The organism is bacterium (assembly GCA_035454885.1).
Classification (GTDB): domain Bacteria; phylum UBA10199; class UBA10199; order JACPAL01.
In genome coordinates, this window is record DATIGE010000065.1 from 1 (window position 1) to 53,271 (window position 53,271).

General features: G+C 61.8%; 54 protein-coding genes and 2 tRNA genes. 22 read left to right on the forward strand and 34 right to left on the reverse strand.

Features of this window, described 5'->3' with window-relative positions; translation table 11 throughout:
* Both VLJ37_11260 and VLJ37_11265 read right to left on the reverse strand, forming a co-directional pair.
* On the reverse strand, positions 1-885 hold an 885-nt coding region (locus VLJ37_11260), incomplete at its 3' end, for an NAD(P)/FAD-dependent oxidoreductase (GenBank protein ID HSA60250.1).
* Positions 885-1,616, reverse strand: a complete 732-nt coding sequence (locus tag VLJ37_11265) for a cyclase family protein (GenBank protein HSA60251.1) — start codon at positions 1,614-1,616, stop codon at positions 885-887. The genes VLJ37_11260 and VLJ37_11265, both read right to left, overlap by 1 nt.
* 131 nt (positions 1,617-1,747) lie before the next feature.
* Here VLJ37_11265 and VLJ37_11270 point away from each other — a divergent pair, with 131 nt between their 5' ends.
* Together VLJ37_11270 and VLJ37_11275 are read left to right on the forward strand one after the other, a co-directional pair.
* Positions 1,748-1,996, forward strand: a complete 249-nt coding sequence (locus VLJ37_11270; protein ID HSA60252.1) for an AbrB/MazE/SpoVT family DNA-binding domain-containing protein — start codon at positions 1,748-1,750, stop codon at positions 1,994-1,996.
* Between the two features lie 4 nt (positions 1,997-2,000).
* Positions 2,001-2,426, forward strand: a complete 426-nt coding sequence (locus VLJ37_11275) for a type II toxin-antitoxin system VapC family toxin (GenBank protein HSA60253.1) — start codon at positions 2,001-2,003, stop codon at positions 2,424-2,426.
* Between the two features lie 28 nt (positions 2,427-2,454).
* On the opposite strand, the gene VLJ37_11280 is transcribed toward VLJ37_11275, so the two are convergent.
* Positions 2,455-3,396 (reverse strand): M48 family metallopeptidase, encoded by a 942-nt coding sequence (locus tag VLJ37_11280; protein ID HSA60254.1) that lies wholly within the window; start codon positions 3,394-3,396, stop codon positions 2,455-2,457.
* 49 nt (positions 3,397-3,445) lie between these two features.
* Here VLJ37_11280 and VLJ37_11285 point away from each other — a divergent pair, with 49 nt between their 5' ends.
* A complete protein-coding gene (locus VLJ37_11285; protein HSA60255.1) occupies positions 3,446-4,252 on the forward strand; it encodes a thrombospondin type 3 repeat-containing protein in 807 nt (268 codons plus the stop codon).
* Positions 4,253-4,266: 14 nt separating this feature from the next.
* On the opposite strand, the gene VLJ37_11290 is transcribed toward VLJ37_11285, so the two are convergent.
* The 3 genes from VLJ37_11290 to hrpB form a co-directional block, all read right to left on the reverse strand.
* Positions 4,267-5,052, reverse strand: a complete 786-nt coding sequence (locus VLJ37_11290) for a DUF2182 domain-containing protein (GenBank protein HSA60256.1) — start codon at positions 5,050-5,052, stop codon at positions 4,267-4,269.
* A 3-nt stretch (positions 5,053-5,055) separates the two neighbouring features.
* A complete protein-coding gene (locus tag VLJ37_11295; protein ID HSA60257.1) occupies positions 5,056-5,688 on the reverse strand; it encodes a DUF1326 domain-containing protein in 633 nt (210 codons plus the stop codon).
* Between the two features lie 65 nt (positions 5,689-5,753).
* Complete coding sequence (gene hrpB / locus VLJ37_11300) at positions 5,754-8,177, reverse strand: ATP-dependent helicase HrpB (GenBank protein HSA60258.1); 2,424 nt, start codon at positions 8,175-8,177, stop codon at positions 5,754-5,756.
* A 27-nt stretch (positions 8,178-8,204) separates the two neighbouring features.
* Between hrpB and VLJ37_11305 the strand changes: the two genes are divergently transcribed.
* Positions 8,205-8,885, forward strand: a complete 681-nt coding sequence (locus VLJ37_11305; protein ID HSA60259.1) for an isoprenylcysteine carboxylmethyltransferase family protein — start codon at positions 8,205-8,207, stop codon at positions 8,883-8,885.
* Here the strand turns inward: VLJ37_11305 and VLJ37_11310 are convergent.
* From VLJ37_11310 to VLJ37_11355, 10 genes are all read right to left on the reverse strand, one after another.
* Complete coding sequence (locus VLJ37_11310; protein HSA60260.1) at positions 8,875-10,317, reverse strand: RtcB family protein; 1,443 nt, start codon at positions 10,315-10,317, stop codon at positions 8,875-8,877. The two genes, VLJ37_11305 and VLJ37_11310, sit on opposite strands and share 11 nt — an antisense overlap.
* Before the next feature lie 234 nt (positions 10,318-10,551).
* Positions 10,552-10,965, reverse strand: a complete 414-nt coding sequence (locus tag VLJ37_11315; GenBank protein ID HSA60261.1) for an archease — start codon at positions 10,963-10,965, stop codon at positions 10,552-10,554.
* Complete coding sequence (locus VLJ37_11320) at positions 10,962-11,390, reverse strand: tetratricopeptide repeat protein (GenBank protein HSA60262.1); 429 nt, start codon at positions 11,388-11,390, stop codon at positions 10,962-10,964. Before VLJ37_11320 ends, VLJ37_11315 begins: the two co-directional genes overlap by 4 nt.
* Complete coding sequence (locus VLJ37_11325) at positions 11,390-13,687, reverse strand: PBP1A family penicillin-binding protein (GenBank protein HSA60263.1); 2,298 nt, start codon at positions 13,685-13,687, stop codon at positions 11,390-11,392. Before VLJ37_11325 ends, VLJ37_11320 begins: the two co-directional genes overlap by 1 nt.
* 9 nt (positions 13,688-13,696) lie before the next feature.
* Positions 13,697-14,140 (reverse strand): hypothetical protein, encoded by a 444-nt coding sequence (locus tag VLJ37_11330; GenBank protein HSA60264.1) that lies wholly within the window; start codon positions 14,138-14,140, stop codon positions 13,697-13,699.
* 25 nt (positions 14,141-14,165) lie between these two features.
* Positions 14,166-14,256: transfer RNA gene (locus VLJ37_11335), tRNA-Ser, on the reverse strand.
* A gap of 219 nt (positions 14,257-14,475) precedes the next feature.
* The gene (locus VLJ37_11340; GenBank protein ID HSA60265.1) at positions 14,476-15,129 is read right to left on the reverse strand and encodes a hypothetical protein; all 654 of its coding nucleotides are present in this window, start codon (positions 15,127-15,129) and stop codon (positions 14,476-14,478) included.
* Positions 15,130-15,262: 133 nt separating this feature from the next.
* On the reverse strand, positions 15,263-16,417 hold the full coding sequence (locus tag VLJ37_11345) for a patatin-like phospholipase family protein (protein HSA60266.1): 1,155 nt from the start codon (positions 16,415-16,417) through the stop codon (positions 15,263-15,265).
* 46 nt (positions 16,418-16,463) lie between these two features.
* Positions 16,464-16,862 carry a thiol-disulfide oxidoreductase DCC family protein gene (locus VLJ37_11350; GenBank protein ID HSA60267.1) on the reverse strand — a complete coding sequence of 133 codons (399 nt, stop codon included), beginning with the start codon at positions 16,860-16,862 and terminating at the stop codon, positions 16,464-16,466.
* A gap of 21 nt (positions 16,863-16,883) precedes the next feature.
* Positions 16,884-17,678 (reverse strand): hypothetical protein, encoded by a 795-nt coding sequence (locus VLJ37_11355; GenBank protein ID HSA60268.1) that lies wholly within the window; start codon positions 17,676-17,678, stop codon positions 16,884-16,886.
* 370 nt (positions 17,679-18,048) lie between these two features.
* Here VLJ37_11355 and aceE point away from each other — a divergent pair, with 370 nt between their 5' ends.
* Together aceE and VLJ37_11365 are read left to right on the forward strand one after the other, a co-directional pair.
* Entirely contained in the window at positions 18,049-20,565 is a 2,517-nt protein-coding gene (gene aceE, locus VLJ37_11360; protein ID HSA60269.1) for a pyruvate dehydrogenase (acetyl-transferring), homodimeric type, read from the forward strand.
* 31 nt (positions 20,566-20,596) lie between these two features.
* A complete protein-coding gene (locus tag VLJ37_11365; GenBank protein HSA60270.1) occupies positions 20,597-21,037 on the forward strand; it encodes a PaaI family thioesterase in 441 nt (146 codons plus the stop codon).
* On the opposite strand, the gene VLJ37_11370 is transcribed toward VLJ37_11365, so the two are convergent.
* The 4 genes from VLJ37_11370 to VLJ37_11385 all read right to left on the reverse strand — a co-directional run bounded on the left by VLJ37_11370 (position 21,034) and on the right by VLJ37_11385 (position 23,318).
* Positions 21,034-22,365: a radical SAM protein gene (locus tag VLJ37_11370; GenBank protein ID HSA60271.1), complete on the reverse strand. Its 1,332-nt coding sequence runs from the start codon at positions 22,363-22,365 to the stop codon at positions 21,034-21,036. The genes VLJ37_11365 and VLJ37_11370 overlap by 4 nt on opposite strands.
* Before the next feature lie 101 nt (positions 22,366-22,466).
* Positions 22,467-22,826 carry a DUF190 domain-containing protein gene (locus VLJ37_11375; protein ID HSA60272.1) on the reverse strand — a complete coding sequence of 120 codons (360 nt, stop codon included), beginning with the start codon at positions 22,824-22,826 and terminating at the stop codon, positions 22,467-22,469.
* 19 nt (positions 22,827-22,845) lie between these two features.
* Positions 22,846-23,229 carry a fluoride efflux transporter CrcB gene (gene crcB, locus VLJ37_11380; GenBank protein ID HSA60273.1) on the reverse strand — a complete coding sequence of 128 codons (384 nt, stop codon included), beginning with the start codon at positions 23,227-23,229 and terminating at the stop codon, positions 22,846-22,848.
* A gap of 2 nt (positions 23,230-23,231) precedes the next feature.
* Positions 23,232-23,318, reverse strand: a tRNA-Ser gene (locus VLJ37_11385).
* Between the two features lie 470 nt (positions 23,319-23,788).
* Between VLJ37_11385 and VLJ37_11390 the strand changes: the two genes are divergently transcribed.
* Both VLJ37_11390 and VLJ37_11395 read left to right on the forward strand, forming a co-directional pair.
* Positions 23,789-25,135, forward strand: coding sequence for a sigma-54 dependent transcriptional regulator (locus VLJ37_11390; GenBank protein HSA60274.1), 1,347 nt, complete (start codon positions 23,789-23,791; stop codon positions 25,133-25,135).
* Positions 25,132-27,405 carry a response regulator gene (locus VLJ37_11395; GenBank protein HSA60275.1) on the forward strand — a complete coding sequence of 758 codons (2,274 nt, stop codon included), beginning with the start codon at positions 25,132-25,134 and terminating at the stop codon, positions 27,403-27,405. The genes VLJ37_11390 and VLJ37_11395 overlap by 4 nt, the downstream gene beginning before the upstream one ends.
* Here VLJ37_11395 and VLJ37_11400 read toward each other — a convergent pair.
* The 12 genes from VLJ37_11400 to VLJ37_11455 all read right to left on the reverse strand — a co-directional run bounded on the left by VLJ37_11400 (position 27,382) and on the right by VLJ37_11455 (position 40,620).
* Positions 27,382-27,834 carry a peroxiredoxin gene (locus VLJ37_11400; GenBank protein ID HSA60276.1) on the reverse strand — a complete coding sequence of 151 codons (453 nt, stop codon included), beginning with the start codon at positions 27,832-27,834 and terminating at the stop codon, positions 27,382-27,384. The two genes, VLJ37_11395 and VLJ37_11400, sit on opposite strands and share 24 nt — an antisense overlap.
* Positions 27,835-27,856: 22 nt before the next feature.
* Positions 27,857-29,149 (reverse strand): serine--tRNA ligase, encoded by a 1,293-nt coding sequence (gene serS, locus VLJ37_11405; GenBank protein HSA60277.1) that lies wholly within the window; start codon positions 29,147-29,149, stop codon positions 27,857-27,859.
* An 11-nt stretch (positions 29,150-29,160) separates the two neighbouring features.
* On the reverse strand, positions 29,161-30,228 hold the full coding sequence (locus VLJ37_11410) for a DsbA family protein (protein HSA60278.1): 1,068 nt from the start codon (positions 30,226-30,228) through the stop codon (positions 29,161-29,163).
* Positions 30,229-30,341: 113 nt separating this feature from the next.
* Entirely contained in the window at positions 30,342-31,763 is a 1,422-nt protein-coding gene (glnA, locus tag VLJ37_11415) for a type I glutamate--ammonia ligase (GenBank protein ID HSA60279.1), read from the reverse strand.
* A 30-nt stretch (positions 31,764-31,793) separates the two neighbouring features.
* Positions 31,794-32,132: a P-II family nitrogen regulator gene (locus VLJ37_11420; protein HSA60280.1), complete on the reverse strand. Its 339-nt coding sequence runs from the start codon at positions 32,130-32,132 to the stop codon at positions 31,794-31,796.
* Between the two features lie 67 nt (positions 32,133-32,199).
* Complete coding sequence (locus VLJ37_11425) at positions 32,200-32,538, reverse strand: P-II family nitrogen regulator (GenBank protein HSA60281.1); 339 nt, start codon at positions 32,536-32,538, stop codon at positions 32,200-32,202.
* A gap of 15 nt (positions 32,539-32,553) precedes the next feature.
* Positions 32,554-34,008 carry an ammonium transporter gene (locus VLJ37_11430; GenBank protein HSA60282.1) on the reverse strand — a complete coding sequence of 485 codons (1,455 nt, stop codon included), beginning with the start codon at positions 34,006-34,008 and terminating at the stop codon, positions 32,554-32,556.
* Positions 34,009-34,229: 221 nt separating this feature from the next.
* Positions 34,230-34,568 carry a P-II family nitrogen regulator gene (locus VLJ37_11435; GenBank protein HSA60283.1) on the reverse strand — a complete coding sequence of 113 codons (339 nt, stop codon included), beginning with the start codon at positions 34,566-34,568 and terminating at the stop codon, positions 34,230-34,232.
* Between the two features lie 33 nt (positions 34,569-34,601).
* Complete coding sequence (gene amt / locus VLJ37_11440; protein HSA60284.1) at positions 34,602-35,933, reverse strand: ammonium transporter; 1,332 nt, start codon at positions 35,931-35,933, stop codon at positions 34,602-34,604.
* Between the two features lie 101 nt (positions 35,934-36,034).
* Positions 36,035-37,171, reverse strand: a complete 1,137-nt coding sequence (locus VLJ37_11445; GenBank protein ID HSA60285.1) for a porin — start codon at positions 37,169-37,171, stop codon at positions 36,035-36,037.
* Between the two features lie 200 nt (positions 37,172-37,371).
* On the reverse strand, positions 37,372-39,456 hold the full coding sequence (locus tag VLJ37_11450; protein HSA60286.1) for an APC family permease: 2,085 nt from the start codon (positions 39,454-39,456) through the stop codon (positions 37,372-37,374).
* A gap of 48 nt (positions 39,457-39,504) precedes the next feature.
* On the reverse strand, positions 39,505-40,620 hold the full coding sequence (locus tag VLJ37_11455) for a deoxyhypusine synthase family protein (protein HSA60287.1): 1,116 nt from the start codon (positions 40,618-40,620) through the stop codon (positions 39,505-39,507).
* Between the two features lie 116 nt (positions 40,621-40,736).
* On the opposite strand from VLJ37_11455, the gene VLJ37_11460 reads away from it, so the two are divergent.
* The 9 genes from VLJ37_11460 to VLJ37_11500 all read left to right on the forward strand — a co-directional run bounded on the left by VLJ37_11460 (position 40,737) and on the right by VLJ37_11500 (position 49,196).
* Entirely contained in the window at positions 40,737-41,405 is a 669-nt protein-coding gene (locus VLJ37_11460; GenBank protein ID HSA60288.1) for a DedA family protein, read from the forward strand.
* The gene (locus tag VLJ37_11465; protein ID HSA60289.1) at positions 41,368-42,795 is read left to right on the forward strand and encodes an aldehyde dehydrogenase family protein; all 1,428 of its coding nucleotides are present in this window, start codon (positions 41,368-41,370) and stop codon (positions 42,793-42,795) included. Before VLJ37_11460 ends, VLJ37_11465 begins: the two co-directional genes overlap by 38 nt.
* Before the next feature lie 42 nt (positions 42,796-42,837).
* The gene (locus tag VLJ37_11470; GenBank protein HSA60290.1) at positions 42,838-43,746 is read left to right on the forward strand and encodes an NmrA family NAD(P)-binding protein; all 909 of its coding nucleotides are present in this window, start codon (positions 42,838-42,840) and stop codon (positions 43,744-43,746) included.
* A complete protein-coding gene (locus VLJ37_11475; GenBank protein ID HSA60291.1) occupies positions 43,743-43,976 on the forward strand; it encodes a LapA family protein in 234 nt (77 codons plus the stop codon). Before VLJ37_11470 ends, VLJ37_11475 begins: the two co-directional genes overlap by 4 nt.
* Before the next feature lie 46 nt (positions 43,977-44,022).
* Positions 44,023-44,736 carry a Crp/Fnr family transcriptional regulator gene (locus tag VLJ37_11480; protein HSA60292.1) on the forward strand — a complete coding sequence of 238 codons (714 nt, stop codon included), beginning with the start codon at positions 44,023-44,025 and terminating at the stop codon, positions 44,734-44,736.
* A 62-nt stretch (positions 44,737-44,798) separates the two neighbouring features.
* The gene (locus VLJ37_11485) at positions 44,799-45,137 is read left to right on the forward strand and encodes a cyclic nucleotide-binding domain-containing protein (protein HSA60293.1); all 339 of its coding nucleotides are present in this window, start codon (positions 44,799-44,801) and stop codon (positions 45,135-45,137) included.
* 57 nt (positions 45,138-45,194) lie between these two features.
* Entirely contained in the window at positions 45,195-46,961 is a 1,767-nt protein-coding gene (locus VLJ37_11490; GenBank protein ID HSA60294.1) for an adenosylcobalamin-dependent ribonucleoside-diphosphate reductase, read from the forward strand.
* Positions 46,961-48,667 (forward strand): cation:proton antiporter, encoded by a 1,707-nt coding sequence (locus VLJ37_11495; GenBank protein HSA60295.1) that lies wholly within the window; start codon positions 46,961-46,963, stop codon positions 48,665-48,667. The genes VLJ37_11490 and VLJ37_11495 overlap by 1 nt, the downstream gene beginning before the upstream one ends.
* A 61-nt stretch (positions 48,668-48,728) precedes the next feature.
* A complete protein-coding gene (locus tag VLJ37_11500) occupies positions 48,729-49,196 on the forward strand; it encodes a CBS domain-containing protein (protein ID HSA60296.1) in 468 nt (155 codons plus the stop codon).
* 21 nt (positions 49,197-49,217) lie between these two features.
* Here the strand turns inward: VLJ37_11500 and VLJ37_11505 are convergent, their stop codons facing one another.
* Positions 49,218-49,697: a hypothetical protein gene (locus tag VLJ37_11505; protein HSA60297.1), complete on the reverse strand. Its 480-nt coding sequence runs from the start codon at positions 49,695-49,697 to the stop codon at positions 49,218-49,220.
* Positions 49,698-50,498: 801 nt separating this feature from the next.
* Here VLJ37_11505 and VLJ37_11510 point away from each other — a divergent pair.
* From VLJ37_11510 to VLJ37_11530, 5 genes are all read left to right on the forward strand, one after another.
* Entirely contained in the window at positions 50,499-50,738 is a 240-nt protein-coding gene (locus VLJ37_11510) for a hypothetical protein (protein ID HSA60298.1), read from the forward strand.
* Between the two features lie 88 nt (positions 50,739-50,826).
* Entirely contained in the window at positions 50,827-51,336 is a 510-nt protein-coding gene (locus tag VLJ37_11515; protein HSA60299.1) for a TerB family tellurite resistance protein, read from the forward strand.
* Positions 51,337-51,581: 245 nt separating this feature from the next.
* A complete protein-coding gene (locus VLJ37_11520) occupies positions 51,582-51,854 on the forward strand; it encodes a BrnT family toxin (GenBank protein ID HSA60300.1) in 273 nt (90 codons plus the stop codon).
* Positions 51,817-52,074, forward strand: a complete 258-nt coding sequence (locus tag VLJ37_11525) for a hypothetical protein (protein HSA60301.1) — start codon at positions 51,817-51,819, stop codon at positions 52,072-52,074. Before VLJ37_11520 ends, VLJ37_11525 begins: the two co-directional genes overlap by 38 nt.
* A 340-nt stretch (positions 52,075-52,414) precedes the next feature.
* The gene (locus VLJ37_11530; GenBank protein HSA60302.1) at positions 52,415-52,879 is read left to right on the forward strand and encodes an SRPBCC family protein; all 465 of its coding nucleotides are present in this window, start codon (positions 52,415-52,417) and stop codon (positions 52,877-52,879) included.
* Positions 52,880-52,991: 112 nt separating this feature from the next.
* Here VLJ37_11530 and VLJ37_11535 read toward each other — a convergent pair.
* A partial coding sequence (locus VLJ37_11535) for a hypothetical protein (protein ID HSA60303.1) occupies positions 52,992-53,271 on the reverse strand: 280 nt, incomplete at its 5' end.

The following is a 53,271-nucleotide window of genomic DNA, read 5'->3' on the forward strand; positions in this document are numbered from 1 at the left end:
GCCCCCGTTGGAGAGCGAGAGGGCGAGAACGGCGGCCGATTTGAGGCCGAAATAAAGGCCGTCCTTCGAGAGCGGATGGATGAACCCGGCCGCCTCGCCGATGGCGACCCACCGGGGGCCCATCAGATGGGTCTTGGACATGTCCCGGCTGACGGGGATCTGGGCGACCGTGCGCGGCAGGTCGGCGGGAAGCGGGGCGTCCAAGAGACGCTGGACGATGTTGTCGAGCCTCTCCAAGAGATTGCGGGCCTGGAGCCGGCGCCCGGTGGACCACAGACGGATGGTCGATCCCTTTCCGTTCGGCATGGCCCAGAAGCATCCCCTCATTTCCGGCAAGAACTTGATCACGCCGACGTTGCCGTTCTCGAAGGTCGCTCCGAGATCGAAACCCACCTCCATCGTCATCTCCGGCGAATGCCCGTTCAATCCCAGATGCTTTCTCGCGAACCCCGCCGCTCCGTCGGCCGCGACCAGAAAATCCGCCTTCTCCTCCCCGTTCTTGAGCTTGATCGTCCATCCCTCCCCGGTCGCCGCGAAACCCTCCACCTTCTGGGGATGGATCGTCACGCCGGCGCCCCTCGCCCTCCGTTCGAGAAATTCCGCCACGTCGTCCCGGAACGCGATCGGCAGGGGCGTCTGGAACGGAACGCGGATCTCGCGGTTCTTGGGGGAAAGAAGTTTGAGCCCCTCGATTTCCACGAACCTGGAAAAATCCTCGAAGAGAGGCATCTCCTCCAAGACGGGCCCGGCGACCGCCCCGCCGCAGGGCTTTTCCCAGGCGATCTTGGGGTCATAGACGGTGACGGAGTAGCCCTTCACGGAGAGGAGGAGGGCCGCGTAGAGGGCCGAAGGCCCCGTCCCTAGAATGGCGATTCGCTGGCCCATCAGGGGATGAGGGCGAAGACGCGCGCCGGGGCCCCCGAACCCCCGGCGATCTTGAGCGGTGACACGACGATGGTCGCCCCTTGCGGCGGAAGTTTCTCGAGGTTGGTCAGTCCCTCAATCGCGTACTTGTTGGTCTTGAGCAGGATCTTGTGCGCGCAGAACGAGACGCTCCGCCCGGGGTCGATGCTGAGCGTATCCGTCCCCAGGGCGCGAACGGCCCGGTTGTGGGCCAGGTAATCCACGACGTCGCAGGAGAAACCCGGCCAATGCATGGTTCCCGACTTATCCTTGTTCAGGAACTCGCGGGGCCGGTACCACTTGGACTCCCAACCCGTGCGCAGAAGGACGATCGAATCCCTCTTGATGGGGCCGAACCGCCTCTCCCAGGCGCGCAGATCGTCCAACGTCAGCTCGTAGTCGGAATTGCGGAGGACGTCCTCGACGACGTTGATGACCACCGCCCGGCCGGTCAGCTCCTCGAGCGTGATCCGGTCGACGGACCGTCCGCTGCGCCAAAAATGCCGGGGCGCATCGATGTGGGTCCCCGCGTGTTCCGCGATGCAAAAGCCGTACGAGAGATAGCCGTCGTCGTAGTCCGAAAGCTTTTGGAGAAGGAACGGATGCCCCTCCGAATACTGGGGCATCGTGTTTTCCAGGGCGTGCGTGAGATCGACCAAGGGCTGCTTCCAAAATCGGCCCTGATCGCCGGCGAAGGCGGTGACGGACGACACAAGAGCGGCTGCACAAAGAATGACGCGGCGCATTGGAGGGGGGAAATCAATACACCCGGGCTTAAAAATCAAGGGATTCTTCCCACTTGTCAGATTAAACTCATTAAATTATAATTAAATTCGATTTAATTATGGTGAAACAGCTCTTAAAAATCGGTAATTCCGTCGCCATCACCATCCCATCCGAGGAAGTCGTGAAACTGAAGCTCAAGCCGGGAGACAAGGTGGAGATCTATTCGGACGGCGAAACCCTCAAGATCGTGCCGATCCGCCGGATCCGCCCCATCAAGTTGGGTGGCCTCTGCAAAGGGTTGGACGTTTCGGAGGAGGACATCGCCGAAGTCAGGCGCGAGATGTGGAGATCGACCTTCGATGAGTAATAAAATGAGAAATAGCAACGAGCTCCCGAGCTACGTCGCGGACACGCACGCCGTCATCTGGCACATGATGGACAGTGCGCGACTTTCGACCGAGGCCCGGCGGCGTTTCCAGGAGGCCGACCGCGGAGACGCCATCATTTATGTTTCGGTCATGACGCCGATCGAGATGACTTATCTGTTCGAGAAAGGCAAAATCCCCGAGACGGTCCCGCTTCAATTTCACGCGACGGTCGAGGACACGGGCAAGGACAGTTATCGGATCTCTGAAATCTCCTACGAGCTGACAAAAATCTTCCGGGAAGTCCCCGCATCCCTGATTCCCGAGCTTCCGGACCGCATCATCGCGGCCACTGCCCATCATCTCAACCTTCCGCTGATTACGAAAGACCGGCGCATCCACGATTGGAAAGGGATCACGAGCGTCTGGTAGTGAACTTGGGCATGAACTTGAAGCCGTCTCACTCATCCGGAGACGGATAAGGCTGGACGCCCGTGGGCCCCTCCATCGTCGTCGTCCTGTCCTTCAGCGCGGCCAGGTTCCCCAAGATCATCATCGCGAGGAAGACCGCGACCGTCGGCAGGACGTAGACGGCACCGATGAGCGCCAGGGCGCGGTAGGTCCCGCGCGATCCGGTGAATCCGGCCGGCTTGAGCGACTCCTCCAGGGCGATCACGCGGTCGGCGAGCGGCGGGTGCGAGGACAGCCAGGTCCCGATGGTCAGCCAGCCCGCGTTCAAGTCCTCCACCTGGCGGGCCAGAGCCTGGAGATTGACCGTCGGTCCCCTTTCCGCGCCGGCGGCGAGGATGGCCAGCCCCCGAAGAGCCCCGTCTTTGCGCCCGGCGCCGGCCAGGCCGTAGCGGTCGCAGGTGTATTCGCGGGCCCGCGACAACGCCGATCCCAGGAAGGGCACGAACATCCCCGGCAGGAGGAACCACAGGTACTTGAGGTGGCCTTCCTTGATATGGCCGAGTTCGTGCGCGACGATCATGTCGCGAGCGGAGGTGTCCTCCCCGCAGGCCTCCAACAGATCCGAGTAGAGGATGATGAAATTGTCCCGGAAGAGCTTGGTCGCCAGCGCGTTCAGGAGGCCGCCCGCCTGCATGACGTACGCATCCGGCGCCTTGTCAAAACCCATCCTCCGGGCCAGCCGTTCGACCGATTGATGAAGGTCCGGAAACTGGTCCGGCCCGATCTTCACCGCGCTCCCGCGCACGTGCGCGATGAAGATGACGTGCCCGATGAAGAGAAAGAGACCGATGAAGGCGAGGTAGACCAGCCCGAAGACCGTGATCGCCAGCGCGAACCAGACGAAGAACGAAAAGACGCCGGCGAGCCACAGGAGCGGTTTCTCCATCGGCCAGGGTTCGATCTTGATGGATGGAACGGCTGACTCCGTCATGGATCCCTCCCGCTGCTTTCAAGCAACTCTTGCACGAATAACCCGATGTGTGGCCGTGATCCAGTTCAATTCCTTCGCCGCCCTCTTCGCCTCCCGGACCGTCGTTTCGTGCGCGTCCGCGGCGGCCGCTCCGGCCAGCCCCCGCGCGCCCCTCTCCTCGTCCCTTCTCCTGGCCGCCTCCCTGGGGCTCACGTCGATCTTAAGCGGCTGCGGGCGGACGGGGCTTTTGGACGAGACCGCCCCCGTCCCCGCGGACTCGGGGACCACCGACGCCGCGCCCCCGGACGCCGGCGTCGACGCACCTCCGTTGCCCGTCACGCCCGTCTCGGACCTGGACTGCGACGGGGTCTTGGACCTCGTCGACAACTGCCCCCTCAGCGCGAACCTGAACCAGATGGATTCCGACGGCGACGGCATCGGCGACGTTTGCGACAACGATTCCGTTAATCCGGATTCGGATGGAGACGGGGTCCTGGACGGCGAGGAGCTGTGGGTCTTGGGTTCCGACCACACCAAGGCGGACACGGACGGAGACGGACTCGGCGACGGGGCGGACGCCTGCCCCACGACGGCGGGGTCTTCCGCAAATCTCGGATGTCAACCGACGCCGCCGACCTGCCACATCGAGGCGGTCCCGCACCCCATGACCCTCTGCGACGGCACCTTCGTGGAAGGATTTCGCATCCTGTGGGACGCCGGCAACGCCCAGGACTCCCTGCTCCGGGAGGGGGCCGCGCCCCTCACCCGCAAGCGCTCCGGGCAGGTCTACGTCTATCCGATGACGCCGACCCTCTACGCCCTGACCGCCGAATCCCCCTTCGGAAACTGCCAGGAGTCCGTCATGGTCACGCCGTGATCCTGCGCCGCAGGTCAGGCGGCGAAGAAGCGAAACGCAAAAAAAAGGCCGAAGAAGACAAAGACGACGCCCGCCAAACGTCCGACCAGCGCCCCGCGCGGAATCATTTTTTCCGCCGACATAACGGCGGTCAGGGCGACCATCCAGGCGAGGTTCATGAGCCCCACGCCGAACATCACGAGCATGATCCCCCAGCAACACCCGATGCAGTACAGGGCGTGCCAATGACCGGTCCTCAAGGCGCCCCATGGTCCTTCCCGCCAATGCTCCGCCAGAAACTCCAAGGGCGACCGGCAATGCTCGAGACATCGGTCCTTGAAAGGACTCCACTGGTAGAGCCCGGCCGCGACGAGGACCGCTGCGGCGGAGAGGTCTCCGTATGCCGTCAACGCGGGGCGGGCGGCGAGCAACGTTTGTATCAGCCGGACGGCGGCGAAGGCGGCGAACCCCGTCAAGGCCCAGGCCAGAAAATATCCCGAGATGAAGAGCCACTTCAGGGACTCTCCCTTCTCCGGTTCCCGAGTGCGGGAGAATCGGGCGAAGAGGAGGACCATCGGCGTGACCGCGGGGATCATCATCGCCGCCATCATGGTGGACCACATCCCCAGGAACGACGGGAGGACGAGCCAGAACGCCTTGCCCGTCCCCATGCACATGGGGCAGGCCACGCTCATCCCTCCGCACATCCGGCAACCCATCGCATGCCATTGATAGAGGATGGCGAGCCACGAAAGGGCGGCCAGGGCCGCCAAGGCAAGCAAGGTCCCTCTTTCGCCGCGCGCGAGGACTCCCGGAAACATGGATTAAGCGACCAGACCCTTGTGGGTGTGCACGACGTCGGCGAGCGAGCTGTGGGTGTTCTGATATTCGAACGGGATCGCCCCCGTCGATTTCAGGGATTTTGCGGAGCAGACCTCCATCTCCCGGTACTCGAATCCCTCGGGCATCCGGACGATGACCCGCTGCTTCTTTCCGTTGGCGGGGACGACCAAGGACTCCGTGACGGTCTCGAGGAAACCGGGGATCTCGACCAGGGCCTTGCGGCCCTTCTTGTCGAACTTGAAACGGATCGGGACGAACTGGGGCTCATAGATCTGCGTGATGATCGAGGCCAGGATCTCGAAATAGGTCCCCCCGTGCTTTCCCGAAAGAATCTGGAGGATCGCGTCGCGCTGCTCCGGCTTCGCACGCTCGTCGACGAACGGCTGCAGTTGGCCGTTCCCTTCGTGGAGAGCGCCCGGCCAGCGGTACACCGCCGCCCATCGCAAGCCATCCAGCTTCACCTTCCCGAAATGCCCTTCCCGGATCTGCATTCCGGCCATCCCCTCGCAGCCCTTGTCGGGAAACGGCACCCCGATCGTGTCGCACGGGCAGGTGGCGAGGCAATTGCAGTTCTTGACGTAGTGTCCCTTCATCTTCCAGGGCGTCTTGGGCATGGCGTTTCCTCCTATTGGCCGTGTCTGATACGACATCTCCACGTAGGTGTCAAAATCGGAAATGGTCACTTCTGCTGCGGTTTCTCCGGCCATGCATGCCTTGGGTATTTGCGGCCCAACTCCTTGCGGATCTGGGGATAGGCGTTTTTCCAAAAACTCGCGAGGTCTTGCGTCACCTGGACCGGCCGCTGGTTGGGCGCGAGCAGATGCAGGGTCAGCGGCAGTCTCCCGCCCATGAGGCTCGGACCCTGCGTCATCCCGAAAAAATCCTGGAGGCGCGAGGCGATCCACGGCTTCTGATCCCACTTGTAATGGACCTTCACGCGGCGGCCCTTGAGAAAGCAGTGCGTGGGCACGGAGCGGTCCAAATCGCCCCTGAGGGACGGGGAAACGGCGGCTTCCATCCGCTCCTGAAACGCGGCGGGTTGGAGATCCTTGAGCGAGGTCGCCCCGGCGAGCGACCGGATGAGAAATTCCGGCGTCGCCTCCCCGCTCTTCAGAAGACGGAGCCGAGCGAGAAAGGCCTCGACCGGTTCCGGGTCCACGTGGCGTTCGAGGAGCTTGAGCAGGTCGGGGACCTCCGGCGGATGAGCCGCATCGATGCCGAAGGCCTCCTTGAGAAGGAGGACCGAGGCGGCCGCCGGGTCGCGGGGCTCGCCTTGGGTCTGACTCAGGACGAGGTCCCCGTAGGTCAGCCGGGCCGCTTCGTAAACCTTGGCCCGCTCCGCGTCCCAGATCAGGCTCTCCTCCTCCCGGATCAAATCATTCTTGAGGTCCAACAGCCAATCGGCCCGGATCGGGCAGAGCGTGTGCACGTGGACCTTGAGTTTGCCTTCGCCCTGCCGGCCCCTTTCCTGAACGTCCAGAACGAGAAAAAACTCGTTCTGGTCGACCGCCGATTGGCGCGTGACGACGGCGGATCCTCCGGTCGCAAAGACCAGGTCGGCCTCCGCCCCCTTCGCGACACCGCGTTTCTTGGCGACACGATCGGGAAACCCCGTCAGCAGACAGCGCGCGGCCTCCTCTTCCCTCTTGATCCCCGTCGCGATCCGGCCATTCCCGGAATTTGACAAGATTTGATCCCGCAGCCGGTTCACGTTGTAAGGCCTCTTGCGGGAGAGGACGTCAAAGAGATTCAAGTCCCCGGTCACCTCCTCGCTCATCCACGCGGCCAGGGTCGCAACCTCCTCCAAGACGCCGCGAGCCTTCGCCTCGAGGATGGCCCTCCCCAAACGGGGGTGCAGGGAAAACGCCGTCAAATCGCGCCCCAGCGGGGTCAACCCGTCATCCCCGACGGCTTCGATCCGGCGCAGCAGGAGACCTGCGGCCTCCGTCGCCTCCGGCGGAGGGGGCAGGAACCAGGGGAAATCGGCCAGGGAACCGCCCAAACCCAGGACCTCCAACAAGGTCGGAGCCAGATCGGACCTCTCAATCTCGGGGACCTCATGATCCGGGCGGCCGTCAAAATCGGATTGAGAGTACAGACGCAGGCATTGCCCGGGCGCCGTGCGGCCGGCGCGGCCGGCGCGCTGAATCGCCGAGGCCTTGGAGATCGGCCGGGTCACCAGACGCGAAATTCCGGACCACCAGGAAAAACTCGCGCGGCGGTGAAGCCCGCTGTCGATGACCGTCGTGACGCCGTCGATGGTCAGCGAGGTCTCGGCCACGTTCGTGGCCAAGATCACCTTCGGTTTCGAGGCCGGGCGAAAAACGTCGGCTTGCGCCTCGCGGGAAAGATCCGCGTAAAGGGGCAGGATCTTCAACTCGTCGCGGAAGGCCGCACGAAGGGTCTCTTGGCATCTCAAGATTTCGCCCACACCCGGAAGGAAAACGAGCACGTCGCCCCGTGACGCCGCCAAAGCCGAGCCGACCGCCGATCGGACGGCGGTATCCAGGCGCTGAGACGCGGTCATCGGGTGATAGGTCGTGGAAACAGGATAAAGCCTCGTCTCGAGGCTGATCACCGGCGCCTCGAGATACCGGGCCAATCCCTCGGCCTGCAGCGTCGCCGACATGACGACGATCTTCAGGTCCCTGCGTATCGTCGTCTGCAGGCGCTTCAAGCATCCCAGGGCGACATCCGTCTGCAAATGGCGCTCGTGGAACTCGTCCAGCACGACGGCGGCGACGTTCCGGATCTCCGGGTCTTGGAGCGCGAGCCGCAGGAACATCCCTTCCGTCAGGAACCTGAGCCGAGTGCTCGGACCGACGACCCTTTCAAACCGGAAGTGGTAGCCCACGGTCCCGCCGACGTCTTCGCTCCGTTCCTCCGCCACGCGCAGGGCCGCCATCTTGGCCGCGAGGCGCCGGGGCACCAAGACCCAAATCTCCTTTCCCTTGGCCCAAGGCTCGTCGAGAAGGAAGGGCGGGACGCGGGTCGTCTTTCCGGAACCGGGTGAGGCCTGGAGGATCAACGAAGTCGCCGCCAGGAGTTTCTGCGAAATCTCGGGCAACAACGCGTCGACCGGCAGCTTTTGCTTCATGGTCATACGAGTTTGTGTTTATATGAAAAGCCCATGAAATCCCATCGCGACCTCTTGCCACGCGTCACCGGCGCGGTCTTTTTCACGGCTTATGCCGCCTACATCGCCGTGCTGCAGAGGAATGAAATCATTCAGGCGCCGGGCCCGATCGCCATCGAGCCCCTCGTGCGCCGCGGTTTCGTCGTCCTCATATTTCTTCTCATGGCGTCGAGCTACGTCCTCAGGCGTCCGGCGCGCGTCCGGGCGACGGGATTTCGCGAACGCGTCTTTCCCTTTGTCTGCGCCGTCCTTCCGATCGCGCTCAACGAATCCTCCGCCCTTTTCGCTCCCTTCGCCGGGCTCCCTTCCCTCGTCACGGAGCGGCTGGCGGACGGACTTCTTTTTTTGGGAAACGCCCTCAGCGTCTGGGGTCTGATCTACCTGCGGAGGGCCTTCAGCATCATGGCCGAGGTGAGGGATCTGGTTTCCCGCGGCCCCTATCGATTCGTGCGTCATCCGATCTATGAAGGACAGATCCTCGCGACGACGGCCCTATGGCTCCTGTCTCCGTCCTGGGGGAGCACCCTGCTCCTGCTGGTTTTCATCGCCGCCCAACTCGCCCGCGCCTCCATTGAAGAGTCCAAACTGGAGGCCTCCCTGCCGGGGTACAAACGGTATCGGGAAAGGACGGGGGCCTATCTTCCGAGGCTTGTGGGAAAACACCCTACCCCTTGATCACCCCGACCGGCTTCAGCCTCGCCACCGCTCTGCAAAGCCCCGCGCCGACCACGACGTCCATCACGTCCGCCACGTCTTTATAGGCTTCGGGGATCTCTTCGAGGGCCCCGTCGAGCGTCGCGGAGCGCAAAATGATCCCCTGCCTCTCCATCTCCTCATAAATCCTTCGCCCGCGCGCAGCTTTCTTGGCCTTCATCCGCGACATCATCCGCCCCGCCCCGTGGCAGGAGCTGCCGAATGTCTCCCGCCACGCCGTCTCCGTTCCCGCCGCCACGTAGGAATAGCGGGCCATGTCGCCGGGGATCAGGACCGGCTGGCCGACCTCACGGTAGGCCTCCGGGATTTCCGGGTGGCCCGGCGGGAAGGCGCGGGTGGCGCCTTTGCGGTGGACGCAGAGGCTGCGCCTCTTTCCTTCCACTTCATGCTCTTCAAACTTCGCGATGTTATGGGCGACGTCGTAGACGGTTTCGATCCCCAGATCCCGGGGAGATCTTCCCAACTCCCGGGCAAAGGCGCGCCTGACGGAATCCGCCATGACCTGGCGGTTACCGAAAGCGAAATTGGCGGCCGCGGCCATCGCTCCCAAATAGCGGCGAGCCTCGTCGGAAGCCAGAGGCGCACAGCAAAGCTGGCGATCGACCAGCTCGATGCCGTACCGCCTTGAGGCGGCGAGCATGACTCCCAGAAAATCATCGCAGACCTGATATCCCAACCCCCGGGACCCCGAGTGGATGTGAACCACGACTTGGCCCTCAAAGAGTCCGAAGGCTGCCGCGGCCTCACGATCAAAGATTTGCTCGACATAATCGACCTCCACGAAATGATTGCCCGACCCGAGTGTCCCGCATTGGTCCTTGCCGCGCTCCCGAGCCCTTTCGGAAACCTCCTCCGGCGCCGCGTCCGGAATCGTCCCCTGCGATTCCAAATGTTCAATATCCTCCGGCTCTCCGTAGCCATTCTCGACCGCCCAGCGCGCGCCTTTTCTCAATAGGCGTTTCAGGTCGGACAGGCCCATCTTCAGGTCCTTGCGGTGCGCGCCGACGCCGCTCGGGATTTCGCGAAACAGCGCCTCGATCAGGTTCCGAAGACGGCCTTGCAGATCGGAGCGCGTCAGGTTCGTGCGGAGCAGACGGACACCGCAGTTGATGTCGTACCCAACGCCGCCGGGACTCACCACGCCCCCGCTCGGGTCGAATGCCGCGACGCCGCCGATCGGAAAGCCGTAGCCCCAGTGGATATCCGGCATGGCGTATGAGGCGCGGACGATGCCTGGGAGCGTGGCGACGTTCTTCACCTGGTCGAGGGCCTTGTCCTCGGTGATGGACGGCAGAATCTTCTCGGATGCGTAGATGATGCCGTCGACCCGCATCTTGCCGTGCCTGCGAAGACGCCACGTGAAGTCGTCTATCTTTTCAATGGGAATGGCCATGCGATGGGGATTATAATCCCCCCATGTTCATTGGCTACGTCAAAACCAAGGATATCTTCCTGCATCCGATCTCGCTGATGCAGATGCGGGGCTTGAAGGGTTATTTGAAGCTCATCGGCCGGGCCTTGAGCCGGCGGAAATATTCCTTCATACGAATGACGCAGAAGAGCGACTGGGTCTTCGACAGGAACGTTCAGAAAACCCTGCAGGAAGAGGCTCGCCGGCGCCCCTCAACTAAACATCCAAGACGATCTCAGCGGACCAAAGCTTAAGCCGACGCTTCACCTTCAACCCGTGAAACGTCACCGCCTTGACCTCCGACTTGGGGCCGTGCCGCCGCGGCGAGAACCTTTCCCCGCGAAGCACCCCCTCCAGAACGTCCCCCTCCAAACGCATGCCTCGAAGCGTCCGGACGGCGAATCCTCTGGCGTCAAAGAGAAAGAGGCATTCCTGCAGGACCTTCACGAAAAGCTCTTCCAAGGAACTCCCTCGGACGCGCAGTTTTCGGGATTGAATCGCCCTCACGGAGCGCGCGTCCAGGATCTGGTCCGTCAGGGCGAAGACGGCGTTCTTGAGGAGGCCGGCAAACGAGCGGCCGGAGACGCGCAGACGGATGTCGGCGGTATGTTCGAGAACCCGGTAGCTCAAAAATCCTTCGAGGACTTGTTCTTGTCGAAGTCGCGCTTCAATTCTTCCAGCCTCTCGGCCCACTCGGCCTTGCCGCCCAGAAGCTGGTCGGCCTTTTCGATCAGACCCTCGGCCTCACCGTACTCGCCGCTCCTCACCTTGGCGAGGGCCAGATGGTAGTAGGCGGCTCCGTTCGTTGGGTCGACGGTGACCGCCTGCTGGAAAAGATCGGCCGCCGCATCGTACCGGCCCTGGGCGAATGTCTTCTCGCCGTCGTCGATCAGCGCGTTCGAGGCCGCGCGCTGGGGGGTGAGTTCGTCCTCGTCGGCGCCGACCGGGGCCTGCCGCGAGTCTGCCGGCGGTTTCGCGCGCCCGGGTTCCCGCTTGCCGGCGCAGCCGAGGGCGCCCAGGGAAAGGACGATCAGGAATACCGACAACCATTTCATCATTCGTCGTGACCGTCGCTCTCTTGGCATTTCGTCGTGGGGATCGTGTTTTTCAAAAAGGCCTCCTCGAAAGGCTCCCCGCAAACGTCGCGGTAAAGATGGCCCGACTTATCCACCTTGACCAGCAAAATGTTCTCCGTGCCGGGAAAGTCCTCCTTGGAGGCGCCCGAGGAACCCGCGGCCTTCATGAAATCCGTCCAGATGGGGAGAGCCCCGGAGGCGCCCGAAAGTCCGGTCGCCGTGTTGTCGTCGAACCCCACCCACGCGAGAGCCAGGAGGTCCGGCGTGTAGCCCACGAACCAGCTGTCCTTGTAATCCGACGTCGTCCCCGTCTTTCCGGCGGCCAGACCCGTGAAACCCATCCGGCGTGCGCCCGCGGCGGTGCCCCGGTCGACAACCCCCTTGAGCACGCTGTTCATCAGATAAGCCACGTCCGGCGACAGGACCTTCCTCATCTTGAATCCCTTCTTTTCCAAAACGACGCCGTCGCGCGTGACGACATTCATGATCGCGAGAGGCTCGGTGCGTGTGCCCTGGTTGGGAAAGACCGTGTAGGCGCGGACGAGCTCGAGCGGCGTCACCTCGAACGCGCCCAAAGCAAGCGACGGATAGGGTTTGAGCTCGCTTTCGATCCCCGCCTCGCGGGCGAGATCGATCACTTTCTCCAGGCCGACGCTCATCGCGATTTTCACCGTCGCGATGTTGTAGCTCTGCTCCAGCGCCTCGCGGAGCGTGACCAAGCCGTGCTCCTTCTTGTCGTAGTTGTCCGGGCTCCACGGCTTGCCGCCGACCTTCACGGAGAACGCGGTATCGTCGACGGAGGAAGCCAGGGTCCAAGGCGGCTCGACACCCTCCTCGCCGGTCCGCAGCGCGGCCGCGTAGACGAAAGGCTTAAACGCCGAGCCCGGCTGGCGCCGGGCGTCGCGGATGCGGTCGAATTGCGAGCTTTCGTAGTCCCGGCCGCCCACAAAGGCGCGGACAGCGCCGGTTTGCGGTTGAACCGCGATCAGCGCCGCCTCGAGGTTCTCCCCCTCCTCCTTGAGCTTCTTGATCTTGGGGCGCGCCGTCTCGATCTCCTCGAGGCGCCTCTTCACGGCCGCCTCCGCGGCGTCCTGGGCCTCCGGGTCGAGCGTCGTAAAAATGCGCATCCCCTCGGACTTGAGCACGTCCTCCGGATAATTCTCCTTCAGCTCCGCGCGCACGAAGTCGATGAAGTACGGCGCTCCGAAAACGCGCGGGTTGGCGCGCGGCAGCGTGATCTTCTCCTTCCGCGCCGATTGGTAGTCCTCCTCCGAAATCTTTTTCTGATCCCTCATCATGCGGAGGACGAGGTTCCGGCGGTCGATCGCCTTTTCCATGTTCCGGTGAGGCGAGTATTCGCCGGGGAGCCGGATCGAGCCGGCGAGCGTGGCGCACTCGGCCGTGGTGAGGTGCGAAACGCCCTTGCCGAAGTAGAACTTGGCGGCCTCCTCGACGCCGGTCACCGACACCGGGCCCTTCTGCCCGAAATAGATCTCGTTGAAGTAGGCCTCCAGGATCTCGTCCTTGGAATAACGCAGCTCCAGGAGAGCGGCCATGAGCATCTCGTTCAACTTGCGGGTGATCGTCTTCTCGGACGTCAGAAAAAAATTCTTCACGAGCTGCTGGGTCAGAGTGCTTCCGCCCTGCCTGGCCCCCAAGTGGAGGACGTCGGTCACGATCGCGCGGACCACGGCGATGGGATCCACGCCGTGGTGGCCATAGAAGCGTTCGTCCTCCACGGCGACGACGGCATCGACGCAGGCCTCCGGGATCGCGTCGAGCGCCACCACGGTGCGGTCCTCCATCTTGTCGTCGAAAATCGAGGCGATCAGCTCCGGCTCGATCCTGGCGGTCTTGAGATCGTCGCCGGTGTCCAGTCTCTTCATGGAAGAAACCTTGCCGCCGGCGAAGCCGATCTCGACGGGCAGTCCGGGAAAATCCTCCGTGGGATAGGTGAAGTTGCGGAGATAGACTTTGAAACCCGTCTTGGTCACCGCGTATTCCCCGACCTCCCGGGGATCCGACGTCATCTTCTTATAGGAAACGCGCGCGAGTTTTGCCTCAAAATCCCCCGGAGACATCGCAAGCCCGGGGTAAAGCGCCGTGGGCGCCGCGTAGACCCGGGACGGAAGATTCCACCGGTGCGACTCGAACTTGTCCCGGATTTCGCGATCGAGGACGAGGAGGTGAAGGCCCAACGCCGCCGCCCCGATCACAAGGACCGGAAAAAGCCAGCGCCATCCGGATTTGTGTTTGGGAGATTTCTTTTTACTCAAGACGGAGCCTCAGCGACGGGGAATGAGAATTTCCGATCCAAGATTGTTCGGATCGGCCTTGGTGTACCAGGTGCCGGTCAGACGGCCGTCGGACTCGATGTTGTATTTGACGGTCCCGACGACGTTCGTCCCGTCGCCCCACTCCACCGAGAGCACGTCGCCGCTTCTCCTGCCCGTCCCCACATAGGACGTGCCGACGCTCCAAGACATCTTGTAGTTTTCGCCCGACTCCGCAATCGTCGCCGTCCCCGCGTAATTGCCGGTCCCGCCGGGATTGGTGCCGCGGACGTCGTAAACGCCCTCGATGGAGCGGGCGCGCGAGGGCTGCGCCGTTTCCGTCTGCTTTTCCGAAGGCGCCGCCGCCGTCCTGCCCTTGAGCAGGGATGGCACGTCGCCGCAGGCGGACGTGGACACGAGCAACATCAGGACGGGAACGACCCGTAAGATCTTCATGGAGCCCCCTTATGGATCTTGAATGCGGAGGGGGAGGGATTTGAACCCTCGGTACGCGTTTTCACACGTACAACGGTTTAGCAAACCGTCCACTTAAGCCACTCGTGCACCCCTCCATCCGCTCCGCGCCCGGCAAAGCCGGACGCTTCGCTCAAAATAAGGGGCGATACCGCTCTCCCCTTATTTATCCCCATCTGATCTGAACCCCCATCGGTGCTGACGGGGATTCATCGCTCACTTCATCCAGCAACGCCGGATTCCGCTCGCTATCGGCGATCGGAAGTAACACGAGTTTTCCTGGTGAATCAAGGTGAGATGCTCGCGGCACGGACGGATCAGAATAGGTTCGCGACCAAGTCCACGATCGGCTTGACGAGCGCGGCGACGGCATCCGCTGAGTCCTGTTTCGCCTTGGGGTCGCCGGGCTTGGCGTCCGGCTTGGCCGCAGCCTCCGGCTTTTCGGGCTTTACGGGCGCCTTCGTCTCTGCGGGCTTCGGGGCCTCTTCTTCGACCTTCGGTTTGGCCTCCTCGGGTTTTGGTTCCTGGGCCGGAGGGGCCTTCTCCGGAGGTTGCTCGGCCGCTTTCGGTTGGGGTTCCGGCGTCGGCGCGGGGTCCGCCGCCTTGGCCGGTTCCTTGGCGGGAGTCGATTCCTTTTTCTCGTCCTTGTCCTTCTTTCCGAAAGCGCCCGCCAAGTCCCCCACGTTCTGGCCCAGAGGGGGCAGCGCGGCCGGGTTGAATCCCTCCGGCTTCGCCGGTTCGGGAGCCGTCCCCTGACCTCCCTCTTTCTTTTGCGCCATCATGAAGGCGAGCCAGTTCATCATCTGGGCGCCGGTCGAGTTCGCGAAGGCGCCTGATGTGACGAGCCGGGAGATTTCGCCGCCTTCGGAGGCCAAGGCCATCGTCACACGCGCCAGGACGGGATCGTCATCCAATGACGACCCGCTGAATCTGCCCTGATCCAGACTTTCCACACGCGATGAACGAGCCATAAGCAGCCTCCGTTGAAAGAGGACTTATCGCAAACGGCGTACCAAGTTGAAGGACGGCTAAAGGCTTGAATTCGTTGTGCGGTGATTGGGAAGTCCGCGGGGAGAAGCCCCTCTTTGTTTCCGATGGGAAACGTCAGGGCCTCGGCAGATCGGCCGCCCTCTTCTCTGCCCTTTCCACCCCCAATCGATAGAGCCGGTCCACCACCTCCGGCTTGGGGGCGAGGAATCGGTAAGGATTCGGCGCATCGGCGGGCAGATGGTCCTCGAAGATCCGTAGTCCCTCGGATCCACGCTCGATCTCCCCCAAATCGATCGGCTCCGGCGGCGGGGTGAAGTCGTGGATCCCCTTCAGCCAGCGATCCGCGTTCGTCACGGGGATGCGCGGTGCCAATTGCTCCACCCACTCGGCGGCGCGCGAGGCCCCGCTTAACACGCGCCTCGCCTGCCGGCGGACGTAATCACCGATCGGCCTCCGGTAGAGCTTCCCCTTGTGCGTGCAGTCCACGATGAAAAACTCCTCGAGTCCCAGAGCGGGAGCGATCCAGGCGGGGACGTTGTCCGACCAGGCCCCGTCGATGAGGACGCGATCCCCAAACCTCACCGGCGCCCCCGTAAAGGGCGGGATGCGGGTCGACGCGACGACCGCCTGCCGGAGCTCGGACGGGCTTTGAAGCGCGTGCCAGTTCTCCGGCGGCTTGCCTGGTGCCCCGCGAGGCCAGGGCTTGGTCGAGAAATAACACGGCGTGAAGAGTCCGGAGGCCCCCGCGGCGGACATCTCCGCGATGCGGGCCGCCACGTCCAAAAAGGAGACCTCGTCTCCGCCCAAGGCCCTCTGAATTCCGTCCGTCAGGACCTGGAGACGATCGCTCCAAGGCTCGGACGCTGCGCGAACGTCGACCTGGGTCGTGACGATGACGATCATGGTGGGGCCCTCGAAGGCCTTCTCCCAATCGATGAGGTTCTGATCCTCCAGGATCCCCTCCAAGACCCGCCGGTACGGGAGCTCCCAGCGTCCGTGAAGAGGTCCTTTCCAAAAGGCGTGCGGCCTCAGGTCGTCGGCGAAACGGCGGCAGAACCGGAGGGCCAGGTCGTGATCGGGCGGGTCCTCAACGGCCCCGACGACGGCGGCGAGGCTGCCCGAGGAGCTGCCGACCGTCACGCGGAAGGGATGCGCCCAGCCCAGGGCCCGGGCCTGCGAGGCGAGTTCCAGGGTATAACCCGCCTGAAAGGCGGTCTTCATCGCCTCCCCCGTGACGAGGAGACCGGCGTTGGGCATCAAAGAAGGCACGACGTTGAAATCGGGATTCCAGGCCGGGGGTTGCGGGCAATTTGTCCTAGGGCAGGAATCTCTCTTTGACCCCCGGGGTCGGGACCATGCAGGCGTCCCTCCGGCCCCACCAGCGGTAGCGATTCCGGGCGACGACGTTGTAGACGGCGTCTCTTAAAAACCTTGGAACGACGATCAAGACATAAAAAAGAGGCCAGAGGCCGGAGAGGCGCCGGGCGATCTTCAATCCCGCCGTCGATCGCGTGAAGGCGCGATCATTTTCGATCAGCACCATCGTGTCGAGATCGGTCGTCGAAAGATTGAATTTTTTCAGCCGCTCTTGACCGGCGGCCGATTGAAGCGGGGTGAAACGGAAGTTTTTTTTCGGATCGCGGGCGATGATGAAATTCACGCTCGCGTTGCAGAAGTTGCAGACGCCGTCGAAGAGGATGAGGGGGGCCTGCACGCGGCCAGATTAGCTCCGATTCTACTTGGTCTGCAACAATCCATCGGGACCGACCGTGAAGGAAAGAGGTTTCGAGGCCGGATCTGGGGTTGGCATCGGCGTTGTACTGGTGCCTGAAGCGGGAGGGGCCGGCACCGTTGCCGGCGCCGCAGGCGGCGGCGACGCCGGTGGCGGCGTGACCGGCTTGGGCGCGGGTGCGGCGGCAACCGGTAGGGGAGCGGCGGGCGCCTTGCCGGCCGGTGCGGGGGGCGTCACGGGGGCCGCGGGTTTTGGCGGCACAGCGGCTGCGACCGGCGTCATCGTGGCGTCGGCGGGTTTCAGCCCTCCCGTCGTCGCGAAGGCCTTGTTCCAGGAGGCATACGTATTCGCGTCCTGTTTGGAGACCCAATATTTTTTCCCGTCGTAGGTCATCTCCTCGTAGCCCGCGGGCTTGGGTTTGGATGCGGGGATCGCCGTGAAGGTCGTCGGGGTCGGTGTGACCTTCACCTTGCCGGACTTCGTATCGACGTTCTCGGGATTGATAGGAAGTTTTTTTGCAGCGTCCGGCGAGAGGGCAAGCGTCACCTTGTCCGGGTCGGGCTGGGCCTTCGGGGAGTCCACGGGCTTCGCTTCCGGTTTGGAGGCCGCACCGTTCGCCGGCTTGGCCGTGGGCATCTCGGCAGGAGGCGCGGGAGGCATCCCCGTGGAAATCGCGGCGGAGGGCTTACCTTTTCCGGCCATCAAGGCCGCGGCCGCACCCGCCCCCACCGCTAATCCGGCCGCACCGGCGCCGAGGGCAGGCCCCAGCGACGAAGGCTGCGTGCTCGATGTGGTCACGGGAGCATGAGAACTGGATCCTTTCACCGCCATACCGATTAAGGCGTTCATGATCTCGCTGCCCGTCGCAGGGGCGGCGACGCCCGGTCCGGTCAACACCGGAAATCCAGTTCCGACGTCAGACAAACTTGCCTGAACCCGGGCCAACACCGGGTCTGAATCAAAGGCGGCGAGATGAGACGTGGAATGCGGCATACAATCTCCTTTGTGTTCTTGCCAAAGAAGATTGCAGGCTGGGTGCCAAAATCAAGCTATTGAAATAATTAGACTATTTTAGGAGGTCGCTCAAAAAAAGTAACAAATCATGACGACAAAAACACACCTTGTAACCATCTGACCTTTCGCGGCAAAGTATGCTATCCTGCCCTTTATGCCGCGCGTCCGCTTCCCCTTTGAGACGGCCTACGTCAACACGATCCCGGTCGGCGAGGAACCGCCCTACCCGGGCGACGAGGGGATCGAGCGCCGCATCCGCAGCCTCATCCGTTGGAACGCCATGGCGATGGTCGTCCGCGCCAACACCCGCGATCCGGGGATCGGCGGACACATTTCGACGTACGCCTCCTGCGCCAATCTGCTCGAGGTGGCCTATCATCACTTTTTCCGGGGGCACGACGCGGGCAACGGCGGCGATCAGATTTTCTTTCAGGGTCACGGGGCGCCCGGGATCTACGGCCGCGCCTTTCTCGAGGGTCGGCTGACGGAGCAGCACCTTCAGAATTTCCGGCGGGAACTCGCACCCGGCGGCGGCCTCTCCTCTTATCCGCATCCCTGGCTCATGCCCGCGTTCTGGGAGTTCCCCACGGTCTCGATGGGGCTCGCGCCCCTGCTGGCCATCTATCAAGCGCGCATGAACCGGTATCTCGCCAACCGCGGGATCAAGGACACCGCCGATACGCGCGTCTGGGCCTTCATGGGAGACGGCGAGATGGACGAGCCCGAGGCCATGGGAGCGCTCACCGTCGCCTCGCGCGAGGAGCTCGACAACCTGACTTTCGTCGTCAACTGCAACCTCCAGCGTCTCGACGGACCGGTCCGCGGCAACGGGAAGATCATCCAGGAACTCGAGTCCGCCTTCCGCGGCGCGGGATGGAACGTCATCAAGGTGATCTGGGGGCGCGACTGGGACCCTCTGCTCGCGGCCGATGCGGAAGGACGGCTCGTGGAGAGGATGACCGAGGCCGTCGATGGCGACTATCAAAAATACGTCGTCGAGCCCGGGAGCTACACGCGGCGGCATTTTTTCGGGACGCACCCCGGGCTTTCGGCCCTCGTCCAACACCTCACCGACGACCAGATCCGAAAACTCAGCCGCGGGGGCCATGACTCCCGAAAAATCCACGCCGCCTACCAAGCGGCCGTCGCTCACGCGGGCGGACCCACCGTCGTCCTGGCCAAAACCATCAAGGGCTACGGCCTGGGCGAGGCGGGCGAGGGCCGGAACATCACGCACCAGCAGAAAAAGCTGAACGAACAGGAGTTGAAACAGTTCCGCGACCGCTTCGACATCCCCATCGACGACAAACACTTGAAGGACGCCCCCTTCTACCGCCCCCCCGAGTCGGGCGAAGAGATGCAATACCTCCTGGAGAGACGGCGCGCCTTGGGAGGTTTCATCCCCAAGCGCCGGACGGCGCGCTCTCCCCTGCCCACGTTCGACGCGTCCGGGTTCAAGGAGTTCTTTGAAGGCACGTCCCCCGAGCGGCCGGTCTCGACGACGATGGCCTTCGTCTCGCTCCTCTCCAAGCTTCTCCGGCATCCGGAGCTCGGCAAACGCATCGTGCCGATCATCCCGGACGAGGCGCGGACCTTCGGCATGGACCCGCTCTTCCGCCAAGTCGGCATTTACTCCGGAATCGGCCAACTCTACGAGCCCGTCGATTCCAAGATGGTGCTTTACTACCGCGAGGCAAAGGACGGGCAGATGCTTGAGGAGGGCATCACCGAGGCGGGTGCGTTGGCGTCGTTCACCGCGGCGGGCACCGCGGAATACTCGCACGGTCTTTCTCTCATTCCCTTCTTCATTTTCTATTCGATGTTCGGATTCCAACGCGTGGGTGATTTGATCTGGTCCCTCCAAGACTCCCGGGCCAAGGGTTTTCTCTTCGGCGCCACCGCCGGTCGAACGACGCTCTCCGGCGAAGGGCTCCAGCACCAGGACGGGCACAGCCTCCTCCAAGCGAGCGCCTTTCCGCGCCTCCGGGCCTACGAGCCGGCGTTCGCCTACGAGATCCTCATCCTGGTCCGCGAGGGCATCCGGAGGATGTATGAAGCCGGCGAGGACGCCGTCTATTACCTGACGCTTCAGAACGAGAATTACCAAATGCTTCCCATGCCGGAAGGCGTCGAGGAAGGCATACTCCGAGGACTCTACCGGCTGAATGTCGGGACCGGAGCGCCGCAGGCCCATCTCCTAGGCAGCGGATCGATTCTGATGGAAGTCTTGAGGGCCCAAAAGATCCTGAAGGATCGATTCGGCATCGACGCCGACGTCTGGAGCGCGACCAGTTACTCCGAACTCCGCCGCGAGGCACTGGCTTGCGAGCGTTGGAACATGCTTCACCCGGGCGAGACGCCGAAAACGCCGTGGGTCGCGAGTCATTTGGGCGGCGGCCTTCCCGTCGTCGCTTCTTCGGATTGGGTCAAGGCCGTCCCCGACCAGATCGCACGCTGGGTCCCGGGGTTCACCTCGCTCGGCACCGACGGCCTCGGCCGGAGCGATTCCCGAAAGGACTTGCGGCGTCACTTTGAAGTAGACGCGGAGTCGGTGGTGATCGCCGCCCTCTCCCAACTGATGAAACGCGGCGCGGTCGACGCCGCCGCGGTGAAAAAAGCCCTCGAGGCGTTTGGGTTTTCCGCTGAAAAGCCGGATCCATTCCTCATTTGACTTGCCCGCCCGCCCGGGTCAACTTGAACGCATGCGCGCCCTCAAGAAATTCCCCAAGGAGCACGGCCTCAAGAACTACAGCCTCCCCGACAAATACGGCGTATGGCTCGGCTACAAGCCCGTCCGCGTCAGCCGGAAGAAGGGAGAAGCCGTTCTGGAGCTCAAGCTCCGCGACGACCACCTCTCTCCCGCCGGCCGCATCCACGGCGGCGTCATTTCCGGGTTCTTCGACTTTGCCTGCGGCGCGGCCGTGTTCTCGACGATGGAGCCGGAGGACTTCTGTTCGACCGTGGAGTTGAAGGTGAATTATTTCTCCCCCCTCAACTCCGGCGACACGCTTGTTTGCCGCTCGCAGGTCGTCTTCCGGGGCAGGCGCCTCTGCGTCGTCCACGCCTTGTTGTATCGGAAAGGCCAGAAAAATCCCGTCGCCATGGCGACGGCGACGTTCAATATCGTGGCCAAGAAGCCTTAGGAATCAACGACGAGGTCCCGAACCAGCGTCGGCGGGACGGAGGGGAGGCATTTCCGCGCGTTGCGGTGCGCGCGCCACCAGTGGGTGAAGTTCATCCCAAAGTAGTAGAGGGGATGGCTGCGGTTGGCCCAGAAGCGTTTGACGATGGAAGGCCACGTGTAAAACCTTTGGCGGAACTTGACGTAGTGCTCCTCGAACTCGTCCTTGGACATGTTGGGATGGTGCCAAACGAGGTTGGCGCCCGTGTAATTTTCCCAATTGTGGTCGAAGATTTTTCCTTCGCGTTTGGCCTTTTCGTAGACTTCCGTACCGGGAAACGGCGTCATGATGCCCGTATTGACCATGGCGAGCTTGTTCTTCATCGCGAAGTCATAGACCTTGTCGAACGACGCCGGCGTGTCGTTTTCAAACCCGAAAATGAACGCGCCCACGACGTTGATGCCCGCGCGGTGCATCTTCTTGATGTTCTCCTCGTAATTCTTCACCTTGTTGAACGCCTTGTGCGCGGCGTTGAGCGTGTCCTGGTCGATCGACTCGATCCCGACGAACAGGCTGATGCAGCCCGAACGCGCGGCGAGCTTGAGGAGCTTCTCGTCGCGGCAGATCAACTCCATCGAACCCTGGCTGCCCCACTTGATGTTGAGAGGGATCAGCGCCTCGCAAAGCTTGTAGGCGTATTCCTTGGAGAGAAAGATGTTGTCGTCGACGAAAAAGAAAAGCCGCGACGGGTACCGTTTGATCTCCTCCACCACGTGCTCGACGGGACGGGTTCGGAAGGTCTTGCCGTACATCAGAGTGACGGTGCAGAAATTGCATCCCAGCGGGCAGCCGCGTCCCGTCTGCAGGACCTGGGCGCTCAACGTCGTGCCTGCGTTGAAGAAAAGGTCCTTGCGGGGCATGGGCAGGTCTCGCAGGTCGATGAGCTTGTCGGTCTGATAGAGGGGCTTGAGGGCGTCGGCGTGAAAGTCCTCCATGATCTCGTCCCAGACCATTTCGACTTCGTTGACCACCACCGAGTCAAAATGCCGGCCGCATTCCTCCGTCATGAAGGAGGCATGGCTACCGCCGCAGATCGTCCGGATGCCTTTTCTTCGGAATTGATCGGCCAATTGATAAGCGCGAGGCGCCTGGCAACTCATCATCGTAATTCCGACGAAGTCGGCCGTTTCGTTGGGATCGAGTCGCTCGAACTCCTCTTCGACAATCTTGATGTCTTCGAAATACGGCTCCGCAAGGGCCGCGATCACGGCAAGGTTGAGATGATGGACGTGTTTTCCCTTGACCCCCTGAACTTCCAATCCCGCCGGCGCAATGAGCAAAAGCTTCATATGTCTCCTAGCAATAAGGCGGGCATTACGCGTCTGCTTTGATCAAATAAGCAATGGCTATCTGGATGGGAAAACGGCCCTGGGAATGCCGATCCGGCGCGTCACTTCGGCGGGTCCTGAGGACGGCTGCCCGGCTTGTATTTCAGCACGCGCACTTTTTCCAACGTGACCAAGCCCTCCGTGATCATCTCGTCTAAGATCGGCTTCATCCGTTCGACCTGATCCGCCGTATCGACAACCTCGATCACGACGGGCAAGTCTTCCGACAATCGAAGGATGTCGGCTGTATGCAAGACGCTCCGTGCGCCGAAACCGGCGACGCCGTGAAAGACCGTGGCGCCCGCGAACCCTTCCTTTCTCAGTCTTTCAAGCAGGGCCTTGGCCAGGCCCTGATGGTGCCATTTGTCCGATTCTCCGATGAAGATGCGGACCATGACTTGATCCCCCTCGAGAACCCTCATGTTTTCTCCCTTCGGCCTCTCATGAGACGAGCAGCCGTTTGGCCAGGAACAGACCCGCAAACCCCGCCGCAAGACAGGAAACGACCATCACCAGTATATTCAAGAAGGCCCGGAAAATCTCGCCATCTTGAAAATATTGCACGGTCTCGTAATTGAAGCTCGAATACGTCGTAAAACCGCCCATGACTCCCGTCGTGAGGAAAATACGCGCCGTCGGCGACAGGAGGGACGTCGACATCGCGATGTGCATGATCGCCCCGATCAGGAACGACCCCAAGACGTTGACCCCCAACGTGCCGAACGGGAAGGAGGGTCCCATCGCGCGGAGGGTCCAACCCGACACGAGGTAACGGACGCCGGTCCCCAGGGCGCCGCCGAGGCAGATGTATAGGAAACGCGTCATTGCGGAGGGGGTGAGATTCGAACTCACGATACCGTTGCCGGTATGCCAGTTTTCAAGACTGGTGCCTTCAACCACTCGGCCACCCCTCCTTTGGAATTAAGGGGAGATCAACGCTCTCCCCTTAATTATCCGCATCGGTTTTACAAAGAACTGATCGTTCACTCCGTCCAGCGAAGCTGGACTTCGTTCACTCTTTCTCACGAAATTTGCAGGAAGACAACTTTCCGGCCCGCCCCCGGAAATGAGACTCTTCTGCCCCTTAATGGACAAAAGTGTTCCAGGGTTCAGATCAACCCTCGGCTAGCAGAAACGGTGCCAAGTTCAAATGGCTGATATTTCTACAAAATTATTCGGGTCAGGATTAATGTGTTAAATAAGAAAACAATATAGAACATAATAGAGCATGGATAAATAAAACCTCTATCACCTTGTTTTTTATGAAAAATTTTAGCGTCACCACCTATTCATGTTCCGATTTGAGGCAGGATCGTCTAGTCTGTTGGCATACCGTACCAAGGTACGATTCAACCTTTGGGTAGGACCAACTGAGGTGTCCATCGTGGTACCACAAATTCTCTTGGTCGATGACGACCGTATTTTTTTGACGATGCTCGCCAAACGCCTCTCGCAAGAAGGGTGGCAGGTCTCCACCGCCGAAACGGCGGGGGATGGGCTGGAGAAAATCAGGAAACATAAGCCGGAAATCCTGCTCTTGGACGTCTTCCTCCCCGACCGCTCCGGGGTGGAAGCGGTCGGCGAGGTCAAGGCCTTGGCCCCCGATCTGCCCGTCATCATGGTGAGCACCTCGGGGGAGACCAAGAACATCGTCGCCGCCATCAAGAACGGGGCCTCCGACTACGTCAAAAAGCCCGTCGACGAAGCCCTCCTCACGGTCAAGATCCAGCATCTCCTGGACGTGCTGACCCTCAAGCGGACCCAGACCGAGTTCCGGGAGAACGCGGAACTCAAGCGGCTCATCGGCGAGTCGCCCGCAATCAAGAAGCTCATCCGCGAGATCAGCAAGGTCGCCAACTCCGATGCGACGGTCCTGCTCTCGGGCGAAACGGGAACGGGCAAGGGGCTCGTCGCCGAGATCATCCACGGGCTGAGCCGGCGGCGCAATCAGCGGTTCATCGCCATCAACTGCGCCGCCATCCCGGCGACGCTCCTGGAGAGCGAACTCTTCGGACATGAACGCGGCGCCTTCACAGGCGCGATCCGCGAGAAGAAAGGCATATTCGAGCTGGCGGACCAGGGCACGATCTTTTTGGATGAAATCGGGGAAATCGCGCCGGAGCTTCAAGTCAAGCTCCTCCGCGTCCTGCAAGGCCAGGAATTCGAGCGGGTCGGCGGAACCAAATCCGTCAAGGTGGACGTGCGCGTCATCGCCGCGACCAACCGGAATCTGGAGGACGCCATCGCCCAGGGCCACTTCCGCGAAGATCTCTTCTACCGGCTGAACGTCCTGCCCGTCACGGTGCCCCCGCTCCGCGACCGCAAGGAGGACATCCCTCTCCTCTTGGAGCATTTCATCCGCCAATTCGGCGACAAGGCGGAAAAGCGGTTCGAAAAGCTATCGCCGGAGATCGTGGAAACGCTTTCGGCTTATTCTTGGCCCGGCAACGTCCGCGAACTTCAGAATGTGGTGGAACGCGCCGTGGTCTTCGGCAAGGAGCCGCGCTTGGCCGTCACGGATTTCAACGTGAACCCGCCCCGCCCCGCGCCCGCGGCCGGTTCCGATAACGGCGGCGGCATCTCTTCCCTCAAAGAGCTCGAACAACAGCTCCTCCTTCAGGCCCTGCGCCAGTCCGGCGGCAACGTCTCACGGGCCGCGCGCACCCTCGGCATCAGCCGCGGCACGGTGTACCGCCGCCTTGAAAGGTACGAAATCGGCCTCAAAAAATGATCCCGCTGGACTATTCGCTGTTCGCCGCCGCCGCGCTGTCCGCGTTCGCGGCGATCGACGTCTGGCTCCGTCGGCCGGACCGCGAAAGCAGGCTTCCGCCCGGCGCCTGGATTTTCGTCGTTCTGGCGCTTTTCGCCGGATGGTTTCTGGTCGGCGCGGCGGGAAACCACGAGAAAAAGCGCATCCAGAACATGGTCGAGGGCTTCGCGCCCACCTACGCGATGGAGTTGGCCCGGATGGGCCACGAACGCGTGGGGCTTCACACGAGCCCTTCGGACCCCCTCTATCTCTCGATGATCGACGCACAAATCCGCTGGCTGGGGCTCAATCCCCTCGTGCACGACATCTACACCTTCAAGAAATCACCGACGGGACAGATCGTCCTCATCGTGGATTCCGAAACCGACTATGACAGGAACGGCGTCTATGAGGGAGAACGCGAAAGCCGCACCGCGATCGGGGAGGTGTACGGGGAAGCCCATGAACCCCTTCGAAGGGCCTTCCTCGGAGAAAAGCTCTTCGACTCGGTGCCCGTCACCGACCGATGGGGGACTTGGGTCAGCGCGTACGTCCCCATGAGGGACGCGCAGGGGCGGGTTGACGCGGTTCTCGGCGTCGACTACGCCGCCAGCAATTGGCTGACGGCGATCCGGAGGGGACGTTTCGCCGTCATCGGATTTCTCGCGGTCCTGCTCGGCGTTTTCGGCTCGTCGGTGAGCGTCATCGCCACCCTCCGTTCGCACATTCTCCGCCGGCAAAAAGTGGAGGAGGAGCTTGTGCACGCAAAAATCGCAGCGGAGGCCGCGAACGTCGCCAAGAGCGAATTCCTGGCCAATATGAGCCATGAGATCCGTACTCCCTTGAACGGCGTCATCGGCATGATCGACCTCATGAGCGAGACCGATCTGACCGCGCGCCAGAAGGAATTCCTCGAAACCCTGAAGGAATCCTCGCTCGACCTGTCGGCCCTCCTGAACGACATCTTGGATCTGTCCAAGATCGAGGCGGGAAGATTGGTCCTGGAATCCCTGCCCTTCTCCGTACCCGATTGCGTCGAGAGCGCGCTCAAGTCCTTCCGTTTCCGCGCGGAGGCCAAGGGATTGAGCCTGGAGTCAAGGATCGACCCCGCCGTTCCCCCTCTCCTCCTGGGCGACCCCGGCCGCTTCCGACAGATCCTCGCGAATCTGCTCGGAAACGCGCTGAAATTCACCGAGAAGGGCGGTGTCGCCGTGGACATCGTCAGGGAGTTGGAGGATTCGGAATCGGCGCGGCTCAGGATCTCGGTGTCCGACACCGGCATCGGCATCCCGCGCCACAAGCAAAGCGCCGTCTTCGATCTTTTCACCCAGTCGGACACCTCCATCACGCGGAGGTACGGGGGTACGGGATTGGGGCTCTCGATCGTAGCCAAACTGGTCAGGATGATGGGGGGACGCGTCTGGGTGGAGAGCGAGGAAGGGCACGGCAGCCGCTTCCACGTCACGCTCGCCTTCGCCCGACCGGCCGCGGGGACCGTCCTTCCCCGGGAAGACCGAACCGTCCCCGTCGAGGCCGCGGCGCCTTTACACATCCTTCTCGCGGAGGACACGCCGGTCAACCAGGTCGTGACGGTCACCATTCTCGAAAAGAGGGGCCATCGCGTGACCGTGGCCCGGAACGGACTCGAGGCCCTCGAAATGATCCGAAAAGGAAACTTCGATCTCGTTCTGATGGACGTCCAGATGCCCCTGATGGACGGATTGGAGGCCACGCGGCGCATCCGCGAACTTGAAAAGACAGCGGGAAAGCACATCCCCGTCATCGCGATGACGGCACACGCGCTGTCCGACGACAGGGAAAAGGCCTTGAAGGCGGGGATGGACGATTATCTCACCAAACCGATCGATACTCAAAAACTCCTCGCGACGATCGATCGGTTTGCGCGCAAGGCGGGAACATCCGGCGTCGATTGGACTCCGGGCGAGATCGCGGAGCGCCTGGGAGGGGACCGGGAATTCCTCAAAAGGGTCGTCGCCCTTTTCGAAGAGGACCGGAAGCGCCTTCAGGGGGAGATCCGCAATGCGGTCAGCCGCAACGACGCCCGCGCTCTGGAGCACGCCGCCCACGCCTTGCGCGGGAGCGTGGGCAACTTCCGGTACCAAGAGGCCTTTGAGGACGCCGCGGAACTCGAACGCATGGGACGCGAGGGAAAGACCGAAGGGACCGCCGCGCTCATCGCCCGGCTGGAGTCGAGTCTCGGCCGCCTTTCACAGCTGCTTCAGAATCTCTAGCGCCTCGTCCACGTGCTTCTTCGGCCGGAATTGCGATGAGAAGACGTGGCGCACGACGCCCCGCTTGTCGATCACGAACGTCACGCGTCCGGGAAGAAGTCCGAGCGTCGAGGAAACGCCGTATGCCTTCCGGACCGCATCGCCCTCGTCGCTCAGGAGCCGGAACGGCAAACGGTATTTGGCGGCGAATTGCTTGTGCGACGCCGGGTTGTCGCCGCTCACGCCCAACACCTCGGCCCCCGCGTCCGAGAATACCTGGAAGCTGTCCCGGAACAGACAGGCCTCGGCCGTGCAGCCGGGGGTGTCGTCCTTGGGATAGAAATAAAGGACGACGGCCTTCTTGCCCTTGAAATCGGAGAGCCGGACGGCGGTTCCGGACTGGTCTTTCAAGGAAAAATCCGGGGCCGCTTCTCCGGCACGCAATCCCATGGAACACCCTCCCAATAAAACGCTAATGGATGCGATCCACGCCCAGGTACGGACGCAGCGCCTCGGGAACGACGACGCCTTTTTCATCTTGATAGTTTTCCAAAATCGCGGCGACGGTGCGGCCGACGGCAAGACCCGAACCGTTCAGGGTGTGCACGAACTCCGGCTTGTCCTTGGAGCCGGCGCCTCCGCGCCGGAAGCGGATATTGGCCCGCCGGGCCTGAAAGTCCTCGAAGTTCGAGCAGGAGGAAATCTCGCGGTAACCGCCTGATCCGCCGGCGGCGGTGGGCTGCCCCGGGAACCAAACCTCGATGTCGTAGGTCTTGGCCGAGGAGAAACCCATGTCGCCTGTGCAAAGAGCCATCACGCGGTAGGCGAGGCCAAGACGCTTCAAGACTTCCTCCGCGTCCGACGTGAGTCTTTCCAGCTGGTCGTAGGACTCCTCGGGTTTCGCGAACTTGACCAGCTCCACCTTGTTGAACTGGTGCTGGCGGATCAAGCCCCGCGTGTCCTTGCCCGCCGCGCCCGCCTCGCTCCGGAAACAAGGCGTGTAGGCCGTGTACGAAATCGGCAACTGCGCCGCGTCGAGGATCTCATCACGATGGAGGTTCGTGACCGGCACCTCGGCCGTCGGCGCCAGATAGTAGCCGGCCGTCGTCTTGAAAAGGTCCGCTTCGAACTTGGGCAATTGACCCGTCCCCAAAAGGCTCTGAGCGTTCACGAGAAACGGGGGAAGTATTTCCTCATAACCTCGCTCCTTCACGTGCAGCTCGATCATGAAGCTGATGAGGGCCCGCTCCAAGGCGGCACCCAAGTTTCGATAGACCGTGAACCGCGCCCCGCTCACCTTCGCCGCCCGCTCGAAATCCAGGATGCCCAGCGACTCCCCGATCTCCCAATGAGCCTTGGGTTTGAAGGCAAACTTGGGGATCTCGCCCCATCGCCGGATCTCGACGTTGTCCTCGACGCCCTTCCCGACGGGCACGGACGCATGAGGCAAGTTCGGTATCTGAAGAAGCTCGCCTTGAAGGCTCGCCTCGACCGACGCCATCCTATCAGCGAACGCCTTCACGCGCTCGGAGAGCTGCTTGGTTTTCGCCAGAACCTCGTCGGCCGGCTTTTTCTCCTTTTTAAGACGGGCGACCTCGGCGGAAACCCGGTTCTGCTCGAAGCGGAGGTCGTCGTGCTCCTTTTGGAGGGCGCGCCTTTCTTGATTCAGGCGCTCGATCCCGGAGAGATCGTAGGTCCCTCCCCGCGAGGAGAGCTTCTCGCGGACGGCCGAAAGATTGTCGAGGACGTAACGGAGGTCAAGCATGCGGGCTGGGACTAGTTGTTTGCGTTCCGGAGCTCGTCGTCGATGATCTCCTTGAAGGAGGAGAACGGCCTGGCCCCGGAGATCATGCGTCCGTTGATGAAGAAGGCGGGCGTCCCGCTGACGCCCACTTTTTCGCCGTATTCCTGGTTCTGCTTGATCGCATCGGCGTACTTGCCGGAATCCAGACATTGCTCGAATTTATCCATCTTCACCTTGATTTCCTGCGCGTATTTCTTCAGATCCTCCGGCTTGATCGCGCGCTGGTTCTCGAACAGCTTTTTGTTCATCTCCCAGTACCTGTCCTGCTCGCCCGCGCACCGCGCCGCCTCGTGGGCCTTCGCGGAGTCCTTGTGGAACGACAGCGGGAAATCCCTCAGAACGTAACGCACCTTGCCCTTGTATTCGGCCAAGATCTGGTTGACGGTCGGCCGTGACTTTCCGCAAAACGGGCACTGGTAGTCCGTGAACTCCACGATCTTGACCGGGGCGTCCTTGGGACCGATCGCCGGATTGTCTCCCTCCTCGATCTCGACCCTCGGGGCCTTGATGAGGATCGCCACGTCCGCCTTCTTCCGGAGCGACGTGATCAAGTCGCCGTAAACCTTCTGGTGCTTCTCGCGGTACAAGTAGCCGCGGATGTTGCCCTTCACGTCGTCCAGCGTCTTGCCCTGCATCTGCGCCTTGTTCTCGTTGTAGAATGTCTCGATTTCCTTGTCCTCGATCTTGATCTTGTCGAAGACGTTCTTTTTCAGAAAGTCCGCCTTGCCCGCCCCTTCCTTGCCCGCCGCCTCTTCAATCAGGCGATCGTCGATGATCTGGTCGATCGCGTCCTTGCGCGCGTCGTAGAGATCCATCTCCGCTTGCTGGAGCTTCGGTCCGGCCGCCTTCGCGACGTCCTCCTCCGTGATGTCCTTCCCATCCAGACGGGCCAAGACGCCGCCCGCCGAAGCCGGTTCGGAGGGAGCGGCCGACGGTTGCGCCACGCCGCCGGAAGCCGCGGACACCTTGTCCTTCTTGCACATGGCATCGCAGCCGGCCAAAAGGGCCACGGACAGAACGGCGAAGAGGGCTTTTTTCATGGGGGTTCGTCTCCTTGGAGGAAACGAATGTAAAGGAAAGCCCCGGCTGCGTCAAGCAGCCGGGGCTTTCTGAAAGTCGTGCGGGGGCGGGGTGACCCCGCCCCTACCTGAATTTAGATGTCGAAATAGAGCGCGAACTCGTACGGCACCGGACGGAGACGGACCGGGTCGAGCTCGTTTTCCGTCTTGTAATCGATCCACTTGCGGATCAGGTCCTCCGTGAACACGTCGCCCTTCATTAGGAAGGCGTGATCCTCCTCGAGGGCGTTCAGGGCCTGATCAAGACCTCCCGGCATCTGGGGAACCTTCGAGAGCTCCTCGGGAGAAAGGGAGTAGATGTCCTTCTCGAGGGCCTGGCCCGGGTCAATCCGGTTCTGGATGCCGTCGAGACCCGCCATGCAGAGGGCCGCAAACGTGAGATAACCGTTCGACGACGGATCGGGGAAACGAACCTCGATGCGCTTCGCCTTGGGCGAATTGACGATGGGAATACGAACGGCGGCGGAGCGGTTACGAGCCGAATAGGCCAGATTGACCGGGGCCTCGTATCCCGGGACCAAACGGCGGTAGGAGTTCGTCGTCGGGTTCGAAAAAGCCGCGATGGTCTTGGCGTGCTTGAGAACGCCGCCGATATAATGGAGCGCCATTTCCGACATCCCGCCGTACTTGTCGCCGGCGAAGAGCGGCTTGTCGCCCTTCCAGATGGACTGATGGCAGTGCATGCCGGAGCCGTTGTCGCCGAAGAGGGGCTTGGGCATGAAGGTCACCGTCTTGCCGTGACGGCGCGCGACGTTCTTGAGCACGTACTTGAACCACATGAGCTTGTCGCCCATCTTCGTGAGGGTGTCGAAGCGCATGTCGATCTCGCACTGCCCGGCCGTCGCCACCTCGTGATGCTGTGCCTCGACGATGATTCCGAGCTTCTCGAGCTCCAGAACCATCTCCGTCCGGATGTCCTGCAGGGTGTCCGTCGGGGCGACGGGGAAATAGCCCTCCTTGATGCGCGGCTGGTAGCCCAGGTTGGTCTTGCCGTCCGGCAGGATTTCCTTGCCGGAGTTCCAGCGGCCTTCTACGGAATCCACATAGTAGTAGCCCGCGTTCGCCGTCTGGTCGAACCGGACGGAGTCGAAGACGAAGAACTCGGCCTCGGGACCGAAGTAGATCGTGTCACCGATGCCCGTCGACTTCACGTAGGCCTCCGCCTTCTTGGCGATGTAACGGGGATCGCGGCTGTAGCACTGCTTGGTGATCGGATCGGTGATGTCGCAGATGAAGGAGAGCGTCGGGTGCTCGCAGAAGGGGTCGAGCACGGCCGTGGAGGCGTCCGGGATAATGAGCATGTCGGACGCGTTGATCGGCTGCCAGCCGCGGATCGAGGAGCCGTCGAAGCCGAAACCGTCTTCGAAGCTGGACTCCGAGAGTTGCGAAATGGGCACGGAAAAATGCTGCCAAACCCCGGGCAGGTCGATGAACTTGAAGTCGACCATCCGGACCTTGTTTTCCTTGGCGAACGCCAGGATTTCTTTGGGTGTCATGTTTTTTATCCTCCTTAAAAGGCTGATGAATTAAACGGCATCCTTGCCGGTCTCTCCGGTCCGGATCCGGATCACTTCCTCGATCGTGGATACGAAGATCTTGCCGTCCCCGATCCGACCCGTCTTGGCCGCCTTGATCACCGCGTCGATCGAGGCCTGCACCAGGTTGTCGGAGACGATCACTTCAAGCTTCACCTTGGGCAAGAAGTCCACGACGTACTCCGCGCCGCGGTAAAGCTCTGTATGGCCCTTCTGCCGCCCGAAACCCTTGACCTCCGAGACGGTCATGCCTTGGACACCGACGGCCTGCAGGGCCTCTTTGACATCGTTCAGCTTGAAGGGCTTGATGACCGCTTCGATTTTCTTCACGCTCGTACCGCCTTTCGGGTCAAAAACTCGGGCTTCGTAGCACGCTGTTTTCGCCTGTGTCCAGCGCTTATATGGCCGATTTCCCGGTTTCTCCCGTCCGGATGCGGATGACTTCGTCCAGGCTGGAGATGAAGATCTTGCCATCCCCGATCTTGCCGGTTTTCGCCGCCTTGACGATCGCCTCGACCGCCGGCTGGGCCTGGGGGTCGTCCACCACGATCTCCAGCCTCACCTTCGGCAGGAAGTCGACGATGTACTCCGCGCCCCGGTAGAGTTCCGTATGGCCCTTTTGCCGCCCGAAACCCTTGACCTCGGAGACCGTCATTCCCTGGACCCCCATCTTCTGGAGGGCCTCCTTCACCTCATCCAGCTTGAACGGTTTGATGATCGCTTCGATCTTTTTCATAGAAATCTCCTTAGATTATCGGGCCAAAATGTAGCCTTCTTCGCCATGTTCGCTCAGATCCAGTCCCTGGCGCTCGACTTCCGCCTCCGGACGCAGGCCGATGACCATCTTGACGATGAATCCGATCACGACCGTCCCGACGACCGAGAGCGAGAGCGTCAGACCCATCGCCTTCAGCTGCTCGATCCACAGCGTGTTGCCCACGAGGTCCTTCAGGTTCGTGTTCAGGTTCCCGTTGACGTCGGCCGTCGCCAGGATGCCGGTCAGGAAGGCGCCCAACGTGCCGCCCACGGCGTGGACGCCGAAGGTGTCGAGCGCGTCGTCATAGCCCAACCAGGCCTTGAGCTTCCAGCACGCGATGAACGGGATGAGACCCGCCAGAACGCCGATGATGACCGCGCCCGACGGATCGATGAATCCCGCGGCCGGTGTGACAACGACGAGGCCGGCCACCGCGCCGGAACAGAAGCCCAAAACGCTCGGATGTTTCTTGGTCATCCACTCGGCCAAGGCCCACGAGAACGACGCCACCGCCGCGGCGATCGTCGTCGTCATGAAGGCGTTGGTCGCGATTCCGTCGGCCGCCACCGCGCTGCCCGCGTTGAATCCGTACCATCCGACCCAGAGCATGCCCGTGCCCACCATGCAGAGGACCATGCTGTGCGGAGGCATCGCATCCTTGCCGAAACCCAGTCGCCTGCCGAGCATCAGGCAGAGGATCAAGGCCGACCAGCCCGAGGACATGTGCACGACCGTCCCTCCGGCGAAGTCGACCGACTTGATGGCGGCGTTCGCGTTCCAGACGCCGTTCATCAGCCCGTCGATGCCCCACACCATGTGGGCGAGCGGGAAGTAGACGACGATCATCCAGAGCGCCACGAACACCAAGATCGCCGCGAACTTCATGCGTTCCGCGATGGCGCCGATGATCAGGGCCGGCGTGATGATCGCGAACATCATTTGATACATCGCAAAGAGGTTGTGAGAAACCCAATACGAGTAGTTCGTGTTGGGATTGGAATCGACCCCCTTGAAGAACGCGAAACTCATGTCCCCCAAGAAAGGACTGCCGGCCGAAAAGACCCAGCTATAACCGAACGCCCACCAGAGGATCGTCACGAGGCCCGCAATGCCCAGACATTGGGCCAGCACGGAGAGGACGTTCTTGGACCGGACCAACCCGCCGTAGAAGAGAGCCAGACCCGGCAGGGTCATGAACAGAACCAGCGCCGCCGAGGTCATCATCCAGGCGTTGTGCCCGGGACCGGCGCCGCCGATCTTGGACGAGACGGCGGCGTTCGCCGCATCGGCACCGCGGCCGCCGTTGTTGACGTAGGCCTCGAGGTCGGCGACACGTTGTTCGATCGAAGGTTCCGCCCTTTGCTGGGCCGTCGAGATTCCGGCGCTTGCGACCAAACCCGTCACAAGGGCCATCGTCGCCACGAAGATCACTGCGAGTTTGCGAGTCATAGAGCCTCTCCCCTCCCTTTCGTCGATTTGCCGCTAAGCAAATTTCATGCCGAAGGAGAGAAATCCCTAAGCCCTTGTATTTTCAAAGAACGAAGAAATTGCCGAAAGTGCGTGCAAGCCTAATTCGCATGCATTGCCTACTAAAAAAGCACCTGGCTCCCACCCCATTGCGGGAGCCAGGTGTGAGAGAGCCACTCGCATGCTCTCCGCTCGCAGTTGACTTAAACCGCCGCCTTGCCGGTCTCGCCCGTGCGGATGCGCACGACCTCTTCCAGGGACGAGATGAAGATCTTCCCGTCTCCGATCTTCCCCGTCTTGGCGGCCTTCGAAATGGCCTCGACGGCACCTTGGGCCTGGGCGTCGTCCACGACGATCTCCAGCCTCACCTTCGGGAGGAAATCGACGATGTACTCCGCGCCCCGGTAGAGCTCCGTGTGACCCTTCTGCCGCCCGAAACCCTTCACCTCCGAGACGGTCATGCCCTGAATACCGGCCTTTTGGAGGGCCTCCTTCACCTCATCAAGCTTGAACGGCTTGATGATCGCTTCGATCTTCTTCATAAGAATGCCTCCGTTTTAAATTTACGGCCCATGTCAATGACCCTGGACCGTCTGGAAGTCCGGATAGGCCCGGTTTCCATGTTCACCGAAGTCCAGACCCTCGACCTCCTCCTCGAGGCTGACGCGCATGCCGATCGTGAACTTGATGATGGCCCAGGCGACGAGGCATAAGGCGAACGTGAACGCCCCGACCGCCGCGACGCCGGTCAGCTGGATGAGGAACTGTTCCGCGCCGCCTCCGTAGAAGAGGCCGATCTTGGGCTGCGCATTGCCCCCCGCGAGGCCCGGTGCGGCGAAGAGACCGACGCACAAGGTCCCCCAGATGCCGTTCACGAGATGGACGGACGTCGCACCGACGGGATCATCGATCTTCAGCTTGTCGAACATCATGACCGAGAGAACAACGAGGACGCCGGCAACGGCGCCGATGAGCAAGGCGCCGGTCGGCGTCACCCAGGCGCAAGGGGCCGTGATCGCCACCAAACCGGCCAGGGTGCCGTTCAGGATCATGCCGATGTCGGGCTTGCCGAGGAGGACCCACGCCGTGATCGTCGCCGTCAAAGTGGCGACCGCTCCGGCCATGTTGGTCGTGACCGCGATGTGGCCGATCAGGGTCGGATCCGCCGCCATCGTGGAACCCGGATTGAATCCGAACCAGCCGAGCCAGAGGATCAAGGCGCCCAGCGTGGCCGTCGACATGTTGTGCCCCGGAATCGGGTACATCTTGCCGTCCTTGTACTTTCCGTGGCGCGCGCCCAAGAGGAGAACGCCCGCCAATGCCGCCCAGCCGCCCATGGAGTGAACGACCGTCGACCCGGCGAAGTCAAAGAATCCCTTGCTCGCCAGCCAACCGCCGCCCCAGATCCAGTGGCCGGTGATCGGATACATGAGACCGACTAAAATGAACGAGAAAATGATGAACGAAAGGAACTTGATGCGCTCGGCCACGGCACCGGACACGATCGTCGCGGCCGTTCCCGCGAATACAAGCTGGAAAAAAAACTTCGTCATGAGCGGAACACCCGTCCAGTTGAGCGCCGCGTAGGCACCTTGATAGGCGTCGGCCGTTGCCGGGCTGTTGTCGGCGCCCCCAAGGAACCACAAACCCTCCTTGCCGATGAAGCCGGTGCCGTTGCCGTACATGAGCCCGTAACCGATGACCCAATAGGCGACTGACGAGATGGCGAAGACGATGAAGTTCTTCGCCAGGATGTTGACGCAGTTCTTCTCGCGGCAGAACCCGGACTCCACCAGCGCGAACCCGGCGTTCATCCAGAAGACGAGCATCGCGGCGATCAGGGTCCAGACCGTGTCCGCGGCGATCTTGAGGGACGCGACGTCTTGGGCATGGGCCGCGGTGGGCATGGCGCCCAACCCCAGCAGTAATGCGGCGAGTGAAACGAAGACGCTTCGTTTCGTCGCCGCCTCTTTAAGTTTCTTCCACATAAGGTCTCCTTGAATTTAAGTTAAAACGCGTACACCACTTCCGCCGAGACGGTGTCCTGGAACTTCCGCGTCGTGCCGTTGGACCTGAGATAGATGCCGCGATCCGCCTGGTCGTGGCGGGCCTCGATCCGAGTCTCCCAGCCGTCGCCCAGGTAGAAGTGAGCGGTGAGCGTGCCTTCTCCCACGGTGCCGTTCGTTCCGATCAAGAGGCGGGAGCCGTCATCCTGCATGAGTTCCCCGCGGAGCGTGAGGCCGAACGAATCCAGGGGCTTCCAGTGGACATAGCCCGCGCCGCCCCACCAGTTGGCGAAGCCGGAGCCGCCGATGCCCTCTTCCTTGCCCAGGTCGAAGTTGAGGCCGACGATCCACTTGTCGTTCGGGGTCCATGTGCCGACGAAGTCGACCAGGCCCCTCAAATTTCCGTCGGAGCCGGGCTGCTCCGGCCCAAAGGTCCCTTGGAGAGAGAGAAGCAAGGTGTCGATGGGCTTATAAACCAGTTGGGCCAGGATCGATTTCCCCTTGTTGTTATCCCCGATCAGGTCCCAGCCGTTGACCACGCCCACCATCCCGGTGAATTTGTCCGAAAAGGGATAGGTCATGGTGACGCCCGTATGGGTGAACGGGATCGCGAATCCAAAAAGGAGCGAGCGGGACGTGTTCAGATTGTAGGCGCTCTCGATCACTTCGTAGCCAATGGGGGTCACGAAATGCCCGGCACGGAAGGTGATTCCGTTGCCGACGTTGGCGGTCAGATCGGCATAGGCCTGCTGAACGCCGAACTCGTCGACGCCGATGACGCCGCCCTTCAGGACGTCGACGGCCGCCACGTCCTCGCCGTAGTTGAGATCCAGCCTGAACTTGACCCAATCGGCCGGCGCGTTCTCGATGGCGATCTCCGCCAGGTTGAAGTCGAAGTTGTTGTGCCGCGTGTCGAAGACCCGCAGCGTATTCAACCCCGGGCACCCGGCCGCCGGACACGCCGGGTTGTTGAAGTTGAAGTTGTAACTCGTGGCGAAATTGCCCGTCACCTTGGTCTTGTCCCAGAAGGACGCCGACCCCGACTCTTCTTCCGCGAACGCCGTGGAGGACAAGGCCATCAGCCCCGCCGCCAGCAGCGCAAGCGCCCTGCCCTTGCTTCTGTCCCTGCTCGTCTTCATACGAACCTCCTTAAGAGAGAATGATTGCGGGAGAGATTTGCCCTGAAATCTCTCCCTTGGAAGCAGCGCAGTGCAACCCGCATGCCATGGCGCGTCAACCGCCGAAGTACGTGTAACCCGTTAAAATATCTTAATTGTTTGGAAGGCGCGGCGATCCCCGAGTTGCCTGTTTCCTAGGCAGAGCCCATATTTTCGTCTTTTTAGTGACGCTTCACGCCCCGATAGACCATGATCTCGGACATCTCTTCTTCGCGTTTCTCGGGCTTCTCGAAGAGCAGAATGGGCAGGATGACGACGGAAAGTCCGGCGAATCGGAGGCGGCGCTGGATGGCGTAGGCCGTCTCGTTGTGAAGGATGCGGTGGTACCACTTGGGCTCCTGAAAGACGAGCTCGCTGCCGAAAAACACGGCGCCGGAATATTGCCGTGAAAGCTCGATGCACAGATCGGCGGCTTCGCTCACCACGTCGGTGCCCACGCGGAAGGCGGCTTCGGCCGGTATGCCGAGCCCGTGAGCCAGATCGACGTAATACTTCAGCGACTCCATGACCCTCTCCTCCATCTCCTTCACGCCGTGGTCGGCCTTGAAAAATTCCGAGTTGATCACGCCGATCGAGAGGAAGACCACGTTGTGGAAGGTGTGGGGGAAGAGACGGAAGATCGTGAAGAGGGTATGGATGCCCATCCGGCTGTGTCCGCCGCCCACCAAGATAACGGCCGTGGGCTTCGTGGGATCGACCTTCGGAACCCTGGCGCCCTTGTCCTGCTTTCCGCTCGGAACCATCGGAATCCCCTCGAACGTCTCACCGATCTCCAGCACCAGTGCGGCCACGTTGCGGTAGTGCTTTCGGATGACTTTGCAGAGAAGGATGAGGGCCAGCGTCACCGCGACGGTCACCCAGCCCCCCTCCGTGAACTTTTCGATTACCATGACGAGCAGAATGCCGGCGCACAGGATGAAGCCGACGCCGTGGAGAAAAAGATTCCTCAGCCAGGGGGAACGCAAGTTCCCCTTCATCCGTTGGATCCAGAACCGGCACATGCCGAGTTGGGAGAGGGAAAAGGTCACGAAGACGTTGATGGAATACATGACCACCAGCATCCGGACGTCGCCGCGCGTGTAGGCCAGCGTCGCGAGCGCGGCCACTCCCATCAGGATGACGCCCCGTTGGATGGTCAGGCGGTCTGACAACGTCGCGAAACGCCGGGGGAGCCAGAGATCGGAGGCCAAGTTCGCCATGACCGGCGGGCCGTCGATGAAACCGGTCTGGGCCGCGACGAGCAGCAGGAGGGCCGCCGCGAACATGGTGGACCAGACGAACCAGTGCCCGACGGGAAGTCCCCCCAGGGTGAAATCGCCGAAGAGGGTTGTGGATAACGTGGCATTCAACGTCTGGCCGTACACAGGCTGTATCCGCAAAAGCATGTAGCTCAAAAGGAGTCCGCCGGCCGTCACGGCGAGCGAAACTCCCATATAAATCATCGTTTTCTTGCCGGTCTCCACCTTGGGATCCCGTAAGACCCCCATGCCGTTGGAGACGCCCTCGATCCCGGTGTACGTGCCGCCGCCCATGGAATAGGCACGGATAAAGACGAGAAAGAGCCCCCAAGCCCCGAGGGACGAGACCCCTTCCTGAAACCTTTGCCGGGTGTCGCCGACGACCCCGCCCACATCGCCCAAGTGAAAGAAGAGGCTCCCGCCGATCAAGACGGCGTGCGTGACGAGGAAGAGGACGAAGATCGGGATGAGCATCTTGACCGATTCCTTGACGCCCCGGAGATTGGTGATCATCAGGACGAAGATGGTCGCGAACTCGACCAGGATCTTGTAGGGCTGCCAATCGAGGGGCAGGAGGCTGAAGATGGCGTCGCCGCCGGCGGAAATCGAGACCGTGATGGTGAGGACGTAGTCGACGAGCAGGGCCGCTCCGGAGGTGACACCCGCCGCGTTCCCCAAGAGTTTCGTCGCTACGAGGTAACCGCCGCCTCCCTGGGGAAAGTGCTCGATAATCTTGCTATAGGACAGGGCGATGATGAAGATCGTCAAAGCCGTGGCCAAGACTAAGAAAGGCGCCAGATAGGTATGCGCCCCCAGCGCCCGGAAGGCCTCGTCCGGTCCGTAGGCCGACGAGGACATGCCGTCGGCGCCCAAACCGATCCAGGCGAGCAGCGGAACCAGGGAGATGTGATGGCCGAGGGAGGGATCGTAGACGTTGCGCGCGGGCCCTAGGATCGCATGCCGGACCCGGGACCAAAAGCTTTCGGGAAGCTGCTGGGTGTTCGGCACAGTGGGTGGGGGTCCTACGCGAGGTGTTAAGAAATTGTCAAGAAGCCCCTACTTCAGGGAGGTCAGAATGTCGTTATCCCACGAGAATGTCAGTGGTTTTCTGTTTTTCGCCAGGTTCTTTTGAAGCGCGTATCCGACGAGCAAGGGGACGGCGACCGAGGGTTCCACGAAGGCCATCGCCTTGTTGGCCTTGGTACCGATCTTGCCCCAGGAGGTCGCCTCGTCCAGGGTGCTGCCGGACAGACCGCCCCAGTGGGGGACGTCCGTCGTCACCTGCAGGGCGTAGGTGTGGCCGCCCGTGTCCTTGTTGAAGATGTAGCCCATGACGACCGAGTCGTTGATGTAGTTCTTGGGCACCCCGCCGGCGATGTAGATGGCCGCCGTTTTCTTGGACTTCACCACGCACTGCGTCAGCTCATAGTTGTCGCGGATGGAATTGATGACGACCCCCTCGCGCCCGTCCTTGACGCAGCGGTGATAATGCTCGGTGAGTCCGATGCCGATGGAGGAGTCGTTGATCGCCGGCGAAAAAACGGGGATCCCCTTCTTGACCGCGGTCCCGAGGATGGAATGGTCGTCCTTCACCGTCCCGCCGAGCTTTTCCAGAAAGGACCGGGAGGAATAGACGCCCGGCGTGAGCGTGTCGGCGAACTGCCCGATCCAACAATCCGTCTCCCAGAATTTTTCCTCGTCGACGTAGGTATCGTAGATGCGGTCGATGTACAGATCACGCAGCTTGACGTCGTCGGCGCCCGGCGTGCCCTTGAAATGATGGAAACCGCGCGACTGGTAGAAATCCTGGTACAGGACGGCGCCGGTGGAGACGACGACGTCCACCAGGCCGAAGGCGATCATGTCGCGGATGGTCTTGCGGAGCCCCGCGGCGACGAGAGGCCCCGCGAGTCCGAGAAAAACCGTCGGCCGGTCGGGATCGGAGAGCATGTTTTCCAACACCTCGGCGCAGCGTCCGATGTGGCGCGCCTGAATGGACATGTCCTTGAAGGAATCGACGAGGTCCGCGATGGTCTTTGCCTTCTCGAGATCGAGCGCCTTCACCGTTTCGGAAAGCATTTCCTTTTTTTCGCGCTTCTTGGCGGGGTCCGTCACCTCGACGGAGTAGACCTCATGACTCTTCGCAGGATTTGTTTCTCGCGCCTTCGGCATAATAGAAAAATTTTTGGAAATTTTTCCTAATACACCATTTCTCAATTTCCCTTGTCAACGAAAACCCTCGCTTTTTGGCCGAAAAATGGACATGAATCGCGCGCGGGGAAATCATCGTGCTGGAAATTTTTCTTCATCTCGACGCACATCTGAACGCATGGATCACGATGCTGGGACCTTGGGTCTACGTGCTCTTGTTCGTCGTCGTTTTTTGCGAGACGGGCCTGGTCGTCATGCCGTTTCTTCCGGGAGACTCGCTCCTCTTCACGCTCGGAGCCGTTGCGGCCGTCGATGGATCGCCCCTCAAACTTTCCATGCTTCTGGGAATCCTGACCGCGGCGGCGATTTTGGGCGACGCGGTCAACTACGGCATCGGCCGGCGTCTTGGTCCGAAAGTTTTCCGCGCCGACCGGCGCTGGCTCAATCACAATCATCTGGTTCAGACGCAGAATTTTTACGAGCGCCACGGAGGCAAGACCATCCTTCTCGCGCGCTTTCTCCCCATCATCCGGACCTTCGCTCCGTTCGTCGCGGGCGTCGGAAGAATGAACTACGCCCGCTTCGCGGCCTTCAACGTCTCCGGCGCGGTTCTCTGGGTCGTGGCCTGCTTGCTGGCCGGGTACTTTTTCGGTAACATTCCCGTCGTCAAACGGAACTTCGAAGCGGTCATCGTCGGCATCGTCTTGGTCTCCATGCTCCCGCTCCTGATCCGGCTCGTTTCGGCGAAGTTCAAGAAGCGGAGGCTCCATGACTCCGTTCCGGAACGAAACACCGGCGAAGTTTGAGGAAAAAGCCGCCACCCTCGAAGAGGCGGCGCGCGCCGTCCAACGCGCCCGCCAAGGCGCCCGGGCGTGGGCCGAAACGTCCGCCGCCGATCGCTCCTCCCTTCTCCTCAGGGCGGCGGAGATCCTCCGCAGGGACCGTTCCCATCTGACCGCATGGATCCTCCTCGAGGTCCACAAGAACTGGAAGGAGGCCGACGCGGACGTCTGCGAGGCGATCGACTTCCTCGAATACTACGCCCGCGAGGCGCTCCGCATCGCGGAGGAAGGGCTTCCGATGAAACCGGCCGGGGTCGCCGCCGTCATCGCGCCTTGGAATTTCCCCCTCGCCATATTGGCCGGCATGACCTCCGCCGCCCTCGTCACGGGCAACGCCGTCCTCATGAAGCCCGCCGAGCAGTCCCCGGTCATCGCTCAAAGGCTTTTCGAGATCCTTGGGCAGGCCGGCTGCCCCGAGGGCGTCCTCCACTTTCTGCCCGGCCCCGGCGAGACGGTCGGCGACCTTCTCGTCCGTTCACCGGAGGTCGATCTGGTTTGCTTTACCGGCTCCAAGGAAGTGGGGATGCGGATCGCGGGACTGAAAAGGCGCGTGCTCGCCGAAATGGGCGGAAAAAATGCGATCGTCGTGGACGAGACCGCGGATCTGGAACGCGCCGTCGAAGGGACGATCCTCTCCGCCTTCGGATTCCAGGGCCAGAAGTGTTCGGCCTGTTCGCGCGCCATCGTCCTCCCGAAGGTTTACGACGAATTCCGGGAACGCCTCGTCGAGGCGGCGAAAAAAATCCGTGTCGGCGACCCGAAGGAGCCGGCGAACTTCATGGGGCCCGTGATCGACGGCGAGGCGGAGGCGAAGATCCGCCGCTACATCGAGATCGGGAAGACGGAGGGGAAACTGCTTTTTCAGGGTGAGTCCCCCGGCGAGCCTCGCTGCATCCCGCCGACGATCTTCGAGGCTGTCCCGTCCTCGGCGCGCGTCGCCCGGGAGGAGATCTTCGGTCCCGTGGTCTGCCTCATGCGCGCCAAGGACCTGACCGAGGCGATCCGGATCGCGAACGGCGTCCCCTACGACCTGACCGGCGGTCTGTTTTCGCGGGACCCGGAGGCGATCCGGCGGGCGCGCCGCGACTTCGAGGTGGGCAACCTCTATATCAACCGGAAGATCACCGGGGCCTTGGTCGCCTGCCAGCCGTTCGGCGGTTACCGCGTCTCGTCCCTGGGTTTCAAGGCGGGCGGTCCCGAGTATCTCTACCAATTCCTGGAGAGCCCGAAGATGCCCGAACCGCCGGCCAGACGCGAGCTTCCGAGCGTCGCCCCCGACGAGAGGAACGAATTGGTCTATATAAAGGAAGGGCCGAGGCTCTTGGGCAAGACGATTTGCGAGAAACTGATCTAACCATTCCTCAAAAATCCGAACCGTGCTAAGAGGAGGATCATTATGTCCGACAAAACCTACGCCGTCATGGGGGCCTCCGGCCACATCGGCCGCGTCGTCGCCGAGCGTCTCTTGGAGGAGGATCATGAGGTGATCGTCCTCGGGCGGTCCTCCGAAAGGCTCAAGGACCTGGCCGCGAAGGGGGCCAAGGTCCACGCCGGCGCTTTCGACGACGTCCAGTCCCTCACCCAGGCCTTCGCGGGGGCGGACGGAGTCTTCACGATGATCCCCCCGGACATGATGAGCCACGACTACCGCGCCTTCCAAGACCGCGCGGGGGAGGCCATCGCGCGAGCCGTCGCCCAGTCCAAAGTCGCGCATGTCGTGAACCTGAGCAGCGTGGGGGGCCACCTGCCGGAGAAGAGCGGGGTCATCTTGGGTCTGCACTTTCAAGAAGAGCGCCTGAACGCCCTGCCGGACTTGAACGTCGTCCACCTCCGTCCGCCCTCCTTCATGGAAAACCTCCTGGCTCTGATCGGCGTCGTCAAATCCCAGGGGGTCCTGGGCGCGGCCTTGAGGCCCGATTTGAAGATCCCGATGATCGCGACGAAGGACATCGCCGAACGCGCGGCCTCCCTCCTCTCGAACCTCGATTTTTCGGGAAAGTCGGTCCAGGAGATTCTGGGAGAGCGCGACCTTTCGATGTCCGAGGCGGCCTCCGTCCTCGGGCGGGCCATCGGCAAACCGGATCTGCCCTACGTCCAATTCCCTTACGAGGGCGTCGAGGCGGCGATGCTGAAGACGGGTTTTCCCGCCAAGACCGTCCGTCTCATGATCGAGATGTACCGGGGCTTCAACGAGGGGATCATCGCCCCGACGGAGCCGCGCACCAAGCGGAACACGACGCCGACCTCGATCGAAGAGTTCGCCAAGACCGTCTTCGCCCCCGCCTATTCAAAGGAGGCTTCATGACCTTTTGGAAAAAACCCAAATTCATCGCCTGGACCCTGCTCCTCCTCCTGTTCCTGATCGTCATCCTTCAAAACGTCGAGCCCACGCAGGTGGACTTTCTCTTCTGGTCCCTGCCCGCCATGCCCAAGCTCGTGCTGATCCTGCTCTCGATGATCGCCGGGGCCGGCTTGGCCCTGGTGGGCGCGCGGGAGTTCCGGTCCCACGGCCGGGACGGGACCCACAAAGACTGACCCTACGGCTTGATCCTTCCCGCGAACTATGGTGAACTGTTCCATTATGCAGCGCCCCAACGGCAAACTCGATTGCGCGACCTGCGGCTCCCGCGTCCTCGGGGTCCTTTGCAGCCTGGACAAGGCCGGCTTGGAGGAGTGCTCCGAACACAAGACGACCAACCAGTACAAGAAGGGCCAGGTCATCTTTTATGAGGGCAACCAATCCTACGGCCTGTATTGCATCTTCGCGGGCCGGGTGAAGCTCTACAAGACGGGCGTCGACGGACGGCAGCAGATCGTGAGGATCGCCGGGCCGGGAGACCTCCTGGGCTACCGCTCCCTCTTCGCCGAGGAGCCGTATGCGGCCACGGCGGAGGTCCTGGAGGACGCCACCATCTGCTGCGTCGACCGCAACGCCTTTTTCCCCCTCCTCTCCAAGAACCCCCAGCTCTCGCTCAACATCATCCGCAAGCTCGCCCGCGAACTCCGGGATGCGGAGGACCTGGCCACCAGCATCGCGCACCGCTCCGTCCGCGAGCGCATGGCCGAGCTCCTCCTCATGCTCAAGGAGACCTACGGGAAGCCCGTCAAGTCGGGCGTCCGGATCGACCTGCAGCTCTCCCGGGAGGAAATGGCGGACATGATCGGGGTCACGCAGGAAACGGCCATCCGGCTCCTCTCGGAGTTCAAAAAGGACGGCCTGATCGACGTCAAGGAGAGGGACATCACCGTCCTGGACGCCAAGGGCCTCGTCGAAACCGCCAACATTCCACTCTAGATCTCCCGGGGACCTGATCAAGATCATGTCGCCCCCTCCCAAAAAGGGCTAATTTGTATTCTATGGACATGCAGCACGGCGCCGGCCAGACCGGCGATTTGCCTTGGGAGGGGCTGCTCTCACAGGGGCAGGCCCTCACCTTTCGCCGGGGCCAGACCCTCATCTACAAGGACCATAGTCCCTACGGCGTGTTCGTCATCCTGCGAGGCCGCGTCGAGCTGACCGGCGGAACCGAGGAATGCGAGCACGAAGAAATAAAACGAATTCCCCAGGGCGACGTGGTGGGACTCCACTCCGTGCTCAACGGAACGCACTCCTGCTGCGACGTCGTCGCCGCCGAGGACTGCCGGACCATCTTCATTTCAAAGACACTACTCCTCCAATACGCCTCGGCGTGCTAAGATACGCCCACACCCAAGGGTGCGATTCAGACTCTCGAATTGCCGGAGGATTTCATCGTGTCCCAACTCTCCCCCAACGCCCTCCGGGTGATGGAGGCGCGGTATCTCGGGCGTGACACCCGCGGACGCGTCGTGGAGACGCCCGCGGAGGCGTTCCGGAGGGTCGCGCGGGCCGTCGCCTCGGCGGAAACGGTCTGGGGCGGTTCCGCCCGTTTTTGGTCCGGGGAATTTCTCCGGATGATGGAGGAGTTGGAGTTCCTGCCCAACAGCCCGACGCTCATGAACGCGGGCTTGCCCCTGGGCCAGCTCTCGGCCTGCTTTGTCCTGCCCGTGGACGACACGATGGAAGGCATCTTCGAGGCCGTCAAGCGCATGGCCCTGGTTCAGCGCACGGGCGGCGGCACCGGCTTTTCCTTTTCGCGGCTCCGGCCCCGCGGATCGTTCATCGTCTCCACCGGCGGCGAGGCCTCGGGCCCCGTCTCCTTCATGAAGATCTTCGACGCCGCGACCGAAAACATCAAGCAGGGCGGACGGCGGCGCGGCGCGAACATGGGCATCCTGCGCGTGGATCATCCCGACATCCTCGAATTCATCGACGCCAAGCGCGACGGAAAGACGCTCCAGAACTTCAACCTCTCCGTCGGCGCGACCGACGCCTTTCTCAAGGCCGCGCGTTCGGGGAAACGCTACGACCTCCTGCACCCCCGCACCCGCAGGAAGACCGGCTCGCTCAAGGCGGCCGAGGTCTTCCGGCGCATCGCCGAGGCCGCCTGGGCGACGGGCGATCCGGGGCTCATTTTCCTGGACGCCATCAACCGCGCCAACCCGACCCCCCGCCTGGGCGCGATCGAGGCCACCAACCCCTGCGGCGAGATCCCCCTGCTCCCCTACGAGGCGTGCAACCTGGGCTCGATCAACCTCTCGCGGATGCTCGTCCGCAAGGGACGCAAACCGGAGATCGACTGGAAGAAGCTGGGGGAGACGGCCCGGAAGGGCGTGCGCTTTCTGGACGACGTCGTGGAGGTCAACCGCTATCCGTTCCCGGAAATCGACAAGATGACGCGCGGCAACCGGAAGATCGGGCTCGGCGTCATGGGATTCGCCGAACTGCTCCTGTTGCTGGGGATCCCCTACGACGACGCCGAGGCCGCGCGGCTGGGCTCACGGGTCATGCGCTTTCTCGCCGGCGAGGCCCGGGAGGCCTCGCGCCGCCTCGCCCGCGAGCGCGGCGTCTTCGCGCATTGGAAGGGAAGCGTGCACGAGCGGCGAAGGATCCGCCTCCGGAACGCCACCTTGACCGCCATCGCCCCGACCGGAACCATCAGCATCATCGCGGGCACCAGCTCGGGCATCGAGCCCCTCTTCGCGCTCGCCTACCGGCGCCGCGCCCTGGAAGGAAAAACGCTCATCGACGCCAATCCGATCTTTATCGCCCACTTGAAGGAGAACGGACTTCACCGGAAGGACGTCCTCAAGGCCGTCGCCCGGACCGGGAGCCTGAAGAGCGTGAAAGGGATTCCCGAAGCGACGCGCCGCCTCTTCACGACGGCCTTGGAGATCCCGGTGAACGCCCACCTGGCGATCCAGGCCGCGTTTCAGGAGCACGTGGACAATTCCGTCTCCAAGACGATCAACCTCCCCAAGGAATCGACCCCCGGCGACGTCGCCCGCGCCTATTGGTCCGCCTGGGACCTGGGGCTCAAGGGGATCACGATCTACCGCTACGGCAGCAAGCCGACGCAGGTCCTGGAGGTGGGCACCGGCGAGGATCCGCTTCAATACGAATATTCCCCCAAGTGCGACCCCACGGAGTGCAGACTCTAATGGGCGGGCTGCTCCTTCGCGACGTTCTCGTCATCTTTCTGGTCGCCGTCCCTTTCATCGTCCTGGTCCACCGCCTGCGGCTGCCCGCGCTGATCGGGTTTCTGCTCACGGGCGCCCTCATCGGACCGCACGGCATCAGGCTGGTGGAGGACGCGCATCGGATCGAGATCCTGGCCGAGATCGGCGTCACGCTCCTCCTCTTCACCATCGGCCTCGAATTCTCGCTGGCCTCCTTCGCGAAGCTCAGGACCTACGTCGTCAAGGGCGGCCTCCTTCAGATTGCGGGGACGGTGACCGCCGGCATCGCCGTGGGATGGGCGATGCGCTGGCCGGTTCAGCAGGGCGTCTTTTTCGGGTGCGTGATCGCCCTGTCCAGCACGGCCGTGGTGCTGTCGGCCCTGATGAACGAACGCATGCACGAATCCCTGCCGGGGAGAATCGGCACGGGCATCCTCATCCTGCAGGACCTGGCCGTCATTCCGATGATCGCCCTCCTCCCGTCGCTCGGTCCCTCCGAGTCCGGCGAGTTTTGGAGTCACACCCTTCTCCACCTGGGCCAGATCGCGGTCCTCTTCGCCCTCACGTTCGTCGCCATCCGCTTTCTCGCGGGAGGCGTCCTGCGGATCATCTCCAAGACGCGAAGCCGCGAGCTCTTTCTCATCACCGTCATCGTCTTTGCGCTGGGCATGGCGTGGATCACCCATCAGATGAGCCTGTCGTTCGCGCTTGGGGCCTTTCTCGGCGGGCTCATGGTGGGCAGCACCGATTTTCAGGGCGAGGCCCTCGCGGAGGTCTCGCCGTTCCGGTATTGCTTCAACAGCCTTTTCTTCGTCTCCATCGGCATGTTGTTGGACTTCGCGTTTCTGAGACAGAACCTGGCCACGATCGCCCTGCTCGTCGTCCTGATCCCCGCCTTGAAATGGGCCATCACCACCGGCTCCCTCCTCCTCTTGCGCGCGCCCCTTCGGATCTCCGCCAACGTCGGCATCCTCCTCGGACAGATCGGCGAGTTTTCCTTCCTGCTCGCGACCCTGGGACGCACCTTGAACGTCATCGATTTCACGTTCTACCAATACATCGTGGCGACGGCGGTCGCGACCATGTTCGCCACGCCGCTCATGGTCAAGTGGTCCCTTCCGCTTTCCGAGCGCATCGCCCGCCTGCCGGGCCTCAAGAAGATCGGATCGTCCGCGGAAGAATGGTCATTGGAGGAAGCGGTCTCCGCCATGAAGGGTCACGTCATCGTCTGCGGCTTCGGCCCCCTGGGGGAGACGCTGGGGCGGATCCTGGACGACTACAAGATCCCCCACGTCATTCTGGAATTGAACCCCGAGACGATCGAACGCACCAAGACGGCCAAGCCGAATATTTTTTTCGGGGACGGGGCCTCGGAAGACATCCTTTACAAGAGCGGGATCGAGCGCGCCAAAATGCTTGCGATCACGATCCCCGACTACTTCAACAACGTGGCGACCATCCGCCAGGCCCGCCGCCTGAGCGGCGGCATTTCCATCATCGCCCGGGCCAAATACCGGAAAGAGGTCCAGGACCTCTACGAGGCGGGGGCCGATATCGTGGTGTCCGAGGAACTGGAAGGCGGCATCGAAATGGGCCGGTATGCCTTGAAGGAGCTCGGCATCCAACAGGCCGAGGTCGACGACTACGTCCGCAAGGTCCGCGAGTTCGGCAGCGCGGATTTCTTTTGAGTCATGGTTCGCGGAAAAAAGATGTGTTATGAATAGCGTGTCGAAAGAAGAGGAGGCGATCATGAGCGCAAGAGCTGCAGACATCATGAGCAGGGAAATCGAGATGGTCCCCGAGGACATGACGGTCTCGGATCTGGCGACGTTCCTCACCGACAAGGAGATCTCGGGCGCGCCCGTCGTGGACAAGGCCGGCCAGTTGGTCGGCGTCGTTTCGACCACCGACATCGTCCGCTGCGAGGCGGACAGGACCGGATCCGAAGGAACGTCCGAACCCCCGGCCTTCTTTCTCACGAGCCAGTGGCGGGGAATGAATCGCGAGGACTACGGGGGACTCACGATCCGCGATGAAGGGCTCCTGGTCCGGAACATCATGACGCCGACCGTCTTCACGGTGACCTTGGAGACCCCCATCCAGCAGATCGCCCGCACGATGGTGGCCGGACGCATCCATCGCCTGCTGGTCACCGAAAAGGAAAAGGTGGTCGGGATCATCACCAGCCTGGATCTGCTGAAGCTGCTCTGCGAGTGACGATCCGGGCGATGTCCCGGTTCAAAGCTCCAGAATCAATTCTCTCGCCTGCACCGCGACGAGGACGTGGTTCAATCCGGACGCGCAGTCAATCGTCCAAAACGTTTCCGCCGCGGCCAGGATCATGCGCACCGCGATCTTGTCTTCGATCTCGCCGAAGGCCCTGGACTCGGGGACCGGAAGGGCCAGGGATCTCATGCCGCGGCCCCCTGCCTCGCGGAAAAGATCGATCAACCCCCGGCTGACGGCCGCCATCTGCGCCTTCAGCCCGGATCCTGTCAGGCAAGGCAGTGTGAGGAGTTTCGCGCGGTCCATCCCGGCCAGCCCCGCCTCCCGCGGGCAGGCGACCGCGTAACCGTCCGCGGGGACCCGCGAAAGCTCGCCCAGAACGACGGCGGCGGCCTGCCGGGCGTCCCGGGGCCCGCCGATGACGGTGGACCGGGCGAACCCGGCGGAGACCAGGGCGGCCTGAAGATTGACCAAGGCGAGGGGGGAGGACATGCCGGTCCCATCGTCCGTTTTCCGCGAGAGTTGCTAGGGGACGGTCACAGCGACTATCTTGGAAAAAGCATTTGCGGCGGCGGCCGTCTTGGCGGGGCAGGAGGGATCACTTTGACAGGAGCCGTCGCTTTGATCGTCATTTCTTCGTCTTCCTCGATCTTCTTACTCGCCTCTCCTTGAATCGGAGGCAAGGTCGACCCCGCTTCGGATGTCCCGAAACCGTGGCAAAGGTTGGAGTCTCCCGTTGAATCCGACAACTCCCAGCTATCACACCGGTAGGTCACCGTCCCTGGCTCTGCATCAACGGTACACCTGACGCATTGATAAGTGCATGTCGCCCTCGGAGGGTTACCGATGACCACTGTTTCTTTCGCAATCTTGCTGCATTCACTGGGGTCACCATTGCGTTCTAAGGCGTAGCAGTGACCCATCGTCATCAGTTGAAAGGTGAACGCCAGGAAACCACCGATCAAAATGAGTGAAAGACTTCTCCCATGAGACATAGAATTTCCCATTTGATCCAAACTGCAATCAGGAGACCAAAAACAAAACCAAGCGAGTTCAGCTAGTTAGCGATTTGAACGATTTGGAAAATGGCCTTAAAATTATCAAAATGAAAATTCCTATCAATTTGATAACGCCTCCCCGGAAGCCCAGCCCGTCGCATCCCAGCGGGCTTGGCGCCTCAAAGAGTTAACCTCTCTTTACGTTCTTGTTCGGCCAAATTGAGCTGTCCTTATGATATTCAGTGCCTTATGAATGGCACGTCGCTTGCTCTGTCTCTCAGCAAGGAGGATCACGATGAGCACATTTCTTACGAAACTGGCGGAGAGGGCCTTTGTCGCCTATTGCAGGAGAGAAGATGACAAGGGGACGTTATCCCCTGAGCTGCGGCCAGCCTGCACCTCGGTCGCCGCCGGCCTGGCCCGGGACGGTGCGAGGGATGTCGCAGGCGAGACCGCTGCCAAGATGAAGGCCCTCGATCAGACGATCTGGGAAAAGAGCCAAAAGCTGCAGAGACTCAACGGCGGCCGCAATTAGCATCGGCGACACCCGGATCACGCCCCCTCTTTGACCCCTGTTTCTGACGGCTCGACAACCGTCCTCGAAGCGGTTATCGCTTCCGCCCATGTCGTTCCTGAAATTCCTGGGCCTCCCGAAAGACGCGAAACCGGCGGACGACGCGGACACCGTCCGGGAGATCAGCCGCAAACTCGACCGCCTCGATCCCGCGGTGGCGGCCTATCACGCCCTTTTCGCCTGCATCTTGAGCCGCGTCGCCCACGCCGACCTCGACATCTCCGAGGAAGAGACCCGCAAGATGGAAACGATCCTTCAATCCCTCGGGCATCTTTCGCCGGAAATGGCGGCGCTGGTCGTGGAAATCGCCAAGCGCCAAAACCAGCTCTTGGGCGGCGTGGAGAACTATCTCTTCACCCGCCGATTCAAGGACGTCTCGGACCGGACCCAACGCGAACATCTCTTGGAATGCCTGCTGGCCGTGGCCGCGGCCGACGAGTCCATCTCAACCCAGGAAGACGCGGAGATCCGCAAGATCGCCGATGAACTCGAGATCACGCGCGCCCAATTCATCGCCATCCGCTCGCGTTTCCGGGATTACCTGGCCGTGCTGAAATAGCGCGCCGCGCCTCTTGAAAAACTGCACCGCCCGTTCGAGTCATCACGGATTTTCTGAGATGTTTCTACCGGCAAAGGAACGGAGAGTCTGAAAAATCGAACGGGAGAGTCTTGAATTTTGGACGGCTGCCCCCACTCTCCTTCAGAAAATGCCGTGGCACGCTTTGCATATGTTGCCCTTGGGGGCTTATCGACGTGCCCTTCCCACTCTATTGCAGTCTCATATCGTTTTAATATAGGATTCATATGTACTTCTGGGATGAAGCCAAAAATCGGCTGAATCGGCAAAAGCATGGAATCAGCTTCGAGGAGGCCAGGGACCACATCTTCGAGGGCAAGAACGTGTTCGCCCCCGAGGTGGCTTATGACAAGGGTGAGGCGCGACACGCGGTCATCGGCAAGTACAACAGCAAATACTATGTCGGGATTTTCGCCATAACGCCGGCGGGTCTGCGTATCATATCCGTAAGGAGGGCCAGGCATGAAGAAGAAGAGCAAGCCAAGCAAAAAGGGATTTGATCAGAAGTTCGACGCCGGCGAAGCCGCCGTCGACTTTTCCAAAGGCGTGGTCACGCCGGGCTTAAGCAAGACCATCAAACTCCCCCCTTTGGACATCCCCGCCTGGGTCGGTGCCGAGATCGAGAGACTGGCCCAGTTTCAGGCGAACTCCAAGGCCTCGATTGTCAGGCAATTGTTGGTGGAAGGGATTGAATCGAGGAAGAGACGGATGGCTTCTTAAATCGTTACGCCTTACCCCCGCCTTGTAAAGAATTGCACCGCGCGTTCATGCGTCACGGCCGCATCGCGCGTCGGGAACGTGCCTCAGTTCCGCCTTCCGCTGCGCCAAATCCCTCCCCGACCTGGAGACCGCTTCCCCGACGATTATTTCGGAAAGACGCCCAGGCCGGCCCAAAAGAGGTTGCCGATCAAGTTCGCCGCTGGAGAGTTGCGCCTTAAATCCTGAATGCAACCTCGACAGGGGGATCTGCAAATTTGCCTGACCCCATTGACTCTTTGGGCGGCGGGCGTGAGATGATCCGGCGGCTGTCGGAGACGAAGGGGAAGACGGTGGAGGGGTGATGAAGCGCATCTTCAAGCATGAAGTGATCCTGGACTGCCCCATCGCACGGGCCTTCCGCTACACAACGACGATGGGGCATTGGCCGGAGTGGCACCCCGCGACCCAGTCGGTCGCCGGCCAAACGAAAAAGCCGGGCAAGGCCGGCGACCGGGTGCGGGAAAAGCTCCGAACGGCGATGTTCTTTTCGGGAACCATCGACTGGAAGGTCGTCTCCTCCAAGCCGCCCCGCGACTGGTCCCTGCAAACGGTGACCATCAGCCTGCCGTTGTTGAACCGGGCGAGGGTCCGGATTGATTATCACTTTTCGCCCGAAGGAAAAAAGAAGACGAGGCTAACCCGTCTCTTCCGGTATGACCTCCCCGCCTCATTGATCTTGCTGGACGCGGTCTACCTTCGTTTCAAGATGGAGAGCGAATCGCAAGAAGCGCTGCGGCGTCTTCAGGGAAGTATTCGGCAACCTTGACGAGGTTGGGGTTGGGGAGTGGGAGGAGATTGAGGGGGGTTGAGGGGTATGAATGAGGGATTGTGATTATTTTTCGTTGGGTTCGACGCGTGCCTGGCACCGGTCTTTTAGTTTACCTCGATAGTTTATTAACAATCTGATCAACACCCCAAACCGGATCAAAAAACTTTATGGGGCGGAAAGCATCCTCCCAAACAACTATTTCGTCTTGAGGACATATTCCGAGCGTCATTTCGTTATGCTGAAAGACAAAATCACCCCTAAAACGCCATTCGCGTTCCCAGTAGAAATCTCGTACTGGCATTTGATGCCAGCATTCAAAAAAAGGAGCAAGTTGCTCAAAGTATGGCAACTGATTTTGGGTCAAAGATTGTTTGAGATTGTCCAAAGCC

Excerpts from the sequence above, each read along its gene's own strand:
- VLJ37_11455 (HSA60287.1), bottom strand. The coding sequence starts at position 40,620 with ATGCCGAAGGCGCGAGAAACAAATCCTGCGAAGAGTCATGAGGTCTAC.
- VLJ37_11530 (HSA60302.1), top strand. The coding sequence starts at position 52,415 with ATGAAGCGCATCTTCAAGCATGAAGTGATCCTGGACTGCCCCATCGCA.
- VLJ37_11520 (HSA60300.1), top strand. The coding sequence starts at position 51,582 with ATGTACTTCTGGGATGAAGCCAAAAATCGGCTGAATCGGCAAAAGCAT.
- VLJ37_11510 (HSA60298.1), top strand. The coding sequence starts at position 50,499 with ATGAGCACATTTCTTACGAAACTGGCGGAGAGGGCCTTTGTCGCCTAT.
- VLJ37_11425 (HSA60281.1), bottom strand. The coding sequence starts at position 32,538 with ATGAAAAAGATCGAAGCGATCATCAAACCGTTCAAGCTGGATGAGGTG.
- VLJ37_11275 (HSA60253.1), top strand. The coding sequence starts at position 2,001 with ATGAGAAATAGCAACGAGCTCCCGAGCTACGTCGCGGACACGCACGCC.
- glnA (HSA60279.1), bottom strand. The coding sequence starts at position 31,763 with ATGACACCCAAAGAAATCCTGGCGTTCGCCAAGGAAAACAAGGTCCGG.
- amt (HSA60284.1), bottom strand. The coding sequence starts at position 35,933 with ATGCCCACCGCGGCCCATGCCCAAGACGTCGCGTCCCTCAAGATCGCC.
- VLJ37_11270 (HSA60252.1), top strand. The coding sequence starts at position 1,748 with ATGGTGAAACAGCTCTTAAAAATCGGTAATTCCGTCGCCATCACCATC.
- VLJ37_11330 (HSA60264.1), bottom strand. The coding sequence starts at position 14,140 with ATGAAGATCTTACGGGTCGTTCCCGTCCTGATGTTGCTCGTGTCCACG.
- VLJ37_11485 (HSA60293.1), top strand. The coding sequence starts at position 44,799 with ATGGACATGCAGCACGGCGCCGGCCAGACCGGCGATTTGCCTTGGGAG.
- VLJ37_11475 (HSA60291.1), top strand. The coding sequence starts at position 43,743 with ATGACCTTTTGGAAAAAACCCAAATTCATCGCCTGGACCCTGCTCCTC.
- VLJ37_11305 (HSA60259.1), top strand. The coding sequence starts at position 8,205 with ATGAAATCCCATCGCGACCTCTTGCCACGCGTCACCGGCGCGGTCTTT.
- VLJ37_11500 (HSA60296.1), top strand. The coding sequence starts at position 48,729 with ATGAGCGCAAGAGCTGCAGACATCATGAGCAGGGAAATCGAGATGGTC.
- VLJ37_11515 (HSA60299.1), top strand. The coding sequence starts at position 50,827 with ATGTCGTTCCTGAAATTCCTGGGCCTCCCGAAAGACGCGAAACCGGCG.
- VLJ37_11370 (HSA60271.1), bottom strand. The coding sequence starts at position 22,365 with ATGAAGCTTTTGCTCATTGCGCCGGCGGGATTGGAAGTTCAGGGGGTC.
- VLJ37_11365 (HSA60270.1), top strand. The coding sequence starts at position 20,597 with ATGCGCGCCCTCAAGAAATTCCCCAAGGAGCACGGCCTCAAGAACTAC.
- VLJ37_11430 (HSA60282.1), bottom strand. The coding sequence starts at position 34,008 with ATGACTCGCAAACTCGCAGTGATCTTCGTGGCGACGATGGCCCTTGTG.
- hrpB (HSA60258.1), bottom strand. The coding sequence starts at position 8,177 with ATGACCATGAAGCAAAAGCTGCCGGTCGACGCGTTGTTGCCCGAGATT.
- VLJ37_11340 (HSA60265.1), bottom strand. The coding sequence starts at position 15,129 with ATGGCTCGTTCATCGCGTGTGGAAAGTCTGGATCAGGGCAGATTCAGC.
- VLJ37_11280 (HSA60254.1), bottom strand. The coding sequence starts at position 3,396 with ATGACGGAGTCAGCCGTTCCATCCATCAAGATCGAACCCTGGCCGATG.
- aceE (HSA60269.1), top strand. The coding sequence starts at position 18,049 with ATGCCGCGCGTCCGCTTCCCCTTTGAGACGGCCTACGTCAACACGATC.
- VLJ37_11295 (HSA60257.1), bottom strand. The coding sequence starts at position 5,688 with ATGCCCAAGACGCCCTGGAAGATGAAGGGACACTACGTCAAGAACTGC.
- VLJ37_11435 (HSA60283.1), bottom strand. The coding sequence starts at position 34,568 with ATGAAGAAGATCGAAGCGATCATCAAGCCGTTCAAGCTTGATGAGGTG.
- VLJ37_11320 (HSA60262.1), bottom strand. The coding sequence starts at position 11,390 with ATGAAATGGTTGTCGGTATTCCTGATCGTCCTTTCCCTGGGCGCCCTC.
- VLJ37_11470 (HSA60290.1), top strand. The coding sequence starts at position 42,838 with ATGTCCGACAAAACCTACGCCGTCATGGGGGCCTCCGGCCACATCGGC.
- VLJ37_11395 (HSA60275.1), top strand. The coding sequence starts at position 25,132 with ATGATCCCGCTGGACTATTCGCTGTTCGCCGCCGCCGCGCTGTCCGCG.
- VLJ37_11465 (HSA60289.1), top strand. The coding sequence starts at position 41,368 with ATGACTCCGTTCCGGAACGAAACACCGGCGAAGTTTGAGGAAAAAGCC.
- serS (HSA60277.1), bottom strand. The coding sequence starts at position 29,149 with ATGCTTGACCTCCGTTACGTCCTCGACAATCTTTCGGCCGTCCGCGAG.
- VLJ37_11410 (HSA60278.1), bottom strand. The coding sequence starts at position 30,228 with ATGAAAAAAGCCCTCTTCGCCGTTCTGTCCGTGGCCCTTTTGGCCGGC.
- VLJ37_11375 (HSA60272.1), bottom strand. The coding sequence starts at position 22,826 with ATGAGGGTTCTCGAGGGGGATCAAGTCATGGTCCGCATCTTCATCGGA.
- VLJ37_11525 (HSA60301.1), top strand. The coding sequence starts at position 51,817 with ATGAAGAAGAAGAGCAAGCCAAGCAAAAAGGGATTTGATCAGAAGTTC.
- crcB (HSA60273.1), bottom strand. The coding sequence starts at position 23,229 with ATGACGCGTTTCCTATACATCTGCCTCGGCGGCGCCCTGGGGACCGGC.
- VLJ37_11480 (HSA60292.1), top strand. The coding sequence starts at position 44,023 with ATGCAGCGCCCCAACGGCAAACTCGATTGCGCGACCTGCGGCTCCCGC.
- VLJ37_11495 (HSA60295.1), top strand. The coding sequence starts at position 46,961 with ATGGGCGGGCTGCTCCTTCGCGACGTTCTCGTCATCTTTCTGGTCGCC.
- VLJ37_11445 (HSA60285.1), bottom strand. The coding sequence starts at position 37,171 with ATGAAGACGAGCAGGGACAGAAGCAAGGGCAGGGCGCTTGCGCTGCTG.
- VLJ37_11400 (HSA60276.1), bottom strand. The coding sequence starts at position 27,834 with ATGGGATTGCGTGCCGGAGAAGCGGCCCCGGATTTTTCCTTGAAAGAC.
- VLJ37_11290 (HSA60256.1), bottom strand. The coding sequence starts at position 5,052 with ATGTTTCCGGGAGTCCTCGCGCGCGGCGAAAGAGGGACCTTGCTTGCC.
- VLJ37_11310 (HSA60260.1), bottom strand. The coding sequence starts at position 10,317 with ATGGCCATTCCCATTGAAAAGATAGACGACTTCACGTGGCGTCTTCGC.
- VLJ37_11505 (HSA60297.1), bottom strand. The coding sequence starts at position 49,697 with ATGTCCTCCCCCCTCGCCTTGGTCAATCTTCAGGCCGCCCTGGTCTCC.